This is a genomic window from Aminivibrio sp., from assembly GCF_016756745.1.
Lineage (GTDB): Bacteria > Synergistota > Synergistia > Synergistales > Aminobacteriaceae > Aminivibrio.
In genome coordinates, this window is sequence record NZ_JAESIH010000059.1 from 57,054 (window position 1) to 113,787 (window position 56,734).

Sequence of the window (56,734 nt, forward strand, 5' to 3'; positions counted from 1 at the left end):
GCCATTCCCATCGCGGAAGTCAACCGTCTCGTCCACGCCTTCAAGCTAGGTGCCCTTTCGGTCAACCCCAGCGTCAAGGTGAAGGTCGCCTACATCGGAAGCTGGTTCGATCCCCCCAAGGCCAAGGAAGCGACCCTCGCCCAGATCGAGGCGGGAGCCGATCTGATTTTCGCCGAACGGTTCGGCGTGTTCGAGGCGGCCAAGGAGAAGGGGGTCCTCGCCTTCGGCAACATGATGGACCAGCATGCCCTCGCGCCCGAGGTAGTCGTCACGGGACCGGTGTGGAACATGGAACCCACTGTCCGCCATTGCATCGACACCGTGAGAAACAAGGAATGGAAGGCCGAAGACCTGAGGGAGTGGTCCATGTTGGCCCGGGGCGGCGCATATCTCGCTCCCTTCCACGAGTTCCAGCAGAAACTTCCTCCAGAAGTGATCAGGGAAGTCCGGGAACTGGAATCGAAGATCATGAACGGCCAGTTCACCGTGCCCATCATCGAGACCGAGCTGAAGACGGACTGATTGCCGCTCCGGGGGCGGGCCCTCCTGCCCGCCCCTTTCGTCTTTATCCTTTATTCTCAGTGTATTCGCAGCTACCCGAAAGGGGTGGATACAATGCCTACTGACAGGCCTGCCATGAGCGCCGTACAGGGGGAAGTGCCGGTCTCCGGGCACACAGCCCCTCCCTGCGTCGTGGAAATGCGCTCCATTACCAAGACATTTCTCGACGTCACGGCAAACAGCGACGTGAACTTTTCGCTCAGGGAAGGGGAAATCTGCGCTCTTCTCGGAGAGAACGGCGCCGGTAAGACCACGCTCATGAACATTCTCTTCGGCTATTACGCCGCCGACAGCGGAGAAATCCGCATCGGGGGGGAAAAAGTTACCTTTTCCTCCCCCAGGGACGCCATCGCCTGCCGCATCGGCATGGTCCACCAGCACTTCACCCTGGTGCCGTCCCAGACCGTGCTTGAAAACGTGGTGGTGGGAAGCGGCGGAGGGAGATTCTTTCTCGATCTTTCCGGTGCGCGGAAAAAACTGCTCACCCTTCAGGACCGTTTCGGACTCCACGTGGACCCCGACGCCCCGGTATGGACCCTCCCCATAGGCGGGCAGCAAAAGGTGGAGATTCTGAAGGCTCTCTACAGGGACGCCCGCATCCTGATCCTCGACGAACCCACGGCGGTGCTCGCTCCCTTGGAAACCAAGGAGCTTTTCGCGACCCTTCGCACCCTCGCAGCGGAGGGCTGCTCCATAATCTTCATCTCCCACAAGCTCTATGAGGTTATGGAAATCGCCGACCGCGTGGTGGTGCTCACGAAGGGAGTACTCACCGCCGAGAGGAAGGTCTCCGAGACCAGCGAACGGGAGCTGGCCAAACTCATGGTGGGCCGGGAACTCGCGGAGAAGAAGCGTCCTGCCAGGGGAACCCCGGGAAGCCCTCTTCTGGTCGTCCGGGGCCTGACAGTGAAGAACGACAGGAACCTCGAGGCAGTAAAGGATCTCTCCCTGGAGGTCCGCTCCGGAGAGATCCTGGGCATGGCCGGGGTTTCCGGCAACGGGCAGAGAGAGCTCGCGGAAGCCCTGTTCGGCCTCCGGAAGCCCGTTTCGGGCACCATCTCCGTGGACGGCAGAATCCTTCCCCCGGGCCGCCCGAAAGCTTCGGTGGACAGCGGCATGGGGAGAATACCCGAGGACAGGATGACTACCGGCCTCCTCCTGGAGCTTTCCGTGGAGGAAAACCTCGTGCTGGAAAACCACGGGAAATTCCGCTCCATGGGTATGCTGGATCACGGCGCCATTGGGCGGCACGCCGACCGGCTCATTTCCGAATTCAACATCAGGACCGACGGCAGGACGGCCAAGGCCCTGACGCTTTCGGGAGGAAACCTCCAGAAGATCATCCTGGCCCGGGCGCTTTCGGCGTCGCCGAAAGTGGTGGTGGCTGCCCAGCCCACCAGGGGACTCGACGTGGGGGCCATCGAATACATCCACTGGCGGATCGTGGATGCCAGGGCAGGCGGCGCGGCAATTCTTCTCATCTCCGAGGATCTCGACGAAATATTCGGACTCAGCGACCGGATCGCCGTCATGTACGAAGGCCGCATCATGGGCATAGCCGACGGCGGCTCAGCGTCCAGGGAGCGGATAGGACTCTGGATGAGCGGGGTGAACGAACCATGCGTATGATCATCACGAAACGGGCCCCCCTTCCCGGGTGGGTCCAGGCGCTTGTCCCCGTGGCAGCCATCCTGGTGACCCTCATCCTTTCGGCCGTTCCCATTCTCATCGCCGGAGGGGACCTCTGGCTCTCCTACACGTCTCTCTTCAGGGGAGCCTTGGGCACCAGGTACAACTTCCTCGAGACCTGCGTGAAGGCCGCTCCTCTGACCTTTACCGGTCTGGCCGTGGCCTTCGCCTTCCGGGCGAAGTTCTGGAACATCGGCGCCGAAGGACAGCTTCTCGCCGGGGCCATCGCCGCCACCTGGGTGGGCATAAACGCCCCGGCTCTTCCGAAGGCTGCCGTGCTGGTCCTCGTCTGCGCTGCGGGCTTTCTCGCCGGGGGCCTCTGGGCCACCGTCCCCGCCCTGATGAAGACGAAATACAGGGTGGATGACGTGGTCACCACCCTTCTTCTGAACTACGTCATGTGGCACATTATGGGATACCTGCTCTTCGGCCCCCTCCAGATGCCGAACTCGAGCTGGCCGAGGTCGCCCGCCATAGCGGAACTGGCCAGGTTCCCCGTGCTCCTGGCCCGCTCCCGGTTCCACCTCGGCATCGTGCTTGCGGTCGCTGCGGTCCTCATCGTCTGGTTCATCAACTCGAAGACCGTCTTCGGCTATCAGTCCCGGGCGGTGGGCGTCAACCCCAGGGCGGCGGCCTTCGGGGGCATCGACGTCAACTCCGTGATCATCAGGACCGCCGTCCTTTCCGGAGGGCTCGCGGGAATGGCGGGCGTGGGTGAAGTGGCCGCCATTCACTTCCATCTCCTCATGGACGTCTCGCCGGGATTCGGGTACTCGGGCATCGTCATCGCCATGCTGGGGAGGCTTCATCCCCTGGGGACGGCCCTCGCGGCCTTCTTCTTCAGCGTGATTATCGTGGGAGCCCAGTCCATGAGCAGGCTCACCGGCGTCCCGACCTACATCGCCGAGGTGATCCAGGGCATGGCCCTCATCGTGATGCTCATCGCCCTCCTCCTCACCGAATACCGCATAAAGGCGGTGAAAGACTGATGGAACAGGTATTCACCCTCTCCTTCATCACCGGCCTCCTCGCCGCCATGATGCGCATGGCTACCCCCATCATCTTCGGCACCCTTGGGGAAATTCTCAGCGAGCGGGCAGGCGTCCTCAACCTGGGCATCGAGGGAATTATGCTCATGGGCGCCATGACGGGCTTCCTCACCACCCTCGCCACCGGATCCCTCTGGCTCGGCGTGGCAGCGGCCGCACTGATCGGCGCTCTCCTTGCACTTTTCATGGCCTTCCTGGCGGTCTACCTCGGGCTTTCCCAGCATGTCTCCGGCCTCGGCATCACCCTGCTCTCCACCGGGCTGGCCATGTTCATCTACCGGCTCAGCGTGGGATCCCCCGTGAACCCCCCCACGGTACAGCCTTTCACCCAGACGGCCATTCCGTACCTGTCGGAGCTGCCGGTTGTCGGTCCCGCTTTTTTCACTCAGTACACCTTGGTCTACTGGGCGTTTCTTCTCATCCCGGCCCTCTGGATCCTTCTTTACAGGACGACCTGGGGCCTGGCCATCCGCACCGTGGGTGAAAACCCCCTCGCTGCCGATACAGTGGGCATCAACGTCAACCTCGTCCGGACCCTCTGCCTGGCGGCAGGAGGGGCCCTCATGGGCATCGGAGGCGCTTTCCTTACCCTCGCCCACCAGAACATGTTCCTCATCGATGTGGTGGGAGGCAGGGGATGGATCAGCATCGCCATGGTCATCTTCGGCAATTGGGATCCCCTCCGGGGAGCGGCGGGCGCCCTCATCTTCGGCTTCCTCGACGCCCTGCAGCTCCGCCTCCAGGGGCTGGGCTTCGACATTCCCTTCCACCTGTTTCTTCTCATCCCCTACCTGATGACGGTCGTCGCCCTTGTCAGCGTGTCGCGGAGAGCCGCGGCCCCGGCAGGGCTTCTAAAGCCCTACCGACGGGAAGAAAAAGGCTAGAGACTTTCTCCCCGGGGAGAAAGAGTACTATCGACAGACAGGAGAGTGCAGCATGACACAGCGATATGTCGGAAAGAGCGTCCAGAGAGTGGATGCGGTGAAAAAAGCGACCGGCGAGGCTTGTTTCGTGGCCGACATTACCCTTCCCCGGATGCTCCGCGCCAAAGTCGTCCGGGCGGGCATCCCCCACGGGAAAATCCTTTCCATCGACACGTCGGTCGCGGAAACAATGCCCGGAGTGAAGAAGGTCGTCACGGGGCAGGGATGCTCCATGTTGTTCGGCACCTGCCTCTGGGATCAGCCGCCCCTGGCGGTGGACAAGGTTCGCCATGCCGGCGAACCGGTAGCGGTGGTGCTGGCGGAGACGGAGAACCAGGCCGAAGCGGCGGCGAAGGCGGTGAAGATCGAATACGAAAAACTGCCCTTCGTCCTCGACCCAGTGGAGGCCGCTGCACCCGGAGCTCCCCTGATCCATGAAAAGAACGGCTCCTACCGCAGGGTGGAGTACGTGGTCCATCCCGTTCCCGGAACCAACATCTTCCACCACTACAAGCTCCGCAAGGGGGAGAGCGAAAAAGGCTTCGCCGAAGCGGATGTCACCGTGGAAGACGAGTTCGAATTCCCCATCTCGAGTCATGCCGCCATCGAACCCCACGGGGCGGTGTGCAGGTTCGGCGCTGACGGGAGTATAGAGATCTGGGCCTCAAACCAGGCCCCCTTCGTCCTCCGGGACGTGCTGGCCGACATGTTCAAAATCCCTTCCTCGAAGGTTCGGGTCCACATCCCCTACCTCGGGGGCGGCTTCGGCGGCAAGTCCGACGTCTCCATCGAACCCATGGTGGCCTATGCGGCCGGCTTTGTCCCGGGATACGCCGTGAAACTCGTTCTCACCAGGAAGGAGGACATCATGGGTTCCCTGGCGGGGCGGGGCATGAAGGGGAAGATGAAGATCGGGGCGAAGAAGGACGGCACCCTCACGGCGCTGAAGGCAGAGATGTACTTCGCCGACGGGGCCTACGGCGACACCGGATGGCCCGTGGATACCGTGGCAGGACACAACTGCACCGGCCCCTACGAGTTCCCCCACGTCACGGTGGACGTGTACGGGATGTACACCAACACCCCCAACGTGGGAGCCTACCGGGGATACGGCCACCCCGAAGGGCAGTTCATGTCGAGCCGCCTCCTGGACATGCTGGCCCGGAAGCTCGGCATGACTCCGGGCGAACTCATGCGGAAGAACTTCCTGTCCGAAGGGCGGCAGAACGCCCTAGGCCAGGTGATAAAAAAGAGCCACGGTGATCTTCCGGGATGCCTCGCCGCCGTGGAGAAGGCCCTGGATCAAACACCCCTCCCGGAGAACGACAACCGGTACCTCTACGGCAGGGGCATCGCCTCCATGATGAAATCCCCCAAGATGTCCTCCAACGCGGCCTCCACCTGCACCGTCCAGATCAACGCCGACGGCTGCGCCTTCGTGAACCTTTCGGGGATCGAGATGGGGCAGGGAGTCCAGACCGTATTCGCCCAGATGGCGGCGGAGGCCCTTCAGATCCCCTTCGAGAAGGTGAAGACCTACTCGGAGGTGGACACCCAGTTCTCCCCATGGGAGTGGCAGACCGTGGCCTCCATGCAGACCTACAGGGGCGGCCGGGCCATACAGGACGCCTGCGGGCAGATCATCGCCATCGCCAAGGAAACGGCGGCGATGGCATGGAACTGCTCCCCGTCCCTGATAGTCTACAGGGACGGGGAATGCGTCCATCCCAATACGGGCGAGACTCTTTCCCTGGCGAACCTGGCCAGGGGATACATGGCCCCCGACTGCCTTACCATAGGGGCTCCCCTGGCAGCCACGGGCTGGTACCGGGTTCCCGGGCTCGTGGAGCCCGACCCGGAAACGGGCATGGGCAACGCCGCAGGAAGCTGGACCTTCGGAAGCCAGGGCTGCACCCTCAGGGTGGACCGGCAGACCGGGGAAGTGAAGATCCTTCATTTTGCCTCGGCCTTCGACGTGGGGAAGGCCGTCAATCCAACCACCGCAAGGGGCCAGGTCACAGGCGGTGTGGTCCAGGGTATGGGGGCTGCCCTCATGGAGAAAATTCTCTTTACCGACGACGGCGTGGCGAAGAACGTCAACTTCCCGGCCTACAAAATACCGAGGCTGAAGGACGCCCCGGAGAAACAGACCGTGGAGCTGCTGGAGACACCCAACCCCGAGGGCCCATGGAGCGCCAAGCCCATGGCGGAACACCCCATCGTGGCGGTGGCCCCGGTGATCCTCAACGCCCTCCGGGACGCTACGGGAGTGGAATTCACATCTCTTCCGGTGACACCGGACAAAATACTCGAAGCCCTCAGGGCAAAGGAGGCCCGGTAACATGCCTGTCCTCAACTTCACCGTCAACGGCATTCCCAGGACCGTCCATCTCGAGGAAGGGAGGGTCATGCTCTCCTCCGTGCTCCGGGACTGTCTCGGCCTCACGGGAACCAAGGTCGGCTGCGGCACGGGGCAGTGCGGTTCCTGTACGGTGGTCATGAACGGCAGTGCGGTGACAAGCTGCACCGTTCCGGCGGAAAAGTGCGAGGGCTCCGAAGTGCTCACCATCGAGGCTCTTGCCGAAGGCGGCGTGCTTCATCCCATCCAGCAGGCCTTCGTGGACGCGGGAGCGATCCAGTGCGGCTTCTGCACCCCCGGCCTCATCATGAGGCTGTACGCCCTTCTCACTGCGAATCCGGAGGCCGGCGACGAGATCCTGGAAGCGGAGATCAACAAACACCTCTGCCGCTGCACCGGCTACGAGACGATCCTCGCCGCAGCCCGGCTTGCGCGGGAAAGAATGACGAAATAACGGGAGGGGGCTCCGTCTCTTCCCGAAAAGAAAGGAGAATGAATCCATGGCTTTCAGTCTTCTGGTCAAAAACGCGCGGACCCGCTTCTCCGGCGGAAAGCTTCTTTCCATCGGCATCGAGGGCGAAAAAATCGCCGCTCTGGGGGAAAACCTTCCCGAGGGTGGAGCGGCGCAGGTCATCGACGCCGAAGGCAGGCTCGTCACCGAGTCCTTCGTGAACGGCCATCTTCATCTCTGCAAAGTCTACACCCTCGAGATGGTGGGCCAGGACGCCCTTTCCTCCTACCACGGCGGCTCCATGGGAGGCGCCATGACGGCCATCGAGCAGGCCTCCAGGGTGAAGGACAATTACGATGAAAAATGGATCATCGAAAACGTCCGGAAGGCCTGCCGCCTCGCCCGGAAGTACGGCAACACCCACATCCGCGCCTTCGCCGACACGGACACCAAGGCCAAGCTCGAGGGCGTCAAGGCCCTGATCAAGGCCCGGGAGGAATTCAAGGACATCGTGGACCTCCAGGTGGTGGCCTTCCCCCAGGACGGCGTGGTACGCGACCCCGGCGCCGAAGATTACATCAGGAAGGCCATGGAGCTGGGAGCGGACGTGGTGGGCGGCATTCCCTGGATCGAGTACACCGATGCCGATATGCAGGAACATATCGACAGGATGTTCGCCCTGGCAAAGGAGTTCAACAGGGACGTCTCCATGCTCATCGACGATGCCGGCGACCCGGGTCTCAGGTCCCTGGAGATGCTGGCGGTGAAGACGCTGAAGGAAGGCTGGCAGGGGCGGGTCACCGCCCAGCACTGCAGGGCCATGGCCATGTACCGGGAGCCCTACTTCCGCAAGATCCTGGCCCTGCTCAGGAAAGCCTCCATCGGCCTGGTGAGCGATCCCCAGACAGGCCCGCTCCACGCCCGGGTCCGGGACCTCTACGACGCAGGCGTGGCCGTCGCCCTTGGTCAGGACGACATCGCCGACGCCTACTACCCTTTCGGCAGGAACAACATGCTGGAAGTGGCCTTCCTGGCGGTCCACCTGCTGTGGATGACCACCTTCAGCGACATGGAGATCATCTACGACCTTATCACCACCAACGCGGCAAAGGCCATGGGCATCAGGGGACACGTCCTCGAGCCCGGCGGGAACGCCGACCTGGTGGTGCTGAACGCCAACGACGTCTACCACGCCATCTGGGAACACGAAGCCCCCTTCAGGGTCATCAGGAAGGGAAAGGACGTCACCCTGAAATAACCCTCCGAAGCACGGCATGCCCCTCCTGCCGGAGGGACATGCCTTTCCTGAACCCAAGGAACCTCCGAATAATGTCGATGAATGTGTCAAAAAAACAGATTCTATCGGGTCCCGTGAGGACAAATTATTTTTTTCATAACTTCCCTGAATAAACGAAACGGTCACTTCCTTCAGGTCTTTCTCCTCCAGGGTGCCGGCATTTCACCGGTTGCGCCGCCAGATGTTTTCAGGCCATCCGGAAGCAGCGAAACAGGCGCATCAATCGTCCTTTTCCTTCATAACCCCGTCAGGAGCCTTCCTGGAATGAATGGTATAATTTGATTACACTGCTCCACACATAAATCGGGAGGAATATTGCATGCCATCACTCAGGGGAACGAAAACAGAAGAGAACCTCATGAAAGCCTTCGCAGGCGAGTCGCAGGCGCGGAACAGGTACAGTTACGCCTCCTCCGCGGCAAAAAAGGAAGGATACGTGCAGATTTCCAACATCTTCGCCGAGACGGCTGAAAACGAGAAAGAGCATGCGAAGCTCTTCCTCAAGTTCCTTGTCAATGACGTCAACGGCAGCATGGTGACCATACACGCCGACTATCCCGTGGGCTTCGGCGACACGAAGGAAAACCTCCTCGCCGCCGCAGAGGGGGAGCACGAGGAGTGGGGGACGCTGTATCCCGAATTTGCGAAAATCGCCGAAGAAGAAGGTTTCAGGGAAGTAGCCCGGGTTTTCCGCGAGGTGGCCGAGGTGGAAGAACGGCATGAGAAACGGTACCGGAAGCTCCATGCCAACCTGACCGCCGGAACGGTGTTCAAAAAGGATGTCCCCGTGGAATGGAAATGCGGCAACTGCGGTTATGTCCACACCGGCAGGGAAGCGCCCGAGCTCTGCCCTGCCTGCGCTCACCCCAAGGCCTACTTCGAGGTGTTCATCGAAACATACTGAAGAACATGTACTCGTTCCCGGATTTCAGTCTCCGCCTCAGGTAGCGGGGACTGAAATCCGGGAACAAAGCCCTCGGGGGAAGGATGGTGGATGGATGATGCCGCTGTCCGCTTCGACGAAGAAAAAATACCTGTACGTGGCCGCTGCTGTCCTTCCGGCAGCCGTCGCCGCGTTTTTCGCCTTTTCCTCCGGCGACGCGGGGCTTCGGCGGCTGTTTTTGAAATTCCTCGACGCGGTGGAGCACTCGGGTCCCTTTGGTCCTCTTGTGTTCCTGGCGCTTTTTAACGGCGCATGCGTCTTCCTGCTGCCTACGTTTTATCTCACCATCGGCGCCGGAGTGCTCTTCGGCCTCCGGGCGGGCTTTCTCATCGCCACCCTGTCGGTGGCCTCCGGAGCGTCGGCGGCCTTCCTCTTCGCGCGATACATGGTCCGCAGGCGCATTCTTGAAGCGTGGGGAAGCAATACGTCTTTTCTCGCCCTGGACGAGGCAGTGGCAGAGGACGGATGGAAGATCGTCTTCCTCAGCAGGCTCTCCCCCGCCTTCCCCTTCAATGTACTGAACTACGCCTTCGGCCTTACGGCGATACCGTTCTCCGTCTATTTCGCGGCTTCCTGGGCGGGGAGCATTCCCTGGACGTTCATGTACGTGTATTTCGGGTCACTGGCCGCCGAAATCGCCGGACTTCACCCGGAAATGGCCCAGGGCTCGAAGCTTCAGTGGGCCCTGTCCTTCCTCGGACTGGCTGCCACCGCTGCGGCCGCCATAACAGCGTCCCGGACCGCGGGCGCGGCCCTGAAAAAGCGCCTCCGCCTCGAGGAAGAGAAGGAAGAGGGCCGTCGCGGTTCCGCTAGCCGGCAATGAGAAGGGCGATCCAGGGCACGAGGCAGAAGACAAACACGAACAGCTTGTAAAAGCCGAGAAAGAAATACATGGCCACGTCGAAAACGTCCCTGTCCAGGGCAAACCATCTCCGGTGAAGAGCGTATATCCTGTCCCCGGCAAAAATGAAGACGGCGGCCATTCCTCCCAGCGCAAGGTAATTCAGCAGGGTACACCAGAAAAAGAACCAGCGCAGCGTACTCACGTCCATGAAATCCCCTCCCCCCCGTTTTCAACCGAAAAAACCCGGCGTTCTACTACTGTCCCTCCCGGTCGCGATAGTAACCTACTAAACGGACCGGAAGAGCAAGGAACCCCGGGAAACGCCCTCCTCAGGAGAACCGTTCCGCTGTTTTTTTATTCAGAAACCGCTGGATTTCAAATTCATAACCACCCGGCCCTTTGAAGAAAAAACACTCCACGGGAAAGCTTTCGGGCCGCTGAACCGGCGTTTCCATCCGGACTCCCCTGGATACAAGGTAGTCGTACCACTCCTGAACATTATCAGCTACAAGCGTGATAAGAACCGCATTTTTCTCCTGGACCCTGCAGTGCCCTTCCTTTTCATCTACTATTCCGATAAAGGCATTGCCGGAGAGACGGTAAATTTTCGCCGCCTTCTGGTCATCTACCAGTTCAAGACTCAGAATGTCCTCAAAAAAATGAGCAGCTTCCGCAAGTCCCCGGAAATACAAAAAGGTGATATGTGAAACCCCTCGCCGAAGGGAGCACAATTCCGTCCCCCCTCTCTTCTCTTGCGGGGACCGAATTTTCGTCACTTTCTGTGCCTCAGGACCTTCCCGGGGGAGCAGGGGACAGTTTTCCCCTCTTCCACCACGGCCGTCCCGTTTACGAAAACATAGGGAATGCCCTCCGGGTAGGCTTCGGGGATGTCGTAGGTGGACCTGTCCGCTATTTTCTCAGGGTCGAAGATCACCAGGTCGGCCCAGCAGCCTTCCTCGATCCTTCCCCGGTCGGGGATGCCGAGAATCGAGGCGGGGAAGGACGTCACCTTGCGGACCGCCTCCTCGAGCGTAAAGAGAGGCTTCTCTCGCACGAACCGCCGGAAGAAGCAGGGGTATGCCCCGTAGAGTCTGGGATGGGGCTTCCCTCCGAAGATGCCGTCGCTTCCCACTGTTCCCCGGGGATGGCCGAGCACCTTCTCGAGCACCGTGTCGGACCCGTAAAAGCTGATCATGGTCACCGCGAGCTTTTCCTCGGCCAGCAGGTCCATGACCATGTCGATGGGGTCCTTCCCCAGCCGGTCAGCTATGGCTCGGCAGCTCAGGCCTTCCATCCACTTGTTCTCCTCGAGCTGGACCGCCGTCACGACGATGTTCTCCCACCCCACGGAAATCCGGCGGTTGTGCCATACCTCAAGACCTTTCCTGAAGTCCGCATGCACCCGTGCCCTGAACTCAGGCTCCCTGAGGTTGCGAACCAGGGCGGTCGTTCCCTCGTTGAAGGTCCAGTTCGGCAAGACCGCCGTAAGGACTGTGCACCCGGCAAGGTAGGGATACCTGTCCCACGAAATGCTGCCTCCTTTTTCCATCATCCTCTCCGCCTTTTCAAGGACTTCGTCCATGAGCGGCCAGTTCACCCTGCCGTAGGCCTGCAGGTGGGAAATTTCTAGATGGGCACCGGATTCAAGGGAAATCCTGGAAACCTCGTCGAAGGAACGGGAGAGGTAATACCCCTCGTCCCGCTGGTGGACGACAAAAATGCCGTCTTTCGCTCCCACTTCTCTGTTCAGCTCGATAAGCTCCTCCGTATCCCCGTAGGAGCAGGGAGGATAAATCAGCCCGGTGGAAAGGCCAAAGGCTCCCTCCTCCATGGACTCCCGGACAAGAGCCTTCATGTTCCTGAGCTCCGCAGAGGTGGGCGCCCGCTCCTCCATGCCAAGGGCCGCAATCCGCACAGGTCCGTGGCACAGCAGCACGGCGGCGTTGTTGTTCAGCCCCCTGCGCTCAAGGGCACCGAGGTATTCAGGGAAGGTTGTCCATGACCATTTTTCATCCGGAATGATGCCGTCAAGACCCGCCAGGAGATCTTTCACGATCTGCAGGTTCTCCCCGCCGACGGGAGCCGGCCCAAGACCGTCCTGTCCAAGCAGTTCCGTGGTGACGCCCTGGCGTATTTTCGCGTCCGAGGGCTTCTCCCTGAAATACTCGAGATCCGTGTGGCTGTGCATGTCGATAAAGCCGGGCGCAAGAGCAAGCCCCGCCGCATCGGTCACCTTCGCGGCTTCCTGGTCGATTGTTCCCACCAGGGCAATTTTTCCGTCCCGTACTCCCACGTCCGCCGGAAAGGGCTTCCGTTCCCCCGTTCCGTCAATCACGAGGGCGTTTTTGATCACAAGATCGAGCATCGGTTCCGCCTCCTCAAAAATTCCTCCGCCTATGCGTCAGGGCCGTATAGTCCCTTCTTGCTCGTCTTCCCTCCGAAGGCGGCCAGCGCTTCAGCGAACCTGACACCGTACAGCACGCCGTCGATCACCGGGACTCCGACGGCCCGGGAAGTTCGTTCATCCAGCCCGGCAAGCCCGGCGCATCCCAGGGTGAGAACTTCGGCGCCGTCCTCTTCCACCGCTTTCCGGGCGGCGGCGATAACCCTGTCCGCCATGTCCCCGGGACCTGCAGGATCGATGGAACGGACCGAAGCACACCGGGAATCGAAGCCGAGCTTCCTGACAAACCGCTCCTTCATGGGAATTCCTCTCGGCCCCATCTGGATGACCGAGAACTTCCCGCCGAGCATCATGGCCGCCATCATGGAGGATTCCCCGATGCCCGCCACCGGCTTTTCCGTCATCTCCCGGAGGATGTCGATGTTCACGTCGCAGGTGCAGGCCACTATGAAGGCGTCGAAGGACGCTTCGTTCTCCCTCATGATCTTCACCATGCCGGGGCCGCAGGCTATTTCGTCAATGTAGTTGTCGATCAGCGGGGGCGCCCCGGGCGTACTCACGCAGGTGATTTCGGTGCCCGGAGAGGCCGCGCCTTCAGCGCATTCCCTGATGAGCCTCGTGAACTCGTCGTTCGAATTGGGGTTTATGATCAGCAGTTTCACGGCTGCCCATTCCTCCCTTTCATGTCCATGGGGTAGAAGGTGCCGTATCCCTCTTCAGCGCAGATTTTCCCGCCTTCGAAGACCGTTCCGCCCCTTACAACGGTCTTCACCACTTTTCCTCTGAAGGTCTTCCCCGTGTAGGGACTCCATCGGTTGCGGTAGAAAAGATCCTCATCCTTCAGCACCCATTCGGCCTCGGGATCCACAAGAGCGAAATCCGCGTCCAGGCCCGGCGCGATGTTCCCTTTCCGGCCGGAAAGACCGAAAAGCTCCGCAGGGCGGGTGCAGCACAACTCCACGAGCCTCTTCCACGAGAGTCCCCGCTTCCTCCCCTCCGTCAGCACTACGGGAAGGAGCGTCTGGACTCCCGTGCACCCCTCGGATACCGTCCAGAAATTTCCTCCTGCCGGCGTCTTTTTCTCGAAGGAATGAGGAGAATGGTCCGAGGCGATCATGTCCACCGTGCCGTCCAGCACGTATTTCCAGAGTTCTTCTACCGTCTCCCTGGTTCTAACGGGAGGGTCGCATTTCGTGAAGGCCCCCCCTTCGACCAGGTCATCCTCGTCGAGCGCGAGGTACTGGGGGCACGTCTCAATGGAGAGATTGTTCATCCCCCTGCCTCTGGCCTCACGGACAGCCTTTACCCCGTCGGCGATGCTGAGGTGGCAGATGTGGGCCCTGCATTCGGGAGCGAGTCCCGCGAGGAATATGAACCTGTTGACCGCCTCCAGTTCGGTATATTCCGGATGGGAGTCGAGGAATGCCCTTGCGTCGTTTCTGCCGGCAGCCTGAAGGTCGTCTACCAGCTCCTGGATAAGGGTGTCGTTCTCAGCGTGGGCACAGACCATTCCTCCGAGCCGTCCCACCGTTCTCATCCCCTTGAGCAGGGCGCCATCATAGGTCATGGGATAGTTCGAGCACCGGCAGGTGAAAACCTTGTACGCCTGGGCCCCTGCCAAGAAGGTGGACTCGATGTCCTCCAGGTGACCGGGGATGATTCCGCTGTAGAGAGCGTAATCCACCACGGACTGCTTTCCGGCGGAGGCCATCTTGCTCTCCAGGGCCTCCGCCGTCACGGTGATGGGCTCAGAAAGGGGCATGTCCACTATGAGCGTTGTCCCGCCCGCCGCCGCCGCCCTGCTCACGCAGGCGAAATCCTCCCGTTCCGGAGTTCCGTGGCCGCAGTGCACGTGAGCATCCACGAGCCCGGGCAGGACCATCAGGCCCCGGGCATCGATGACTTCCTTCGCTTCAACGGGGACATCACCTGCGAGCAGCGCGACGATTTTCCCGTCGCTTACAGCAACTTTTCCCTCAAATGCTCCCTGTGAATTCACTACGGTACCGTTCACGATCACCAGGTCAAACACCGACATCACCTCGGATACTCTTCGTCAATTGCATCTTTCCGGCTTCACGTCCCGGAGCACCGCTAGTTTCCCATGAGAAGGTCAGGAAGCCAGAGGGACAGCTGGGGGAAGAGAATAAGCACAATAAGGACTATTATGTCACAAAGGCAGAAGGGCCAAATGCCCCTGAAAATCTCCTCGAGGGAAACATTTTTCCCGGCGACGGCCTTGGCCATGTACACGTTCAGTCCCACCGGAGGCGTTATCGCCGCGATTTCGCTCAATTTCAGGACGACGACACCGAACCAGATCGGGTCATACCCCAGGGAGATAATGATGGGCATGAAAATCGGGAGGGTAAGGGCATAGATTCCTATCTCCACCATGATCATGCCGAGGAGGAAATAGACGACAAGGATGCCGAAGAGAATGACCCATCTCGGAACGTCCCATCCCTGGACAAGCATCGCCAGTTCCGTCGGGATGTCCGTCAGCGCGAAAAACCGGGAAAAGAAAAGAGCCCCCACATTGATGATGAAGAGCATTGCCGTCGTATTGGCCGATTCCCGGAGCGGTTCACGAAGATCGCTGAATTTTTTAATGGCTCCCTGGAACCACCCCACGATAAGAGTTATCAGGCACCCTGCAGCCGCCGCGGCCGCCACCGTGGAAGACGGATATACCGCGAAGCTGAAGGGACACCCCAAGCAGGCCATGCTGACAGCCCTGTATTCCTCGGTCACCGGAGACCTGATCAGCACGCTCCTGCTCGTCTTCGTGGCCGTGCCGATGGCGAAAGTGGCGCTGCACTTCGGCCCAGTGGAATTTTTCGCGCTGTATGTTTTCGCTCTTATGATGATCTCTCTCCTCGTGGTGGGCGAAATGAAGAAAGGCATCGCCGCTGCAGCAATCGGCCTTTTTATCGGAACCATAGGCATGGACCCGATGATGGGTTCCGTCAGGCTTACCTTCGGCATTTCCAGCCTGCGGGGAGGCATTCCCCTGATCCCCCTTCTGGTGGGCGTATTTGCTGTTTCGGAGCTCATGATCCAGTTCGGCAAGGAATGCGCGTCCCGTTCGGCGAAAAAAATGGCAGAAGACGCCCAAAAAGCGGAAGCCTTTGGAGTCTACGATCCCGCCAAGGACAGGATGAGCCTGAAGATCTACCGGTCCACCTTCAAAGCCACCCTCATCGGGTCGGGAATGGGGACCTTCATTGGAGCCCTTCCCGGGGCGGGTTCATCCCTCGCGGCCTTCATGAGCTACGGCCTGGCCCGGAAAATGTCCCGGAATCCCGATGAGTTCGGCAAGGGAACCCTCGAAGGAGTCGCCGCGCCGGAAGCGGGAAACAGCGCCACGGCGGGATCATCCCTCATTCCCCTTTTCGCCTTCGGCATTCCCGGCAGCGCCACGGCGGCCCTCTTCGGAGCGGCGCTCATCATGCAGGGCATCAACCCCGGCCCCATGATGATCGAGGAAAACAAGGTCATCATCTACACCCTGTTCGTTATCATCATCTACGCCACGTTCATCAACCTGGTCCTCTCCTACGGTCTCATACCCATGTACGCCAAACTGGCCCAGGTCAAGGCGTGCTACCTCGTCCCCACAGTCTTCGCCCTGGCCCTGCTCGGAACCTTCGCCTCCAGGAACTCACTCTTCGACGTCTGGGTCCTGCTGGCCGCAGGAGTGCTGGGGATTTACCTGAGAAAGAACGCCTTTCCCCTCGGGCCGCTCGTCCTGGGCTTCATCGTCGGCCCGGGAGCGGAAAAAGCGCTGCGCCAGGCTCTTCTCATGGGCCGGGGAGAATGGATGTTCCTGTTGAAAAGCCCCATAGCTCTCGGATTCTATGCCCTGTGCATCATTTCCCTGCTGCTCATTCATTTTTCCGTGAAGAAAAAACTCGTGGAGGAGGACTGAGGCTCATGGACACGGCAAAAACCACCGAACGGAAGACGGGGCCGCTGCTCCGAAATCCATCCAAGGTCTCCGGCCTGCTGCTCATGGCCGCCGCCGCCTTCTTTTTCTCCTTCACCGTGACCGGAAAATGGAGTTCCGGGGCAGGCATCGGCGCCCGGCTTTTTCCCCAGCTCTCCCTGGCCGCCATGCTCCTCTCGGGAGCGGCCATTTTTTGCCGGGGCGAAGAGGGGGAGAGAAGCAAGCACGGAGAAGTGACCCCCGCCCGGATTGCCGCGTTTATGGGACTTGCGGTGCTGTATGTCCTCGGCGTGCTCAAAATCGGCCTTGCCGTGAGTACGTTCCTCTACCTGATCTCAATCTTCTTCCACTTCGAGAAAGACGGGGGCATAATCAGGTACGTGCTGCTTCCAGCCGCCGGGATCACGCTGTTCATCTGGGCACTGTTCACCTATTTCGCCCAGATCGTACTGCCTCCTGCCCTTCTTTTCTGACGGGAAGGGACGCCGGCAGCATTCACTTTGAAATCAGGGAGGATAAAACCATGAAAAAAATCAGGATCACATTTCCGGACGAAAACGTTGAGGCCCTGGCCGTCCTGCTGGAGAATAAGGCTCCCTCCACCTGCGGGTGCCTCTGGAACGCCCTGGAAAAACCGGTGGAAGGCCTGTGCATCCACGCCATGTGGACCGGGAGGGAGATATCCTTCCCCTTCCCCGGAACGGCCTTTCCAGAAGATGAAGGGCTTCACCTTCCGCCGGAAAACCAGATCACTATACCTCTTCCCGGGGACATCGTCTGGAATGCCTACGCCCCCTACCAGTGGCAGGGAAACCCGAACACCGTCTACGATTTCGGCGTCTTCTACGGCCGGGACAGCCGGCTCCTCCTTCCCATGGGGTGGAAGCCCAGCACACTCTTTGCCCGGATCGAGGAGACCCTTGAACCCTTCGCCACAGTCTGCGCCCGATGCCAGGGCGAGGGAAGGAAAAAACTCAGGATCGAGAGGGCATAACAGAAAACGGAATAGGGCGGCAGGTAAAATTCTCCCGCCCCCGGAATCCCGGAAAAACGTGCGCACCGGGTGAAATTCAGCTATCATTACATTGTCCGCGGGTATTCCATCAAAACGGGATGACTTCGGCACAGCCTAATCGACAAAGGATGGTATCACTTCCGTGGCCAAGAACGCGAAACCAATGTTTCAGTCCGTGTCGGACCAGGTCTTCTTTTACCTCAAGGAGAAGATAATCAACAACGAACTTGTTCCGGGCAGCGTCCTCTCCATCGATAGGCTCTCCTCCGAGTTCGGCATAAGCAACACCCCGGTGCGGGAAGCCGTCGTCAGGCTGGAGAGCCTCGACCTTGTTACGGTGAACAGGAACAGGAACATCACCGTAAGCGCCATGAGCAGGGATAAAATACTCGACATACTGGAAATGAGGCGCCTTCTCGAAACCTACGGATCCAGGACGGCCGCACTGAACATCACCGACGGCGAGATCGAATCTCTTGAAAAAGTGCTGGACGGCGTCCTGGCAAATCCCGCCGATTTCGAGCGGTATAAGCGTTCGGACCTGGAGCTTCACGACGCCATCACCAGGCACATACAAAACCGGGAAATACAGGCCTCGCTCAAAAACCTCAGCGTCTCCTCCCTGAGGATTCGCTACTATGCCAGGTACTACGGCGAGGAAAATCCCAACCTGGAGGACTCCGTAGTGAAGATCACGGCGGAGCATCGCGTCATCCTGGCTGCCCTGAAAAGCCATGACCCCGACAGGGCGGAACAGGCGGTCATGACCCACCTGCTGAACGCCGAGGAACGGACACTCAGAGCCCTCGACAGACTTGAAAACGCAACAGCCCGGGGAAAGCAGGAAGAATCGGCCGGCTGAGAAGCCCTGATACCTCCCCTCCTCCCGACTTCTGGACGTTCTTTCCCCAAGGCGTCGCTTTTTTCTTTCCCGGTCCGGCAGTTCATTCCTCTCGTCCTGACATAAGCCGCCGATTTACCCCCCCGTCATGGGGCAGGGACCCTCCCGGCCAGCCGGAACGCAGCGCCGGCGGCCAGGATGAAAAGAAGAAGGAAAGGCCAGTACCGGGAGGGAATACCGTTCCCGACAAAAGTCTCTTTCCATCCTGACCCGACCGCATCGCCCCTTGACCATGCCCTCGCGGCAAGCAGCGAAAGAGTTCCCAGGACGATAACGGAGAAAGCGAGCAGGTACAAGGACCATCCGGAGAACAGCAGCCCCTCGCCGGGTACCTTCAGGGAGGAGAGAAAAAGGGAATCCCTGTAGAGCAGGGCCCCGGCGGACCAGTACAGGAGAATGGACAGAATCAGGTTGACGATAATTTTTTTGTTCATACCGGCACCTCCGAAGACATTATACCGGCGGATCCGCTCACGGGACAACGGTTCGAGGCACCGGCCGGGAAGGAGAAAAAGAATGCGGAGTCGGGTATAATAGTCACGCTACGCCTCCATGGCCTTCCTGAGAGGGGATGACCGTCCTGAATATCGCACGCCTGTTCCGGCGTTTCCTCGCAAACACCGTTTTTCCGTCCATGATCGCGTTTTTCTTCGCCGTCGGGGCCTCTGGTGCCGACGGCACGGAGAGCGCAAAGTACATTTTTCTTTTCATCGGCGACGGCATGGGAGAGGCCCAGGTTCAGGCTGCGGAACTGTTCGGTCTCGGCTCCGGCGCCGGAAAAATATCCTTCAGCTCCCTGCCCGTCCGGGGAAAACTGTCCACGGCTGCGGCAAACGGTGCCGTGACGGATTCGGCGGCGGCGGGCACGGCCCTCGCCTCCGGCTACAGGACGAACAACGGCATCCTCAACATGGACCCGTCCCGGACGAAACGGTTTATAACCGTGGCCATGCTTGCCCAAAACAAGGGTATGAAGGTCGGTATCGTGACCTCATCCTTCCTGAACGACGCCACGCCGGCGGCCTTCTATGCCTCCAGCCCCTCCAGAACAGACTATTACGAAATCGGCAAACAACTCATCACCAGCGGCTTTGACTACTTTGCCGGCGGAGGGGTCACCCGGCGCAGGGGGCGCAGCGGAGATCTCAGGGATATTTACGAGCTCGCCCGGGAGAAAGGATACCGGGTGCTCCGGACACGGGAGGAACTGGAGGCAGCGAAGCCAGGCGCCGGGATCATTGCGCCCGGCGCGGCGGGAGCCCTGCCCTACGAGATGGACCGCCCGAAGGAGGATCTTTCCCTGGCGGACTTCACCAGGAAAGGTATCGAGCTGCTCGACAACCAGAAGGGCTTTTTTCTTCTTGTCGAGGGGGGAACCATCGACTGGGCCTGCCACCGGAACGACGCCGCCGCCCTGGTTCACGACATGTACGCCTTCGACGCCGCCGTCAGGGAGGCCCTCGCCTTCGCCGGGAAACGCCCGGAGGAGACTCTTATCGTCGTCCTTGCCGACCACGAGACCGGCGGCATGGTAATAGACGGCCGGAAGGCCGCTGAAAACATATTCGCCGTGCTCTCGGCCCAGAAAGAATCCTCCGAGTCCTTCGACGGGAAGATTGCCGCGTTCCGAAAAGGCAGCCGCCGGACCTTTGAAAACCTTCTGCCGCAGATCACAGAAACCTTCGGCCTCCATACCCTTTCCGATGTCGAGCGTGAGGAGCTTCGGGCAGCCTTTGCCCGAAGCATGAAGCCGAAAGGCCGGCGAAAAAGGGACAGGGAGTCCCTGCGCCGCTACGGTCCCTACGAACCCCTCTCAGTGACGGCCACCCGCATTCTCGGGAGGAGGGCGGGCATCGCCTGGTCGTCCTTCGGCCATTCGGGAGCCGGTGTCCCCGTCTTCGCCCAGGGAGCGGGCTCGGCCTACTTCGCCGGAGAGTACGACAACACGGATATCGCCCGGAATCTCATGGACCTCATTTCGTCCAGGTAGCGGAAAGCCGGGATTTCTCTGCGGCACACTCCCGGGAGAACTGCTCCTGTTTCCGGGGCAATGTGCTATTCTGGAAAATACGATTTGAAAGAAAGGATGGCGGACTTATGGACGAATTATTCGCGGCATACCGGTCAAAGGCCGGTGAGATGGACAGGTGGGATTCCCTGAAATCCTTCCGGGAGCTTTTCCACATTCCTCCGGGAACGGTCTTCATGGACGGTAACTCCCTGGGCCTGCCCCCAAAGGCCGCCGGGGACGCCCTAGCGAAAACCTTCGGCGAATGGCGGGACCTTGCCGTAGGCGGCTGGCTCGAGGCAACCCCTCCCTGGTTCTATCTGGCGGAGGAAGCAGGGCGGAAGATGGCTCCCCTCATGGGCGCCTCCCCCGACGAAGTGGTCATGTCCGGCTCCACCACCGTGAACCTCCACGCCTTGGTGAGCACCTTCTACCAGCCCTCGGGAACACGGACAAAGATCGTGGCTGACGAGCTGAACTTCCCTTCGGATATTTACGCCCTGGCAAGCCAGGTGAGGCTGAAGGGCCTCGACCCGAAGGAACATCTCGTCTTGGTGCGCTCCAGGGACGGACGCACCCTCGACGAGGACGACATCATCGCCGCCTTCGACGACCGGACGGCCCTGGCCCTCCTGCCCGGGGTGCTCTACAGAAGCGGCCAGCTCCTGGACATGGAGCGGCTCGTGAAGGAAGCCCACAATCGGGGCATTCTCATCGGCTTCGACTGTGCCCATTCCGCCGGAGCGGTCCCCCACCGGCTTTCCGACTGGGATGCCGATTTCGCCTTCTGGTGCAGCTACAAATACCTGAACGGAGGTCCAGGAAGCCCTGCGTTCCTGTACATCAACAGGAAGCATTTCGACCGCGAGCCGGGCCTCGCCGGCTGGTTCGGCTTCGACAAGAGCCGCCAGTTCGACATGGACCTGGAGTTCAGCCATTCCCGCTCCGCCGGAGGATGGCAGATCGGCACGCCCCCCGTGCTTTCCGCCTCCACTTTGCTGCCGTCCCTGGACATATTCTCCAGGGCGGGAATGGAACGCCTTCGGCATAAGTCCCTGGCCCTCACCGGCTTTCTCGTTGAAATTCTCGACACGGCTTTCTCTTCCGCCTCTTGCGGCTATTCCGTGGGCACCCCGAGAGAGGAGCACCGCCGGGGCGGTCATCTGGCCGTGGAGCACCCGGAAGCATGGAGGATCTGCCAGGCCCTGAAAAAAAGAAAGATCATCCCGGATTTTCGCCCCCCCAGGATCATCCGACTTGCCCCCGCCCCTCTCTACAGTTCCTTCGCGGACGTCCTCGCCGTTGCGGAAGCCCTGAAAGAGATCGTGGACAGCCGGGAGTACGAGAACTTCTCTCCCGAAAGGGACGCGGTCTCCTAGAAGAGCGTCTGGGAGGTCCCCGGAAGAGGATCCCGTTTTTTCAGGACCGGAGGCACAGCCTAAATCCGCAGGTTTTTCAGGCAGAGGGAGTGTCGCCGGGCACAGCGCCCGGGCCGAGAAACCGACACGGATGTCGGTTTCAGGTGCAGTTGTCAAGGACGACAATCTGCACCCCCCGCCCAAGCGAGCACTGGTGACACTCCCCGCTGCCTGCGGATTTAGGACAGTAAACCGTCTGTACAAAATCTGCCCTGTGAACTACTATTGCACTGTGCAGCGTGTATTATCGGAAGATTGCAAAAGGAGGAGATCGGATAATGGATTTTCGGGCTGAAGCGAAGAAAATGCACCAGACCATCGTAAAGTGGAGAAGAGATCTGCACAGGATACCCGAGACAGGCGTGAACACCCCCCAGACGGAGGCCTACGTCTGCGCCGAGCTGGACAAAATGGGGATCCCCTACCGGAAGGGGCTCGGGGGACACGGCGTGGCTGCCCTCCTCGAAGGCAAACGCAAAAAGCCCGTTTTCGCCATCCGGGCCGACATGGACGGCCTGCCCATAAAGGAGGAGACCGGTCTTCCCTTCGCCTCGACCAACGGCTGCATGCACGCCTGCGGCCACGACGCCCATGCCGCCATGGGGCTTGCTACGGCGAAGATCCTTCTCGAGGCGAAAAACGAACTCGAGGGCTCCGTTCTCTTCATCTTCCAGCCGGGCGAGGAAGGCTGCCCCGACGGCCCCGGAGGAGCGAAAAGAATGCTCGACGACGGCGCCTTCGACAATCCCGCCCCGGACGCCATGGCGGGATTTCATACAGGCTCCATCTGGAAGGACTTCGTCCCGGGAGAGATCGGCTACCGGCCGGGCGGCATCATGGCCTGCATGGACCGTTTCGAGATCCTCGTCAAGGGAGTAGGCTCCCACGGAGCCTACCCTCACGGCTCGGTGGACACTATCTCCATCGCCGGACAGATCATCACGGAGCTCCAGACCATCGTGAGCAGGGAAGTGGACCCCCTCGAGCCGACGGTAGTCAGCCTCGGCGAAATTCACGCCGGAACGGCCTTCAACATCATCCCGGGAGAATGCCGCATCTCAGGCACAGTGAGAGCCCTTAATCAGGCGACCCGGGAATTCCTGGCCCGCCGCATCGAGGAGGTCGCCTCGGGTGTCGCCTCGAGCATGCGGGGAAGCATCGAATTCAAATACGGATGGGAAGGCCCAGCCCCCGTGGTGAACGACCCCGTCATGACAGAAGAACTCAGGCTTGCCGCAGAGAAGATCGTGGGGGCCGAAAAGGTCAGGGAAATCTCCCGCCCATCCATGGGAGGAGAGGACATCGCCTTCTTCCTGGAGAAAGCCCCGGGGACTTTCTTCTTTCTGCCCGGGTGCAACGAGGCAAAAGGGCAGACCTGGCCCCACCATAACAGCAGGTTCGACATAGACGAGGACATCCTCTGGATCGGACCGGCCGTACTGGCCACCATGGCCTTCGACTGGCTGAAAAAACAGGCATGATCGCTGCGGGGAGCCCCTCGGGGGTCCCCGCTGTCTTTCTCTGAAAGGAGAAAATTCCATGCTGAAGGAGAGACTCAGGGGTTTGCTCAGGGAACTCACGGCCATTCCCGGCGTGTCCGGCGAAGAGCAGAAAGTCATCGCCGCGATGGCGGACAAACTCCGCCCTCTGGCGGATGAGCTTTCGGTGGACAGGTGGGGAAACATCGTGGCCGTGAGAAAAGGAGGCCTTCCTGGGCCGAAGGTGATGGTGGCGGCCCATGCAGATGAAATCGGCCTGTGCGTAAAGAACATCCTTCCGAACGGTTTCCTCCTCATAAGCCGCATCGGCGTGGTGAGCGACCTCCTTCTCCAGGGACGGAGAGTGAGGATCAACGGCACAATCCCCGGCATCCTGGGGATCAAGGCCGGTCACCTCATGAGCGCCGAGGAACGTACTAAGGTCAAACCCATGAACGAATGCTACATCGACGTCGGAGCCTTCTCCCGGGACGAAGTCCTGACCATGGGCATCCGGGTAGGAGACCGCATCGCCTTCGAAGGAGACTTCATGGAGATGGCAAACCCTGACCTCATCTGCTCCAAAGCCGTCGATGACCGGGTAGGATGCTCCATCCTCACCGCTCTTTTCGAGGAGCTGCGGGGAATATCCTTCCCCGGCACCCTGTGCGGCGTCGTCACCGTCCAGGAAGAGATAGGGCTCCGGGGAGCAGCCATGGTCAGCGGCAGGGTGGCTCCCGATTACGCCGTAGCTCTCGACACCATTCCAAGCGGGGACACCCCGGACGTGAGCTTTGACCGCCGGCTTCCTGTGAGACTCGGCGGCGGGCCTGCCGTCGCCCTTCTGGACGGCTACGACTCCGCCTTCATCGCCGACGTGGTCCATCCGAAAGTGCGGAAAATGCTCGAGGAAGCGGCGGAACGGGCCGGCATTCCCCTCCAGATGGTCACCCTCGGAGGGGAGGTTTATACCACCGATGCCGCGAACATCTCCCTTGAAGCCAACGGCATTCCGGTAGGCCTTCTTCTGACGCCCCGGAGGTATTCTCACTCCCCCGTGGAGCTGGTGAACGTCAACGACGCCGTCAGTGCCGTCCTGGTACTGACGGAGATGATCAGGGAAAACGGTTCCGTCTCCCTCGATTTTATCTGAGTTCCCCGGCGAAAAACCGCCTGTGTGATATTGTGTCCACGATAACCAGGCCTAAATCCGCGCCCCCCGCAAAGAGCGCGGAGCGGGATCTCTTCGTCCCCGGAGAGGGCGAATTTACCGTATGCCCGGCGGATACTCCCTCTGCCTCAAAAGCCTGCGGATTTAGGGTAATTTTACCTACTTTACAAAGGGCTCTTTCGGTGATAGCATAATGAATACAGTATATTGGATATCGATATTGCGCGTTTTCTCTCTTTTTTCCCTGAAGAAAGAGAGTTTCAGCCCGGCTTTCGGGCAGAAGCATTCATTCCCTGAACATCGGGGCCGGTTTCCTCAGCCGGCCCCGCCTCCTTTTTTACCCCGAGATCGGCGCATCCGTATAACCGTAATTCCCGCCTCGTTTATAACTGCCGCGTAAATCAAACTCGCAAAGCCTGTTGATACGAAGCAATCAAATTGACCTAAATCCGCACCCCGGCGGGAAGGGGTCCCCGGAATAGTCGATTCCCCGCAGGGGCTCGCCGTTCACCAGGAGGGTGAACACGTCGGGCCGGGCGTAGTGGCCTGTGACATCGAAGTCGTAGCGGGCTTCCACCACCGCAGAGAGGACCAGATCGGCGCAGAGGATTTCCTCCCGGTCCCAGGAGGGCCCCGCAAGGTAGTTCCCGAGGGGGTCGATGATGGCGCTGCCGCCCCGGCACATGATGTCCGGCTGGGATTCGAGGTCCCCGTAGCACTGGAGATCCCTGGGGTACATGTCCTTCGTGACGAACTGGTTGCAGGACAGGACGAAGCACCGCCCCTCGAGGGCGATGTGGCGCATGGAGCACTGCCACCCCTCCCGCTGGTCGGCCGTCGGGGCCAGGTAGATGGAGGGGTTCCGGCCGTAAATGGCGGCCCGGGCGAGGGGCATGTAGTTTTCCCAGCATATGAGGCCGCTCATGACGCCGTAGGGCGTGTTCACCGCCGCAAGGGTGCTGCCGTCCCCCTCACCCCAGATGAGCCGTTCACTTCCCGTGGGCTTGAGTTTCCTGTGTTTCGCGAGGAGGGAACCGTCGGGGCCGAAATACAGCAGGGTGCAGAAGAGGGTCCCTCCGTCCCGTTCCATCACGCCGATGGAAAGATAGGCCCCGCTCTCCGCCGCCATTTTTCCGAGCTCTTCGGTCTCCGGGCCGGGTACGTCGATGGAGTTTTCGTAATACCGGGCCCAGTCTTTCCTTCCCCCCATGGAGCGGTTTCCCACCACCGAGCCGAAGGAGAGACCCCTCGGGTAGCAGGGGATAAAGGCCTCGGGGAAGAGGATGATCCTCGCCCCCTGCTCAGCCGCACCTTCCACGAGCTTCCTGATCCGTTCCATGGTTCCCCGCCTGTCCATGATCACCGGTGCGGCCTGGACCACTGCCGCCCGGACAATCCCACTCTTCAGACTCATGTTGTTTCCCTCCCCGGGGAAAATATAAAAAAGGGGAGAAGATTCACTTCTCCCCCGCAGTACAATCTTACAGTGCCCTGTGCTTCTCCGCTATGGCGTCGGCCAGCGCGTCCAGGGCGGCGAGGTCCTCTGCCCGGGGCTTGCCCTTGCACAGGACTGTGCCGAGAACATCAACCTTCAGGTTGGGGATCAGGCCGGAAATCTGCTCCACCGCCTTGGTTCCCCATCCGTAGGAGCCGATGATGGCGGCGTACTTCAGCTTCGGCCGGAGGGCGTTCGCCAGGTGGGTTGCGGAGAAGACCGCCGGGTGGGGGCCGAAGTGTACGGTGGGCGTGCCGATGACTATGGTGGCGGCATCCACCAGGTCGATGGCCAGCTTGCCTATGTCGGTGCCGGTGAGTTCGTACTTCTTGACCTTCACTCCCCGCTCCACCAGGGCGTCGAGCAGGTGGTTCACCATGATCTCGGTGCTTCCGTGCATGGAGATGTAGGGGATGGCCACGAAATTGGACACCCTGTCGGAGATCCAGTCGCGGTATGCGTCCAGGATGAATTCAGGCTTGTCGTAGACGGGGCCGTGGCTCGGGGCGATCATGTCGAATTCGTAGTCCTCGAGTTTCTTCATGTTGTTCCGGATAATGGACCGGAAGGGCATCATGATCTCGGCGTAGTACCGTTTGGCCCCCTCGTAGATGGCCGGGCTCTCGCCGGCGAACATGTCGGACGTGGCCAGGTGGGAGCCGAAGAAATCGCAGGAGAACAGGATCTTCTCCTCCTGGAGGTAGGCGCACATGGTCTCCGGCCAGTGGACCCAGGGGGTGTGGATGAACTTGAAGGTACGGTTCCCCAGGGAGAGGGTTTGACCGTCCTCCATGGCGTCGATGACGCTGTCGTCGATGTGGAGGTGGTCCTGGAGCATTTCCTTGGCCTTCGTGGAGCAGACAACCCTCGCTTCCGGGTATTTCTCGAGCAGCGTGGGGATGGCCCCGGAATGATCCTGCTCGGTATGGAGCGAAATGATGTAGTCGATCTTCTTCACGTCCTCCAGCTGGGCCAGCAGAACGTGTTCCAGTGCCGGGTCGGCGGTGTCGATGAGGGCCGTTTTCTCCGAGCCCTCCACCAGGTAGGCGTTGTAGCTGGTACCCTCCGGCAGGGGGATAAGAGAGTCGAAAAGATGGCGGTTCCAGTCCACGGCGCCCATGAGGAAGACGCCGCCGCGCATGGCTCTTTTCTTCATTTGTGTCATCTCTCCTTTCAAAAATATGCACCTTTGCCCCGCTGAACAGGATACGCGAGGCCGGTATCGAATATTCCGCTGAAATTATAGCCATCCTGCAATGCCGGGGCAAGGGTCCCCTTTGCGGCAGGCCGGATTCTGGGGTATTCTTTCAGTGAACGGCCAAGGAAAGGAAGGATGCTCCACGAACCGGGAAGACCATTATACCCTGCCTCCGGGATGCGCCCCTGCATGCGGCGCCTGCCCCGACGGGCCCTTTCCCCTCCGGGAGTCGCAGGCGAGGAAGAAGGCCCGGGCCGAGCGGGCCCTGGCGCCCTGGAAGGATCGACTTGAAGACGTCCTTTCAGTTCCTGCGGAAGATCGCCTGGGCTACCGGGACAGGACCGCCCTGGCAGCCCGGTGGGACGGGCGGAAAGGATGGCTCTTCGGCATGGAGGGTGTACGGCAGGGAGTGCCCTACCCGTTGCGCTTCCAACGGCCCCGGCCCTTCGTCTCTCTGGCGGACTGCCCCGTTCACACCCCTCGCGTCAGGGGTATCTTGAAGGCCCTGGCGTCCGGGCTTCCCCCCGACGAGCCCCAGGGGAGCTTTCCCTTGGCCTTTGTAGCCCTTTCCGGTGCTCAGTGCACTCTCATCTTCAAGTCGAAGCGGGACCCCGGCGACGGATGGCTCTCCTCCGCCGGAGGGGACGCTCCGGCCTCCCTGCTCGTAAGGGCCGGTCTCGAGGGCTTGTGGGTCCACCTGCACCCGTCCGCTGGTGTGCGGCTCTTCGCCAAAGGAGGATGGAGACTTTCCCTGGGCGTCCCCCGGTCGCGGGACTCAAGGGGGCTGCTCTATGGCCCGGGATCCTTCTCACAACTTCTGGACGGCCTCCACGACCGCTCCCTTGCCGAAGCCCGGGAGTTTCTCCGCCCCGGCCCCGGCAAAGCCGTCCTGGACCTGTACTGCGGCACGGGGGCAAGCATGGTCCTGTGGCAGGCTTCAGGAGCCGCCGTTCTCGGAGTGGAGGCTGGGGGGGAATCGGTGGAGTGCGCACGGCTCAACGTTCCGGGAGCGGAAATCCTGAGGGGGACCTGTGCGGAACGGCTTCCCCAGGCGGAGTTTTTTTTGGGCCGGTTCAGGCCGGAAGAGCGGCTCGTGTACGCCAACCCTCCCCGGACAGGGCTCGAGCCCACCGTGGCGGGAGCCCTCACGGGGCGGCTCCGCCCCGCAAGGCTCGCCTATCTTTCCTGCAGCCCCGGCACTCTCTCCCGGGACCTGTTGTTTCTCGAAGAAGGCGGTTATCAGGTGCGCCGCCTTCTCCCCTTCGACTTCTTTCCCCGGACCGCCGCCGTGGAGGTGCTCGCCCTTCTGGACGGTCCGGGGAGAGGGGGGGAGGCTATCTCCGGATGATGCTGTCCGCCGGTTCAGTGCCGAAGCGGTACGCCAGGGCGAAGACCGCCAGGCAGACGGGCCATTCGAGGTAGACCACGTGGGGAACGATCCGCATCTGGGGGAAGAGGGTCCAGGCGAGCCAGACCAACACCGACGCGAGGACCGTCCAGAAGCCTGCCTCCTTTTTGCAGTACTTCGGCCAGAAGATGTTGGCCACGATGAGCAGGGTGAAGGACGCCGTGATGGCCAGGGCCGTGGTGATGGTCTTGAGGATCCCCACCGACGTGAGGGCCAGGAAGTAGGTGACCGCACTGAAGCCCAGCACCGTGAGCCTGGAGAGGAACACCTCGTTTTTGTCCGTGACAGTGTTCGGGAAGAATCGCTTCCACACGTCCTGCATCACCAGGGTGGAGCTTCCCAGGAGCAGGCCCACAGCCGTGGAGATGCCCGCCGCCCACAGGGCCGCGAGGAAGATGCCCCCCACCACCGGCGAGATGTTGGTCATGATGGTGGGCAGGGCGAGGGCGGCATTCTCGAGGTTGGGGAACTTCGCCGCCGCGATGATGCCGAAAAGGGCGCAGAGGAAGCCTGCGGGAAGAATCACCAGTCCCCCGAGAATGTAGCCGTGACGGGCTGCCCGGCCGTCCTTCGCGGCGAAGGCGATCTGGGAGATGGCCTGGACCGAGAAGCCCTGGGTGATCATGACTACCATCCATGAGGTGATCATGGCGATGCCCGTTCCGGAGAAGAAATCGAACCAGGGGCCCCCCGCGGGAAGGCTCGCCGCGATGGACTCCATGCCGCCGAAGACCTCGGAGGAGCTCCGGAGGGCCGCCAGGATGCCGCCGTAGATCACCACGACGTTCACCACGTTGGTGAGACCGGCGCCCCAGTAGCCGCCGATGTAGGTGATTCCCACGAAGAGAACGGCGGTCACCAGCATTCCCATCTGGAAGGTGAATACCGAGGGCATGAGAGCCGTGAGCACCGCACCGCCCGCCACGTACTGGAGCGAGGTGATGACCATCATGATGAGGAGCTGGGCGAGGACGCTGACCATCCGGGCCTGTTTTCCGTACATCCGCTCCATCATCTCGGGGATGGTGTTCACTTCCATGCGGCGGAAGTAGTCCGCCACGAAGATGCCGACGATGATGCCCGCCGCCCCCCACGCGGCGTTGTACCACCCGGCGGAGAGCCCCACCTTGTAGGCGTGTTCGGCCACGCCTACCGTGGAAGCTCCCCCGATGGCAAGTCCGGCGAGCATGGCGGCCACCACCACTGTGGGGAGATTCCGCCCCGCGAGGAGGTACTGAACGGCGCCTCCCTTGCCCTGTTGGATAAGCTTCGAAGCATACCAGGAGATTCCGTAGAGGACAAGGATGTACGTCACCAGAATGAACAGATGCATTGATACTCCCCCCAAAATAAATTTTCCCAGTAGTATAACATCTTCCGGGGAAAAAAAAGAGCCGGATTTCTCTCCCTCAATCCGCAGGCATCGGGAGCGTCACCGGTGCTCCCATCGGTTGCCGGCGCACATTGCCATCCCCGACAACCGCCCAGGCGTGTCCCGCGGGCTTCCTGCGTTCGCCGGTTGCCTGCCTGTGAAACCGACATCCCTGTCCTTTTCGCGCCCCCGGCGGAGCAAATTCACCTTATGCCCGGCGACATTCCTTCTGTCTTGGATACCTGCGGATTTGATAGATCCGGCTCTTCATATTCTCTTCGGTTGCTTTAATCCCTGTAGTCCTTTTCCACCCTCTGCATCATTGCCTTTATGTACCCCAGGGCGTAGGCCATGCCCACGTGCCACGGGGCCGGGCTCGATACCAGGGGTGAGTGGTCGGGGATGACCGCGCCCCGGAAATCGTTCCGCCGGAGGATCTTCAGCACCCTGTAGATGTCGATGTCCCCATCGTCGATGAAGGTCTCCCGGTACCGGGGCACCTGCCCCTCCACGTTCCTCAGGTGGATATAGGCGATGGCGTTCTGTTTCGCGTAGGTTTCGATGGCATCGTAGAAATTGCAGCCGTTCATTTCCGCAAGGGTGCCGACGCAGAGCTCCAGGGTGTTGCTGTGGCTCTTCTTCAGGTCCAGGAGACGCTGGTAGAGCTCAGGCCGCCAGACGAGCCGGGGCGTTCCCCGGAGGGAGGCAAAGGGGGGATCGTCGGGGTGGGCCGCCAATTTCACGCCGGACTCCTCCGCCACGGGCAGCAGCTCCTCGAGGAACCAGGCGAACCGCTTCCAGAGCTCCTCGGACGTGATCTGCGTGTCAGTGTTCACTTCCTTCGGCGCTTCGGGGTCATAAAACATGTTCCAGACCATCCCGCGAGGAAGGGGAAGACTGTCGCAGCCGTCGACGCCCACCGATTCGGCGCCGCCCCTCGCGAAGGGGCCGCTGATCCTGGAGGCCACCCCGGCCAGGCTGAAATTGTAGCCCATGATGGGGATGCCCGCCCTGCCGATGTTCCGGATGAGCTGCTTGAGTCCCTCCATCTGTTCTACCTTTTTCGGCCCGTCGAGGAGGACGTCGTACCAGAATCCGGGGTCGAAGTTCTCTATGGCCTCGAGGACCAGCCCCTCGTCCTCGATGGACTTCCTGATGTTACGAAGCTCCTCGTAGCTCCACACGTCCCTGTTGCGGGTCACTCCCCAGCCGTCGGCATCGCCCACGGGCTGGTTGTTTCCCGTCACGGGGTCCTTTTCACGGTTGAAATAGTCCACCAGGTGAATCACCAGGTGAGTGCAGCCGAGCTGCTTTGCGTAAAGGAAATTCTCCCTGGTGAGATGATGCCTGTAGAACACCATTGCCGGTTTCATAGGTCCGATCTCCTTGTCTCCATGTCAGATGAGAGCAATCATACCAGATTCATCCCCCGTACGGGATTGCCGTCTGTTGATCCCGTCACGCTTCTTCAGGAGCCGGTATGGTGGTGCCGACTGCCGTGGAGTCCTGGGAGACTCCGTTTTTCAGAAAGTAGGCCGGGAATTTTTCCCGGAGGTGCTCCGACTCGCTCAGGATTTTGTTCAGGTGCCCGGAGAGCCGCCGGAGGGCGTCGTCGCTGTCCCGGCGCCTGCACGCCGAGAGGATGCCCCTGTGTTCCGCGAGCACGTTGCCGAAATCGAGGTAGTTCTGGAGGCTGAGATACCGCAGGCGCTTGTACTGGGCGCTGAAGTGGTCGATGAAGCTCCAGGCCCGGGCCTTGCCGCAGGCGAGGAACAGCTCCCTGTGGAAGGCGTCGTCGGAGTCCACGAAACCGTCCACGTCCCGTTCGGCGATGGTCTGCTCCTGGGCGTCGAGGATCGCGTCCATGGCGGAAAGTATTTTTTCGTCCGGGGGGGAGGCGATGAAAAGGGAAAGGACGGTGCTTTCGACGCAGAACCGGGTGAACCGGACTTCCTCGATTTGCTCCATGTCCATGAGGGAGACGAAGGTACCCCTCTGGGGGCGGATTTCGAGGAGCCCCTCTTCCTGAAGTTTGATGAATGCTTCGCGGACGGGGGTCTTGCTTATGTTCATCCGGCCGGCGATATCCTTCTCGCTGAGCCGCTTCCCGGGGAGGAGGCGCCAGTTCAGTATGTCCCTCCGCAGGGTCAGGTACACCTGCCGCGTCACTCCGTCCTTGATCTCGCTCATATCGCAATAGGAGAGCATTGGCAACGTCCCTTTCCCGGAGGTTATCCGGCGGAAAATGCGCGCGACTGACGCAAGCGCGTAAAGACTGATATGTTAGTATCTTAGAAGTGTCCCGTTCTTTTGTCAAGATAAGTCCGCTCTTTTGCCGTGGCGGAAGCAGGGAAAATTTGCTATGATCCGCGCCGTTGCACAGACGGAATCGGGAGCTGGGAAAAGAAAAATGAAGAGAAACATTGTCCTCTGGGCGTTGCTGGCCTGCCTGGCCTCCGGGGCGGCCGCAGCTTCAGCCCTGCCGCCTCTTGAAAAAGGGAAGGGCCGGACTGTAGCCATTACTTTCGACGACGGGCCCCGGCCGGGGTACGTGGAACCCCTGCTGGACATACTGAGGGAAAAGGGCGTGAGGGCCACCTTCTTCGTGGTGGGCCGATACGCGACGGAATACCCCCACCTGGTCCGGGCCATGGCGGGCGGCGGCCACGTGGTGGGGGACCACACCTACTACCACAACAACCTCACCACCCTTCCCCCGGAGAATGTGTACCGGGAATGGCGGCTCTGCAGCGAGGCAATCGAATCGATCCTCGGGAAAAAACCACGGTCGGCCCGACCTCCCGGAGGGCAGCTCAACTCCTTCGTCGTGGAACAGGCCGCCGGAGAGGGGCTGCGGATCGTGCTGTGGACCAACAATCCCGGGGACTACACAGGCAGCCTCACCGCCCAGGAGCTTACCCGGAAAGTGCTGGCGAAGGCCGCTCCCGGCGACATCCTGCTGCTTCATGTGGGAGTGCGCCCCACCATAGAAGCCCTTCCCGGGATCATCGACGGCTACAGGAAAAAGGGCTTTTCCTTCGTCACCGTGGAGGACATCACCCGGTAGGAGCACCTATTTTTTCTCCTTGAGCGTCTCCTCCAAAGCCTTCAGGGCTTCTTCCCGGGACGCTCCCCGTTCTGTCAGCGCTCTTTTTCCACAGGCCGGGGCAGGATGAGCTCCTGGAAGGGAGATCCATCCCTGGGAAGCAGGGGGAGTTTCAGTTCCTTCGCCGCCTCGGCGAGCTTTTCCGGGGCCGCGAAGAGGGAGCCCCCTTCCCAGGTGCCCCAGACCCAGTTCCCCGGGGTTCCTGAGAGGCGCTCCGGACCTTCGTACCACCCCTTTTCAAGCTGCTCTTCCGCCACCGCTGAGGGCGATTCGGGCACGACCAGCTCCCCGGCAAGGACGTATCCGTCGTCTCCCCAGTGATTCTGTCTCGAGATAAACTCGAAAGGGAAGTCCTTGTATTTCAGACGGGAAAACACGTCAGGCACGAGGAATCCCTCGATCTCGATGTAATGATGCCGGGCCTCGGACCGGGATCCCCTGGCGCTGTATGCGGTGATGAAGGTAATTCCTTCAGGGGTCTCCTCCCTTTCCATATCGGGGACGGGACCCCCAGGGAGGCCGGCATCCGCCCCTGCCGGGACGATGCAGAGCAGGACAGCCAGTACGATCAGGACTGCAAACGTGTTCTTCATGATATTTCCTCCTTCTCCATGGTCCACCCTTCCGACGGGGAGAACAGGATTTCAAGGTCCGCGGCTCCGGATTCCGATATGCAGCGGGTGAAGCATTCCGAACGGATCACCAGGCGGCACAGCCGCTCCTGCCCGGAAGAAACGTCAATTCCCGCAGGGCCGTTCAGGACCACGGGAATCCCTCCTTCTGCCCTGATCTCGTCCCGGGCCCTGGCGGTCTCCCAGTCGGCGAGGGCGGCAATGTTCAGGTATTTTCCCGCGGCCAGGTGGGCGGAGTCCCATTCGCTCTTCCGCAGGGCCACCGACGCCGTGCGGGCGAGGTTCTCCAGGGTCGGCAGGTCCATGATGGCCGTTCCGGCGAGGGGGGCGGACACCGCCACGAAGGCGATCATCCTGTCCCCGTCCAGGAGGGGGAAGATCCGGTCCATGCCGTCAAGGCCTTCCACCGACGAGAGGGCAGGCACCTTCATGAAGGTGAAGAGCCGTTTCGACTCTTCCAGGGAGAAGGATCCCTGCCGTTCTCCTTCGAGAAGCCCCACGGGAAAACCGGCGAAGGTGCCTTTTTTCTCCAGGAGGCCCTCCTTCATTGAGGCGAAGTGGACATATCCCCCGGCGGCGGGCTGCCATGCTACGAGAAGGGACCGGGGAGCCTGGGCCATCTCGGTGAAGATGTCCAGTATCTGGAGCAGGAGGTCCTCCTTGGAGGTCTGTTCCATAAAATTCAGCGCTGCCTCGTGGAGGGCGTTGAGAAGGAAGGCCCGGCGGGTAAGCTCCGAGATGTTCCGTTCCCGTTCTTCCCTGAGGCTTCCGAGGGAGAGGGCCTTGGAGGCCACGTTCCCGAGAAGTTCCATGAAGTTGAAGGCTTCTTCGCCGGGGATCTTCTCCCATTTGAGGAAGCAGAAGAGACGGAAAGCCCCTCCGGGGATGGGGAGAACGGCGGACCAGTCGCCGGCCAGGGAGTCGAAAACGCTGTCTCCCAGGAATTCCCGCTGCTGGGGCTCCACCCTCACCGGGACGGGAGAGAGAATGTTCCTGGAGAAAATTCCCTTCCTCGGAGGCAGGGGCATCTCATCCCCTTCGAGGAGCGACAGGGTTTCTCCGTCGTCGAGCAGCAGGGAAAACCGGGAAGGGAAGAGGCTTTCCTGTACCACGTCGTGGAGGAAGGCGCCGAAGTAGTTGACACCCATGGGTTCGAATATGGAGGCGAGGGTGTTCTTTGTGGCCAGGACCATGTAGGCCAGCCGGGAGAGCCGCTCCTCCACGCCGGCGGTCTTCTGGTGGAGCTGCCACAGGTTGATGAGGCCGGCGAAGGAGGGCATCTCCTCCATAATGTGCGGTGCCGGCTCCTCCCCCAGGAGGATGTAAAAGCACCACCCCATTCCCCTGAGCCGGAGGGCCCAGGGCCATTCCCCCGAAAGGGGCGCGGAGAGAACCTCGAAGGATGTCCGGAGGGGAGAGGACGGGAAGGCTGAGCCGAGGGAGTCCGCCGCTCCCTGGAGGAACAGGCTGTTCATGGGCGCGCCGAAAGCGTCGAGCACCTCCAGGTCATTCCCTTCCGGACGGGTTATCAATCCCCGGGAGGTGTGTCCGGCAAGATATTCCGAAAGAAGCACCAGAACTCCGCCGTCCAGGATAAAATTCATTTTTTCGAAAAGTTGTTTCATAAATTGTCAACTTCCCTTCATAAAGGGCAGGAATGAGTCTTTCCGTTCCCTATAGCGGAAAAACTGCTTCAATGGTATCGTAAAGAAAGAAATAGCGCCACTACAAATTGAGGCCCTAAATCCGCACCCCAGCGGTGACGTTCCCGGCTGAGGTGCGGATTTAGGGCCTTGTTCCCCGGTAGAAGAAAGGGTACAATTCTCGGAGAAACGTTTTTTTACAATAATCCTAGTAAAGGGGATGGAGCTGTGAAACTGAACCGACTTGGCGCCCGCATTCTTCTCGTTGTGCTCTCCCTTCTGGTTCTTTCGGTGGGAGGCATCGGGTTTTACGCTATAAACGCCGGGAGCGGCGGCTTAAACGCCGTGGTGGATGATTACGAGAAGTCCATGGCCCACGGGCTCGCCCACGAACTGGACGCCACATTCAACCGCTTCCAGGGCATGCTCCAGGCGCTGTCGGCCCTCGTCACTACCCGCTTCACCCCCCAAATGCTCAACCCTGACGTAGGCGAGGTGGTGGTCCGCCAGTTCGGCGCCCAGAACGGGAAGTTCATCAACGACCTGGGCGTGCAGTCTCCCCACGCCAGAAGCCTGTTTATCGTCTTCAACCCGGAACATTTCGGCACAAAGAACGTATTCGTGGTGGGGTTCCGGAGAGCCGACGAAAAATCCCTCTTTGTTTACATGGACTCCGTGGGGTTGGGGGCTGCGGACCTCATCGACAGGAAAAACCCGGCCGCTGCCTGGTTCTGGAGCCCTCTCGACACGGGGCAGGAATATTGGGGAGACATCAGGAAGTCGGAAGAAGGCTTCGACGAGGTGTTCTACACCATGCCGGTGAAGATGGGAGACCAGACGGCAGCCGTGGTGGGAATTTCCTTCGATTTCAGCTTTGTCAGGGAAACGCTGAAAGACGTCAGGATCTACAATACGGGGTATCCCATCCTCATGAACCGGGAGCTCCGGTTCCTCTACCACCCCACCCAGAAATTTGACGGTCCCACCATCCGGGAGGTGTCGGGGGGATCCATTGCCCCCTTCGCCGACCAGTTCCTGACGCAGGAGAACGGCCGTTTCTCCTATGTCTACGAGGGCGAGGAGAAGAGCATGGCCTTCCAGCGCCTCAACAACGGGTACATCGCCGCCGCCACAGCGACCACGGCGGAATCCCTCTCCGCCGAAAGAGCCATGCGCCGGGCGGTCTACATCGGCATAGTGGGTGTCCTCGTGGTGGCCTCCATCGTGGTCATTCTTTTCTCCCGGAGCCTCGCCCGGCCCCTCCAGGCGGTGGCCGAGCGGGCCCGGTACGTGGCCGAGACCGGCGACCTCACCGCCTCCATAGAGGCGGACACGTCAATCGAAGAGATCCGGAACGTAGCCGACGCGGTGAACCGGATGATCTCCGGGACCGCCGAGACGGTCAGGAAAATCCTCGAAAGCGCCTCCAGGGTGCTCTCCCGGGCTGAGGACATGAGCGCAGCGTCAGAGCAGAGCAGCGCCTCGGTGCAGGAAGTGATCGGCCTTGTGGGCAAGGTGGCGAAGAACACCCACGACACTGCGAGCGCCATCGAGGAGGCCAACGCCGGAGTGGAGGAAGTGGCGAGCGCGTCTCAGGCTGGGGCGAAGGCCGCCGCCGAATCGGGGGAACAGGCCCAGGAAATCTCCATGGCGGCGGAGAAGGGGGGCAAGGCCCTGGACGAAATGGCCTCCCTGATAGAGGACGTCTCCGGTGCGGGCAGCCAGGTCAGCGCGGCGGTGACGGAGCTTGCGAAGTCGGTGTCGGGCATCACGGGATTCGTGAACACCATCACCCAGATAGCCGACCAGACGAACCTTCTTGCGCTGAATGCGGCCATCGAGGCAGCCCGAGCCGGAGAGGCGGGACGGGGCTTCGCGGTGGTGGCGGAGGAAGTGCGGAAGCTCGCGGAAGAGTCGAACCGAGCGGCGACCCAGGTGGGCAAGGTCATCGGGGAGATTTCGGGCAAGACGGACAAGGCCCTGGCGGACCAGAAGGGAAGCGCGGAGAAGATCCGGGAGCTCGTAGCCCGCGCCGGAGAGACGAAGGCCGTCATCGACGGTGTGATCGCCCGTGTGGGGTCCATCACGGAGAACGTGCAGTCCATAGCGGCGACCATGGAAGAGCAGTCAGCGAGCGCCGAGGAGATGACGGCGGGCATGGATCACGTGGCCCGTGCGACAGCGGACATCAGCGAGCAGATGGAGAACATCAACCGGTCCATGGAAGAGCAGGGGCGGGTGACGGAGTCCATCGCGAAGGCCGCCGAAGAGCTTGTGAGCCTGTCGGAAGAGATGCAGAAGTCCGCCGCCCGGTTCAGGGTCGAGGAAGAGGAAAAAGGGCTTGCACCGGCGGAATGACGGTTCTTTTCCCGGAATTTGCCGGCGGCTGACCGGGAGATAAAAAGGAGGAACAGGTATGGCGGAGCAGCAGCTTGTGGTCTTCAGGCTCGGCAAGGAAGAGTTCGGCATTGACATATCACGGGTGAGGGAGATCGTCCGGCTTCAGAACATCACCGCGATTCCCCGGACTATGGATTTTGTGGAGGGTATCGTGAACCTCAGGGGGCGGATCGTTCCCATCGTGGACCTGTGCAAACGGTTCAGGGTGGCAAACTCCAGTTCCGTTGAAGAATCGGCCAGGCGCATCATCGTTGTGAACATGGCGGAGCAGAACATCGGCGTTCTGGTTGACGGCGTGTCGGAAATTCTTCGCATTCCCGATGAATCCATCGAGCCCACGCCTCCCATCGTGGCGGGAGACGTGTCCGCCGATTTCATCCGGGGTATCGCAAAGGTGGAGAACCGCCTGATCATCGTCCTCGACCTGGACAGGATCTTCTCCGTGGAAGAGAAGGCCGTTCTCGCCCAGGCTGTGGAATAGGCCGGGAAAGAAACCCGCAGTTCAAAAAAACGGGGGCCGGTAGAATCCGGCCCCCGTTTTCAGTCCTTTCTGTCGGGGTAGTAGGCCAGGATACACAAGGTCGCCATCCCCCCTCCGGAGTTATGGAAGGAATGGGGCCTGTCCGCCCTGTGGCGGAGGGAGTCCCCGGAGGATAGACAGTATTCCTCCTGCCCCGTCTTCACGGTGATCAGACCTTCGAACACATGGATGTACTCCACCGTGCCCGGGTCGTGGGATTCCGAAAAGGAAAAGGCGCCCCGCTCCATTTCCACGGCAAACATGTCGAATGGGACGCTGCCGTCGGAGGGAAAGAGAGGGTACACCCGAAAAAGCCCGTTGTCCCCCACCAGAGGAGCAATCTGTTCCCTGGAAACCACCGCCGTCACGGCAGGATCGTCCGGAACGGCGGTCCGGAGAAACTCCGGAAATTCACGGAATACTCCCATGGCTGAAAACCAGGCGTTCCGCCCGATCATGCCGACCATCACATATCACCCCCGGTGGGGACGCGGCAAAAAACGTGCTTCTCCGTATCCTCGAGGAGTCATTGCCTTGCCTCTGCGGTTCTTTGGGAAACACTGTATCACTCCGGGGAATATCGGTCAATCAAAGCTTTTCTTACGAAACATTGTTTTATTCAGCGAAAAGAGCCCTTGACGGGAGGAAGCCCTATTGTCTATCCTTGGTGGGGATTTCCATTACGGAAAGGAGACAATCATCTCATGGATAACAACATACTGCAGCGCATAGGCGAACTGGGCATCGTTCCCGTGGTGAAGCTCGACAGGGCGGAGGACGCCGTTCCTCTGGGCAGGGCCCTTCTGGAAGGAGACCTCCCCATAGCGGAGGTGACCTTCCGTACCGACGCCGCCGAAGAGTCCATCGGGACTCTTTCGAAGGAGCTTCCGGAGCTCCTGGTCGGTGCCGGGACGGTTCTCACGAAGGAACAGGTCAGGCGGGCGGTGGACGCAGGAGCGAAGTTCATCGTCACCCCGGGGTTCAACCCCTCCGTGGTGGACTACTGCGTGGAAAACCACATCCCCATCACTCCGGGGATAAACAGCCCCTCCCAGATCGAGATGGCCCTCGAGCGGGGCCTCAAGGTGGTAAAGTTCTTCCCTGCCGAGCAGTCCGGCGGCCTTCCCATGCTCAAGGCCATGAGCGCCCCCTACGGCTCCGTGAAGTTCATTCCCACCGGCGGCATCGACACGAAGAACATGCTTTCCTACCTTTCCTTCAACAAAATCCTCGCGGTGGGAGGAAGCTGGATGGTGAAGCCGGAAATGGTGGCGGCGGGGCGGTTCGACGAGATCACCCGGATTACCCGGGAGGCGGTTTATACCATGCATGGTTTCGAGCTCGCCCATCTCGGAGTGAATTGCCCGGACGGCGAAGAGGCCGCCGCCGGCGCCGCAAAGATAGCCTCCCTTTTCGGCATGGCCGTGAAGGACGGCAACAGCTCCGTCTTCGCCGGAAAGGCCTTCGAGTTCATGAAGTCGCCTTACCTCGGCGAGAAGGGGCACGCGGCCGTTTCCTGCAACGACGTGGCCCGGGCCCTCGCCTTCCTGAAGTCAAAGGGCATAGGATCCCTTCCCGAGACGGAGAAGAAAAAGGACGGCAGAACTGCGGCAATCTACCTGGACCTGCACGTGGGCGGGTTTATCTTCCACCTGCTGCAGAAGTAGCCTTTCGCGGAAACGACACGGGGGAGGCCCTTGAAGGGCCTCCCCCGCTCTTACATTCCGAACCCGTTTTCTTTTCTTTACCGCTGGACCCTTCCCGAGGCATCACCGCCCGCCAGGTTGAGCACATCCTCCTTCGAGACCCTGTTGAAGTCGCCGTAGATGGTGTGCTTGAGGGCCGAAGCCGCCACGGCGAACTCAAGGGCCTCCTGGGGGGTCTTCAGGTTGTTCAGCCCCCAGATGAGCCCTGAGCCGAAGGAGTCTCCGCCGCCGATGCGGTCTACGATATCCCGGATCTCGTACTTCTTGCTGGTGAAGAAATTCCCCTTGTTGTCGGCCAGAACCGCGGACCAGCCGTTCCAGTCGGCGCTCACGCTCTCCCGTAGGCTCACGGCGAGGTACTTCATGTTGGGGTAGGAGGCCATGACCTTTTCGGCGAGGACCCTGTACTTGGACACGTCAAGCTCACCGGAGGCGACGTCAACGTCGATTTCGATGCCGAGGCACTTCTGGCAGTCCTCCTCGTTGGCGATGGTGACGTCCACGTATTTGGCGAACTCGGTCATGACTTCTTTCGCAGTCTTGCCCCACTTCCAGAGCTTTTTGCGGTAGTTGAGGTCGCAGGACACGGTGATGCCCTTCGCCTTACATGCTTTCACGGCCTCGAGGGCCACTGCCGCCGTCCCCTCGGCCAGGGAGGGGGTGATGCCGGTGGTGTGGAACCAGGTGGCTCCGTCCAGGATTCTGTCCCAATCGAAGTCGCCGGGTTTCACTTCGGCGATGGATGACCCGGAGCGGTCGTAGAGCACCTTCGAGGGGCGCATGGACGAACCGGTCTCGGTGAAATAGATGCCGAGCCGCTCTCCCTTGCGGGCGATGAAGCTGGTATCGATGCCGAAGGAGCGCATCTCCTTCACCATGGCGTCGCCCACGGGGTTCGAAGGGGCGGCGGTGACGTAGGAGACGTTCTCGCCGTAGTTGGCCAGGGAGACAGCCACGTTGGCCTCGGCTCCGCCGAAGGTGGCCACCAGGTTGTTGGTCTGGAAGAGGATCTCGTGATCGGGAGGAGTAAGCCGAAGCATGATTTCTCCGAATGTGACAAAACGGGACATTGTATCGACCTCCTTGAACAATAATTGTTTCGTTTGTTAAAACACCGGTTCTGTGAATGGATCAAAAATACACTATCGCCTTTTCGGTCCCTTGTCAATAAAGAAAAGGGCCCCTAAATCCGCTCATTTTTCAGGCAGAGGGAGTGTCGCCGGGCATAAGGTGAATTCGCCCTCCCCAGGGGCGAAGAGATTATCCCCTGGGGGAGGGCGCCTGAGGTGAGAGAAACCGACACGGATGTCGGTTTCACAAGCAGGCAACCGGCGAACGCAGGGAGCCGTGGGACTCGCTTGGGCAGTTGTCAAGGACGACAATCTGCACCCCCCGCCCAAGCGTTCCCCGGTGACACTCCCCGCTGAGGTGCGGATTTAGGGGGCCCCTGCAGGGGCCCCATGTCAGGCGTCCGGTACCACCCTGTCGGGCCGGGTGTAGACGTTCATACCCCCGTTCCGGATGAATCCAACGAGAGTGATTCCTCCCCGTTCCGCCGCTTCGGCACCCTCGGCGATGGCGGCGGAGACGCTGCCGAGGACGTGTATTCCCGCCCCCACCGCCTTGTGGACCATGTCCTCGGGCAGGCGTCCGGAAACTACCAGGGCGGTCTCCCCAAGGGGAACGGCATGGAGCACGGCCCACCCCACGGCCTTGTCCACGGCATTGTGCCGCCCGATATCCTCGGTGAGGAAGAGCCGGTTTCCCGTCCGGTGAATGAGGGCTGCCGCATGGGTACCTCCCGCGGCACGGAAGACAGGGGCCTCCCCAAGCCAGTCCGCCCCGTCCTGCAGGACGGAGGCCGGGATGGACCAGTCCGCGGATTCCACGGACCCCAGACCCTGGCCCGTTCTTTCCTCCGGGATGGCCGAGGGGGAGGACGAGAGGATACGCTGCAGGAGGGGAAGCCCGGCGGTCATCTTCTTCCGGGCCACCCGGACCTCCCCCGGGAGGATTTCAAGGCTGGCGATGTCCTCCCGGCCGTCGATGAGCCTCCGGCACTTCAGGTGCCCCACCGCCCAGTACCGCTCTTCCCCGGGGGAGCAGAGGGCGGTCACCTGCTTCTCTCCGTCGAGTACCAGGGTGACCCTGGCCTCCCTGAGCATGCTGTCCGTCACCGTTTCCCCCTTCCCGCCGGCGATGCGGGTGATTTCTCGGCGGACGAGGCGTTCGGGCAGTTCCTCGGGGACAAATTCCACGGTGTCCCCCACCCTGACCGGTCCCTCGGTCAGAACCTCGCAGAAGATGCCCAGCCTGGGCATGATGCAGTCACCGGCGGCCTCGTAGATGGCGCACCGAGAGTGGCACTCCTTTCCGATCTGGGTCACCCTGAGGAGGGCCGTTCCGATCCTGAGAAGATCGCCGAGGACCAGGGACTTGAGGTCGATGCCTTCCGTGACCAGGTTTTCGGCGAAGGCGCCGTGGAAGAGGGTGGGGATGGACTGTTTCATGATCTTGATATCGCCTTCGTCCAGCAGGCTCACCTGCCGGTGGGCGAATCCGAAGTGGCCGTCCCCTTCCAGTCCCTTTCCGGGGACCAGCCGTCCCTCTCCCCGGTCTTTCTTCTGCATTCCCTTTGCCGGGGCCGTGCAGACGGCCCTGATAACGCCCCGGAGGGGAGGAACACTAGAAAACGGCATTCGGAACCCTCTCCAGGATGCCCAGAAGGAGGGCGAAACGGGAGGGGATCTCCCCGATTTCCACGTACTCCGTCACGGCATGGGAACCGCCGCCCACGGGCCCGAGCCCGTCCACAGTAGGGACGTCCAGGGCGGCGGTGAAGTTGCCGTCCGAACCGCCGCCGGTGCTCTGCCAGCGGACATCCACCCCTGCCTCCCGGCCCGCCTCTTCCACCAGGGCGCAGAGCTTCATGGTCTTGGGCGACGGGTTCATGGGCGGCCGGGTGAGGAAGAAGTCGGCCTCCACGTTGATGCCCGCAGTAGCCGGGTGAGCCTTCAGTTCGGCGATTTTCGCCTCGATGCGGTTCTTTTCCTCCGGAACCTTGATCCGGACGTCCACGGTCATGGATGCCTTCTCGGGCACCACGTTGGGGGCCGTGCCGCCGGAGACCACCCCGGCGTTGAGGGTGGTGCCCTTCTCGAAATCGGTGAGGCCGTGGAGGCCGATAATCCAGTGGGCCATCTCGTTCACGGCACTCACGCCCTTTTCCGGTTCCACTCCCGCATGAGCGGCTTTCCCGCGGAAGGCGACGTCAATCCGGCCAAGGCCCTTCCGTTGGTTCACCAGGTCGCCGTTGGGGCGGGCGGGCTCCAGGATCACCGCCGTGCGGCTTTCGCGGGCCAGTTCCTCGATCCAGGGGCGGGCCCTGCGGGAACCGATCTCCTCCTCGCTGTTGTAGACGATACAAAAGGAGCCGGGCGCTCCCGCCTCGGCGATGGCCCGGGCGGCGTAGAGGCCGAAGAGAAGCCCTCCCTTCATGTCGTTCACGCCGGGGCCGTAGGCCCGCTTTTCATCCCTGGAAAAGGGGCGCTCCCCTGCTGTTCCCTTCGGGAAGACCGTGTCGAGGTGCCCGAGAAGCAGGGCATCGTAGGGGGCTTCGCCGTTGCTTATTTTGAGGCTTGGTCCCACCTCGGGGCCGAGATCTTTCTTCTCCACCTTCCAGCCGATGTCGGCGAAGGCTTTTTCAAAGAACGCGGCCACTGCGGCCACGCCCTCGGTGTCCCTGGACTGGCTGTCGATGTTCACCAGGTATTCGAGGTCCTTCAAAAACTGTTCAAGGTTGAAAGAAATCTTCATGGGGCTGTTCCTCCTTTGGTCAGATAAAAAGCAGCAGGCTGACGGCCATGATCATCATGCCGACGATGAGCCCGCGGAGGGAGACGTGATGTTCCCCGTATTTCCGCGCCGAGGGAGAAGGCGGGAAAGCGGGTGTCGGTTTTCTTCGTGAAGAAGGCCGGGGCGCTCACCACCCCCGCGGGCAGCCCCGGCGAAGAAGGTCGGCTCGAAAGCGAACAGAACATTTTCCATTTCCATCGTATTCCTCCTGAAGTGTGCGCTTGCACAGGAAAAACCATACCGAAAGGAAGCTCCGGGGTCAAGACGAATTACCGCGCCGACTCCGCGATGGCCCGGGCCGCCGCCCGGATGTTTTCCTCCCATTCCTCCGACAGGGGGTTCACCGTTTCTACCGTCGCGCCGATGCTCCGGGCGATGATCTCCGCGCTTCTTCCCGAGAACTGGGGCGAAACGAAGACGACCTTCACTCCCCGCTGCTTCGCCTCAGTGATCACCGCGGCCATGTCCGCGGCCTTGGGTTCCTTGCCGTCCGTTTCGATGGCCACCTCTTCAAGGCCGTACTCCCTGGCCAGGTACCCCCAGGCAGGGTGGAAGACGAGAAAGGCCGCCCCCTCCCTGCCCCTGAAGAGCTCCCGGAACTCCGCATCCAGGGCGTCCAGCCGTTCAAGGAAATTCCCGAGATTGCGGCGATAGTGGTCCGATCCCTCCGGGTCGAGCTCCGCCAGGGCGGCGCAGGTGTTTTTCGCTATTGTCCGAGCCTCTCGGACCCCATTCCACACGTGGGGGTCGCTCCCGCCGTGATCGTGTTCATGGCCGTGTTCATCGGTACGGCCATGGTGCTCTTCGTCCTTTCCCCTGATCCTCTCTATGCCCCTGTCCGCCGCGAAAACCCTGAGGGACGGGTTGAGCTGCCGGATCCTGGGCAGCAGGGATTCTTCGAAGGGCAGGCCGATGGAGAGATACCCGTCTGCCCGGGATAGGGCGGCCATCTGGGCCGGAAGGGGCTCGAAAGTGTGGGGATCCCGGTTTTTTCCCACGAGGACGGAAACCTCCACCCGTTCCCCGCCCACCTGTTCCGCAAAGAATTTCTGGGGAAGCACGGAGACGAACACGGCGGTCTTCGCCGCCGCCGGAAACGCTCCCGCGACAATGACCATGGCCGCGAGGACGGCCTGAAGCTTTTTTTTCATGATGTCCTCCCTGGGGCGGCCGTCGGCCGTACCCGCCGTTTTTCTTCCTCCCCTCGCGGGGAATGAGAATAGTATAACCTCAGGAAGGAAAAAAACGGAAGGCGTTCGGGGATGGAACCTTTGAGAGGATCCTAAAAACAGGGAGGCCCGGAGGAGCCTCCCTTCGATTCTGAAAAACCGCGCCCGATCCGCCTGTCTATCCGAAGACGAGATTGGGCAGGAAGAGCACGATTCCTGGGAAGAGAACCAGGACAATCACCAGGGCCAGGAGAGTGAGGTAAAAGGGAATGGCCTCCCTGGCGGTCTCCTGGGGCGTGCACCCCATGATCTCCGACGTGGAGTACAGGGCCACGCCCACGGGAGGCGTCATGATCCCCGCAGTCAGGGTGGTCATCATGATGACCCCGAAATGGACGGGGTCGATGCCGAGCCTCGAGATCACCGGAATGAACACTGGCGTCAGGAGCATGGCGCAAACTGTTGTCTCCACGAACATTCCGGCCATGATCAGCAGCAGAATGATCAGGAAGAAGAGAAGATAGCTGTTCGACGTGATGCCGATCAGGAATTCAGCAATGGTCTGGGGAACCCTACCGTAGACAATGGCATACCCGAAGGTCCCGGACAGCCCGAGGATGAGCATGAGGACGCCGATGTCCACGGCGCTCTGTTCCACCGCCTCCAGGAAGCTCTTCCAGGTCATCTCCCCGTAAATGAAGGCCCCGACGAAGATGGCGTACCCGGCGGCGAAGGCTCCCGCCTCGGAGGGCGTGAAGAGGCCGAACCGGATCCCCACGATGAGGATGATGGGGAAGATCAGTGCGAAGATGTTCTCCCACAGGGCGGACACGATTTCCCGGGCGTTCGGCTTCCGAACGTCCTTCGGGGCAACGTAGCCCCGCCGCTTGGCAGTGAAGTTCACGGTGAGCATCATCATGGCCATCAGGAGCAGTCCGGGGATGATTCCTCCAACGAAAAGGCGCCCGATAGACACCTCCCCCACGGAACCGTAGATGATGAAGCCCATGCTCGGCGGGATGGTGCAGGTGATCATCGCGGTCAGGCCGTTCACCGCAGCGCCGTAGCCCCTGGAATAGCCCTGTTTTATCATCTCGGGACCGAGAATCCTGCACTCCATGACGGCATCGGCGTTGGCCGAACCCGACACGCCGCCCATGAGGGTGCTCAGGATGACGCTCACCTGGGCGAGGCTGCCCGGCAGGTGTCCCACGAGCACCCGGGACAGCTTCACCAGCCGCGCGGTTATCCCCGTGGCGTTCATGAGGTTTCCGGCGAAGATGAAAAGGGGGATGGCCAACAGGGTGAAGCTCTGTGTCTGGGCCACGATGCGCTGCACCGAGATGGAAATGGGGATGTTTGGCGTGGCCAGCATGAAGGCGAAACCCGCCAGGCCGATGGCGAAGGCCACGGGCATGCCGAGGAAGAGGAGTACAAGGAAAACGCCGACGAGAAGAAGCATACCGTCTTCCTCCTTCCTACGCCACGTCCCGCCCGCCGCCCCGGAGGGTGGACGGGAAGTCGGTGATTTGCAGATGAAGCCTGATGCCCGTGGAGATGATCATCAGGAAGGCGCTCACGGGAAGGGATGCGGTGACGAAAGAGTAGCTCAGGGTGATATTCTGGAACTGCCGTTTGAAGTTGGAGATGCAGAGGGGAATTCCGTAGGCGATGAGCACCGCCAGGAAGAGGATGATGATCACGGACCACGCGACGGCGATGGTCTTCTGCGTCTTCAGAGGCAGCCGCGACGTCAGGAAGTCGACGTTGATCACCCTGTTTTTCCGGATTCCCACGTCCGCCCCGAGAAAGGCCCCCCAGGCGAAGAGGAGGAGGGAAATGTCCACCGCCCAGTTGATGGGGCGGCCGACGAATCTGCCTATGGCGGAAACGAAGATCAGGACGGTGATGGCGCAAAGGGTGAAAGAAATAAACCGCTCCTCGATCGTGCAGACGCAGCGGTAGGTTTTTTTCAGAACTCCAAGCATGTCCGTGTGCAGCCTCCTTCCGGCGCCGGGAAAAAGGGAAAGGCAACCGCCCCGGAAAGGCGGCGGCTGGCGGGTGAATCAACCGTACGGCCCAGGATAAACCGGCCGGAAATTATTCCTTGCCGATTTCCTTGTAGATGGCCTTCCGCTGCTCGGCGAAGCCCAATTCCTCGTAGGCCGCCTCGGAAGCCTTCTTGAAGGCCGGCAGGTCCACTTCGATAACCTCCATGCCTTCCTTGACCATCATGGCTTCGAAGACGTCGGACTTCTCGATGACTTCAGCGGCTGTTATCTTGCCCTGTTTCTCGAACTCCTCGCGAAGAAGGGCCTGGTAGGATGCGGGAAGGGTGCTGAACCACTTCTCGCCGACAATGAGCCCGTTGAGCAGCTGGAAATGAGCAGTCTTGTTGATGTACTTCAGCACTTCGTACAGGCGCATTCCGTAGCTGGCGGAATGCTGGGCCTCGCAGCCGTCGATGGCCTTCTGCTGCACGGCGTTGTATACGTCGGTCCAGCCCATGGTAACGGGGGTGGCGCCGAGGGCGGCCACGGACCGGGACCATGCGGGAGCGCCGGGGGTGCGGATCCGGACGCCCTTGAGATCTTCGGGCTTCCTGACGGGCTTGTTGGTGAGGAAGTGGCGTGCGCCGTCGAACCAGTTGAAGGAGAGGACCCGGATGCCGTTCTCTTCCGCAAGCTTTTTGACGTTCTCTTTCCAGAAGTTCGTCCGCTGGACCTTCATGATCTCGTCGTAGTTGTCGGCGAAATAGGCCATGCCCACGATACCGATGTCCTTCACGTAGTTGGCCATACGTCCCGCGTCGGTGACCACCGCCACGTTCACTCCCTGGATCGCCTGCTCGATGACGTCTTCGTCGCTGCCGAGCTGGGCGCTGGGGAAAACCTTCACGGTCAGCTTGCCGCCGGTTCTTTCACTCACCCTCTTCGCGAGGTCGTAGAAACCCCGGCAGAAAGGATGGGAATCGGCGAGCTGGGTGGACACCATGAGCTCGTAGGATTTTCCGTCCCCCTCCACCTCTGCGGCCAGGACCGGGGCGCCGGAAGCGAGGATCACAAGACATACGAGCAGCAACAGTGCTTTCTTCATGTTTCATTCCTCCCTGAGTGTATTAATTACGGGCCGAGGGCCGGTAATCCTGTGGGGCCGCTTCTCCGGAGCGAAAGGCCTTCCCGGAAGAACGCTCTACGGCAAAAAGCCGCTCCGGAAATAATCACCCAATTCACACTAGACCGAATGGATGGCCTGATATGTTAGTATCTTAGAGATCGGGCGGAATTTTGTCAAGATATGGGCGGATTCCTAAATCCGCACCTCAGCGGGGAGTGTCACCGGAACTCGCTTGGGCGGGGGTGCGGATTGTCGTTCGTGACAACTGCCCGGGCGAGTCCCGCGGCTCCCTGCGTTCGCCGGCTGCCTGCCTGTGAAACCGACATCCCTGCCGGTTTCTCTCACCTCAGGCGCCCTCCCCCAGGGGCCTCTCCGCAAAGAGCGCGGAGCGAGATCTCTTCGCCCCTGGGGAGGGCGAATTCACCTTATACCCGGCGACACTCCCTCTGCCTGAAAAATGTGCGGATTTAGGTTCAGAAAAAGCTATTGACATTGATAGGTTGTGCTGATATAAAGTGAACAACTTTTTTCGGGGAGCTGCCGCTTATGGATAATGCACGTCTTTTCACAGGCATGGGTACCGGGTCATCTTCCTCCTCTTCCGGCTGGTCCGGAAGGGCTGGTCTTCCCGTGCCGGCGGGGAAGAGACCGCAGCCCGAGACAGAATAGAGCGGAAAAACAGCGGGAAATTTCGCAACCATAGGGGCCGGAGGGGAACATGCCTTCCGGTCCCTTTTTCTTTTTCCGGGAGGATTGCGATCCCGCAGTCCCCACGGGGCGTTCCGGAACAGGTGAAAAAGGAAGGAGAATGAAAAATGAAAGTGCTCGTGACGGATACCGTATCGGAAGCGGGGCTTGGGCTGCTCCGGAAGGAAAAGGACCTCCTGGTGGAGGTCAGAACCGGCCTCACCAGGGAAGAGCTGCTTGAGGCGGTGGCCGATGCCGACGGCATGATGACCCGCAGCGGCACTCCCCTGGACGCCGAAGTCCTCGGGGCGGCAAAGAAGCTCCGGGCAGTGGCCAGGGCCGGTGTGGGCGTGGACAACATCGACCTCGCTGCTGCAAGCCGCCGGGGAATAGTGGTGATCAACGCCCCCACGGGGAACACCCTCGCAGCCACGGAGCACACTCTGGCCATGATGCTCTCCCTTGTCCGGAAGGTTCCCCAGGCGTGGAATTCAGTTGCGTCGGGCGAATGGAAGCGGAGCCGGTTCATGGGCATGCAGCTCTCGGGGAAACGGCTATTGGTCATTGGGCTGGGACGGATCGGGACCCAGGTGGCCCTCCGGTGCCGGGCCTTCGGCATGGAGGTGTCCGCCTACGACCCCTACATATCGAAGGAGAAAGCGGACCGCGCCGGGGCACAGCTCCTGGACGACCTCGCCGGGGCCCTCTCCCTCGCCGACGTGGTCACCCTCCATGTGCCCCTCACCGCAGAGACCAGGAAGCTGCTCGACGCTTCTGTGCTTCGGGCCTGCAAACGGGGGGCTTTTCTGGTGAATTGCGCTCGGGGCGGCCTGGTGGACGAGGATGCCGTGGCCGCAGGGGTGCGCTCCGGCCTTCTTTCAGGCGCAGCCTTCGACGTGTTCGACGGCGAACCCGTGCGGGCTGACCATCCTCTCCTCGCCCCGGACCTCCGGGAGAAAGTCATCCTGACTCCCCACATCGGGGCCAACACGGAAGAGGCCCAGTCCGCCGTGGCGGTGATCGCCGCCTCCAACCTCGCCGCCGCCCTCCTGGGGAGGCCCTATGAGCACGCGGTGAATCTTCCCTTCTCGGAACAGCTTCTCAGCGACGGGCGGAGGACCTATCTCTCCCTCGCCCGCAAAATGGGGTATCTCGCCGCCCACCTCCTTCGGGAGCCGGTGAAGGGGATCCGGGTCACCCTCCGGGGCCCGCTCTTCCCGGGAGGGGACGATCCCATCTGTTTCGAGGTGCCCTACCACTACTCCCCCTTTACCGTGGCGGGACTCAAGGGCATGCTCGAGGTTTCCCACGGCCCGGAGGTGAACTACATGTCCGCTCCCCTCCTGGCTTCCGACAGGGGAATCGCTGTGGAGGAGATCCGGGCGGAGGGAGGCACCTATAAAAACCTCCTGGAAGTGACCATCGGGGCCGCCGGCTCCCGGGAAGAAGTAACGGTGGCAGGGACCGTCACCGAGGAAGGCAGGCAGCGGGTGGTGAACCTGAACGGCTACTGGATCGAGTTCGTCCCCGAGGGAACGGTGCTCCTGTTCAGCAACCACGACCGCCCCGGGGTCATCGGGAAGGTGGGGACCATCCTCGGCGAGGCGGGATCCAACATAGCCAACTTCGCCCTGGGGCGGAAAAACGGCAGCGGCCTCGCCGTGGGAGCCCTCCAGATTGACAGCGACATCCCGCCGAAGGTTATCGAGACCTTCAAGGCCGACGCGGACCTTCTCTGGGCCGTGAAGGTGAACTTCTCGGAGGCCCTGTGATGAAGCGTATCTTTCTTGTGCGGCACGGGGAAACGGACTGGAACAGGGAAGGACGGTTCCAGGGGCAGATGGACATCCCGCTGAACCGGACGGGCCTGGGCCAGGCCCAGGCTGTCGCTGAGGCGCTGAAGGACGTTCCCCTGGACAGGATCGTGGCGAGCCCTCTTTCCAGAACCAGGGAGACCGCCCGCCCCCTGGCGGAGCTGACGGGCCTGCCGGTGGAGATGAACGATGGGCTCGTCGAAATAGGACACGGCCTGTGGGAAGGGCGCACCGCCGGTGAAGTGGAGGCGGAATGGCCGGGAATGCTCGCGGCCTGGCACGGACATCCCGAGCTATTGACCATGCCCGGCGGGGAGAACCTGGCGGACGTGCGGGACCGCGCCTGGCCGGCCTTCCTGCGGACGGTCGAGGGAGAGGGAGACTCAGTGGTGATCGTCTCTCATGACGCAGTGCTCAAGGTTCTCCTCTGCCGGATCTTCGACAGCCCTCTCTCCAGCTTCTGGCGGTTCCAGCTCGCCAACGGCAGCATTACCATTCTCGAACTGGGCCGCCACGGGTGGAGGGTTCCCCTGATGGGAGAGGCCGGACATCTGGGCAGCGTCTTCCGCCGGGTGGAGCAGACGGCATTGTAAAGAAACAGCCCCCCGGCAGGCGGGAGGCTGTTTCGTGAACGGAGTTTTGCCGCGTATTCCGCGAGGGCGGAAGTTACCAGCCCTTGACCGTTTCGAAGACGCTGTCGGGGATGTCCCCGGCGAAAAAGTCCTCAAAGGATTCTTCTATGATGTCCATTGCGCTGTCTGCCTGTTCCTTCGTGATCACCAGGGGAGGCTGGATTCTCAGGACGCTTCCGCTGAAGAAGGAGAGGAGGAGTCCCCTTTCCCATGCACGGTAGCAAATCTTCGCAGCCGCTTCCCCGTGGCGTTCTTTCGTATCGCGGTTCTTGACGAGGTCTACGCCGATGGAGAGGCCGACGCCCCTTACGTCGCCGATGATTTCGTATTTTTTCTGCATTTCGAAGAAGCGGTTCTTGATGCGTGCCCCCACTTCCACTGCGTTCTGAAGAAGGTTTTCCTCCCGGATGACGGAGATGGTGGCCAAGGCTGCCGCACAGCAGACGGGGCTGCCTGCCGCAGTGAAAAGGTGCGCGGGAGCCTGCCATTTTTCCATCAGGTCCGCCCTCGCAACCACAGCTCCAAGGGGCAGCCCGGACGCGATAGCCTTTCCCATGACGACGGCGTCGGGGACCACGTCGAAGTTTTCGATGCCGAACCATTTGCCCGTGCGGCCGAAACCCTGCTGCACTTCCTCTGAAACGAGGAGAATTCCGTATTCGTCACAGAGCTTCCGAAGGGACTGCATGTACTTCTTCGGCGGAACCACAAGGCCGGAATCACCCTGGATCGGCTCGATTACTATCGCGGCCGTCTCGTCGGGGGGGATGTTCGTGGAAAAGGCGATCCGTATCTGTTCGATGGCGAAGTCTGCAACCTCATCCTCGGTCATTCCGGGGAAAGGCGTACGGTAGGGGTCAGGGTAAGGGACATGGTAAATGTCGGGAAGCAGCGGTCCGAGTCCCCTGTGCATGGGCAGGCTCACGGCGCTCATGGAAAGGGCTCCGTAGGTACTGCCGTGATAGGCCCTGAGATAGGCAAGGATTTTTGGGCGGCCTGTGGCGATCCGGGCCAGTTTTATGATCCCGTCGTTGGCGTCGGACCCCGCCAGGCCGTAATAGGCCCTCTTGCGGAAAGTTCCCGGGGTGATGGAGAGAAGCTCTTTCGTCAGTTCAATAATCGGTTCATGGTACATGTAGACGTGGGTATACAGGATGAGGTCCTCCGTCTGTTTCCGGATAGCCTCCACAACTTTCGGATGGCAGTGTCCCGTGTTCACCGCTCCGGCGCTTGAAAGAAAATCGATGTACATGTTTCCGTCCACATCTTCAATGGTGGCGCCCCTTCCTCTTTTGACGACGAGAGGATAATAGGGCAGTTTTGCGGCAGGGGACGTAATGGCCCTGTCTTCCTCGACCAGGCGGAGGCAGCGGCTGATATCTCTTTTTCCGGTAAACATTTCAGGTTCATCTCCTTGCAGTTGGTTTCGGGCGCGGCGATTCCCTCACGACACCGACAAAGAGGCGGGAGGCATGCCGGGCCAAACCCGATGCCTCCCGCCTCTCCAGGGAGCAAAGGATCAGCGGGCTATGCCCGACTCCTTGTAGACCCGGTCCATAAGATCTTTTCCGACGATCTCTTCCATCTTCGGCCATACGACCTTCCGGACATGAGCTGCCAACGTGTCAAGCTGCTCCTGGGTGAGCATAACGATCTCCCACCCGTATTCCTTGGCGAGCTTCTGGCGGTACTCCTCATCGGCCTCTTCCGCACGGGCCCACTGGATTTCCGACTCTTCCTGGGCCGCCTTCAGCATGACTTCCTGGTCTTCCTTGGAAATCTTGTTCCAGAGGTCCATGTTGATGGCAAACCACCAGGACTCGAAGTAATCGTTGTACTGAATCCAGACCTTGTTCACGTCCTTGAACTGCCATGCCTGGAAGGGAGGTCCTCCCATCTGGCCGTCGGCAATTCCGGTCTGGATTGCGCTGTAGGCTTCAGCATAGGGTATGGGGGTGGCGATATAGCCGAGAGCCTCGTAGGTCCACTCGCACGGCTTGATGGGCATGACGCGGACCTTCAGGCCATGGCTCGCTCCCGGTTCGGCGAACTTCTCGGGAACCTTGTTGAGGGAGACTCCCGACATGCCGATGGGAACCACTGCAAGGGCCTTGATGTTGTGCTTCGCCCACAGGTCCTGGATGATCTTGTAAGCCCAGCCGCCAGGGCCGTAGACATTCTGGGCCTCTTTGGCGTTCGTGACGATGTAGGGGAAGTAATAGGCGAGGTTCAGCTGGGGGTCGAAGTTGGCATTGGCCTGGGCCATGCTCATTTCGATGGTTCCCCTCTGGACCATTTCGAATATCTCGGTCCAGTCTCCCAGAACTCCTCCCGAGAAGACGTCGATCTGGATTCTTCCGTCGGTTCCCTCAAAGACCTTCTTCGCGAATGATTTCGCCCTCAGGTCATAGTCGCTGTCAACGGGGTGGACCTGGGCAAGCCGCATCTTGAACTGGGGCTCTGCCGCCGATGCCATTCCGAAGAAGGCGGCGAGAAACGAAAGAGCAACAAGACAAACCAGGAGTTTTTTTGTTCTGCCGGTAAACTTCATGCTTTCCCTCCTTTTCTTGATCCGTAAAAAGTTGCTTCCGATTGTTGCCCGACAGGGGCTGAACGCTGTTCGAGACGTTTTTCCTTCTACCCCCTCCTTTGTCTCACCGGATGACGGTCCGACTACTTGATTCCCATGATCAGCCTGGGAAGGAAAAGCGAAAGGTCAGGCACATAGGTGGTCAGGATAATGACGGGCAGAAACCCGAAGAACATGTAGATGAGGGCCGGCTTCAGGTACTCGTCTATCTGGACGTTGCCGACCCTGCCTCCGAGATAGAGAATGGGCGCCGTGGGAGGGGTCACGTTGCCGAGGCCCAGGTTCGTCCCGAGAATGGCTGCGAAATGAATGGGGTGCACGCCTATCCTCAGCATGAGAGGCATGAGGAGCGGAGCGGCGAGCATGGTTCCGCTCAGGTCGTCCATGAGCATGCCGATGATGATCAGGAATATGTTCACCATGATGAGGATGACGTACTTGTTGTCTGAAGTTCCAAGCAGGAAGTTGGCAATTTTCATGGGGACCTGCTGCATGGTGTACAGGCGGCCGAGGATGGTGACGAAGAAAAGCATGAGCACGATGACACCGCTCGTCGTGGCAGCAGACTTCAGGGAGCGGAAAAACACCGTCATGGTCAGCTCCTTGTGAACGAAAAAGCCGATGACAATGGCGTAGAATACGGCGACGGCGGCGGCTTCCGTGGGCGTGGTGACTCCGCCGTAGATGCCCCCGAGGATGATCACGGGCATGAGAAGGCTCCAGAAGCCTTTCTTCCCGGCCTTCCAGACAAGCCTGTTTCTCTCCTTCGGCGGAAGAGGATCGTCCACCTTGATGCCGGGGAATCTGCCCACCATGAAGTAGTTGATGATGCAGAAAAGAGTGGTGGTGATAATTCCGGGAACCACCGTGGAGAGGAAGCATGCAGCGACTGACTGCTGGGTCACCCACCCGTAGAGGATCATGGGGACGCTCGGCGGAATGAGCTGGCCCAAGACCGATGCGCAGCTGAGCATTCCCGTGGAGTAGCCTCTCGGGTAACCCAGTTTTTCCAGGCGCGGGATCATGATGCCGCCGATGCATGCCACCGCGGAGGAGGCGGTGCCGGAGATTGCCCCGAAAATGGCGCAGGCGACGATGCTTGCCGCCCCCATTCCTCCCCGGAGGCGTCCCAGCATGGAGTTGGCGAAATTCGTCAGCCTTTCGGCGATGCCGGCGGAGCTCATGAGGGCTCCCGCGATGATGAAGAACGGGATGGAGAGGATGGTCAGGGAGTTCAACCCCCGGAAGCCGATGGTCATGAGGAAGGAGAAGTCGGGGAAATAAATGACCCCCATGTAAATGGCCGCCAGCATGAAACAGAACGGAACCGGAATCCCGATGACGATGCTGGAAATCAAAACCAAAAGATCGATGACTATATGATCCATGATGTTCCTCCTTCCCCGCCGCTATTCATCGTAGGGCGCCCTGGGCAGCACAAGGCCGGGTTTCCCTGCGGCCTGGCGGAAATTGTCGAGCAGTTCAATGAAGAAATAGAACGCCATGAGCGCTGCGGAAGCAAGAAGGCTCATCTGGGAGTACACCATGGGGATCATCAGGGCCGGAGAGCGTTCCCACGACTTGATGGACCATAAGATGTAGTTCCAGCACCAGTTCGTCATCACGCAGGCAAGGATGAACGTGATGAGGGTAACGAATGTCTGGATCTTCCGGTATGTCTTCTCGTTTTTCATCACCGAGCGGATGAGGTCCGCCCTGATGTGGTTCCGCTCCCTTGCGCCGGAGGCGGATCCCATCATGTACATCCAGAAGCCGGTCATGGTTGCGAGTTCCTCCACCCCCATGAGGGGCATCTTGAAGATGTAGCGGAGGGCGACCTGCGTCAGCACGAGGGTGACCAGGATAATCGTGCTGGTGATCATTATGAAGTTTTCGATTTTTCTGAGCAAAACCCATATCATGTCAAAAAGTTTTTTCATTCCGTCAGCCTCCTCCATGGTTCCCGCCGGTCAGAGAGAGTTCAGGATGCCGGAGACGAAAGCGGCGTCCCGGCTCACTTCCTCGGCCAGGAAATCCAGATCGGCCTTTGAAAGGTCGGAGGGGCGGACGCCCCTGTTTCTGAGCGCATTCCTGACCAGGGAAGCCCTCAGGGGATCAAGGTCCACCTCGCGGGCGCGAATCTGGTCGGGATGGGAAGGAAAGACAATGTTCCTCCCCGGTTTCTCTGTTGCCGGATCCCCCGTTTCGATGCGGATGCCGTTCTCCTTTGCGAAGGCGAGCTGGGCGTAATGGTGTTTTCCCGCCCCCGTATACTCCGTCTCCTGCACGACGATGAACTGGTCCTCGTCGAACTCCCGGGCGAGGGCGAAGGCGGCGGTGAGAGCGGTGTTGCCGGCGGGGCCCCGTTCAAGTCCTTCCAGTACGGCCAGGGCCTCGGTAATGTAGAAAACCTCTCCCTGGTTGACGGTGACATACCGTTCGAGGTAGCGGAGGGGCCGTGCGGCGTTGCGCGGAACATCAGACCGGTCGGGCCACGTGGCGAAAGGCACGCCGAAGCCCGTATGCCCGGTGGTGAAGGATTTCAGGTTGAAATCTCTGTCGCTGGCCATGTGAAGTCCTTCAAGGTTGACGCTGGCGCCGATGATCTTCACATCCTCCGCTCCGGCCTTGCGGAGTCCTCTGGCGGTCCCGGTGACGTTGCCCCCTCCCGCGTGGGTAATGACGACCGCGGCAGGGAGTCCCCCGTGAAGATTCCTGCACTGCTCGGCGATTTCCCAACCTATGGTCTCGATGCCTGCGATGCTCAGGGGCGTATAGAGCGAGGCATTGAAAAATCCTGTTTCTTCGAGAACCAGCAGGAGGTAATAAAAAAGTTCGGGACCGACGCTCGTCTGGATCACCTCGGCGCCCAGGGCTTCACACTTTCTCGTCTTTTCGACGATCTCCGGCTGGCCTCTCCCGAGGCTGTC

General features: G+C 60.8%; 51 protein-coding genes (2 of these 51 only partly in view). 24 read left to right on the forward strand and 27 right to left on the reverse strand.

Features of this window, described 5'->3' with window-relative positions:
- The 9 genes from JMJ95_RS09895 to JMJ95_RS09935 all read left to right on the forward strand — a co-directional run.
- On the forward strand, window positions 1-522 hold the 3' portion of the coding sequence (locus JMJ95_RS09895) for a BMP family protein (protein WP_290684943.1). 471 nt of this gene lie to the left of the window's left edge; 522 of the gene's 993 nt are visible here — the last part of the coding sequence; the start codon falls outside the window, past its left edge; its stop codon occupies window positions 520-522.
- Between the two features lie 93 nt (window positions 523-615).
- A complete protein-coding gene (locus JMJ95_RS09900; RefSeq protein WP_290684944.1) occupies window positions 616-2,190 on the forward strand; it encodes an ABC transporter ATP-binding protein in 1,575 nt (524 codons plus the stop codon).
- Window positions 2,181-3,239, forward strand: coding sequence for an ABC transporter permease (locus JMJ95_RS09905; RefSeq protein WP_290684945.1), 1,059 nt, complete (start codon window positions 2,181-2,183; stop codon window positions 3,237-3,239). Before JMJ95_RS09900 ends, JMJ95_RS09905 begins: the two co-directional genes overlap by 10 nt.
- Window positions 3,239-4,183, forward strand: coding sequence for an ABC transporter permease (locus JMJ95_RS09910; protein WP_290684947.1), 945 nt, complete (start codon window positions 3,239-3,241; stop codon window positions 4,181-4,183). The genes JMJ95_RS09905 and JMJ95_RS09910 overlap by 1 nt, the downstream gene beginning before the upstream one ends.
- A gap of 52 nt (window positions 4,184-4,235) precedes the next feature.
- On the forward strand, window positions 4,236-6,563 hold the full coding sequence (locus JMJ95_RS09915; protein WP_290684948.1) for a xanthine dehydrogenase family protein molybdopterin-binding subunit: 2,328 nt from the start codon (window positions 4,236-4,238) through the stop codon (window positions 6,561-6,563).
- 1 nt (window position 6,564) lies between these two features.
- A complete protein-coding gene (locus tag JMJ95_RS09920; protein WP_290684950.1) occupies window positions 6,565-7,035 on the forward strand; it encodes a (2Fe-2S)-binding protein in 471 nt (156 codons plus the stop codon).
- A 46-nt stretch (window positions 7,036-7,081) separates the two neighbouring features.
- On the forward strand, window positions 7,082-8,290 hold the full coding sequence (locus JMJ95_RS09925) for an amidohydrolase family protein (protein WP_290684952.1): 1,209 nt from the start codon (window positions 7,082-7,084) through the stop codon (window positions 8,288-8,290).
- A 358-nt stretch (window positions 8,291-8,648) separates the two neighbouring features.
- Entirely contained in the window at window positions 8,649-9,233 is a 585-nt protein-coding gene (gene rbr, locus JMJ95_RS09930; RefSeq protein WP_290684953.1) for a rubrerythrin, read from the forward strand.
- Between the two features lie 94 nt (window positions 9,234-9,327).
- Complete coding sequence (locus JMJ95_RS09935; RefSeq protein ID WP_290684954.1) at window positions 9,328-10,095, forward strand: TVP38/TMEM64 family protein; 768 nt, start codon at window positions 9,328-9,330, stop codon at window positions 10,093-10,095.
- Here JMJ95_RS09935 and JMJ95_RS09940 read toward each other — a convergent pair.
- The 6 genes from JMJ95_RS09940 to JMJ95_RS09965 form a co-directional block, all read right to left on the reverse strand.
- The gene (locus JMJ95_RS09940) at window positions 10,082-10,324 is read right to left on the reverse strand and encodes a DUF6868 family protein (RefSeq protein ID WP_290684955.1); all 243 of its coding nucleotides are present in this window, start codon (window positions 10,322-10,324) and stop codon (window positions 10,082-10,084) included. The genes JMJ95_RS09935 and JMJ95_RS09940 overlap by 14 nt on opposite strands.
- 121 nt (window positions 10,325-10,445) lie before the next feature.
- Entirely contained in the window at window positions 10,446-10,847 is a 402-nt protein-coding gene (locus JMJ95_RS09945) for a VOC family protein (RefSeq protein ID WP_290684957.1), read from the reverse strand.
- Between the two features lie 41 nt (window positions 10,848-10,888).
- On the reverse strand, window positions 10,889-12,481 hold the full coding sequence (locus tag JMJ95_RS09950) for an amidohydrolase family protein (protein WP_290684959.1): 1,593 nt from the start codon (window positions 12,479-12,481) through the stop codon (window positions 10,889-10,891).
- A 29-nt stretch (window positions 12,482-12,510) separates the two neighbouring features.
- On the reverse strand, window positions 12,511-13,182 hold the full coding sequence (locus tag JMJ95_RS09955) for an aspartate/glutamate racemase family protein (protein WP_290684960.1): 672 nt from the start codon (window positions 13,180-13,182) through the stop codon (window positions 12,511-12,513).
- Window positions 13,179-14,558: an allantoinase AllB gene (allB, locus tag JMJ95_RS09960; protein WP_290684961.1), complete on the reverse strand. Its 1,380-nt coding sequence runs from the start codon at window positions 14,556-14,558 to the stop codon at window positions 13,179-13,181. Before allB ends, JMJ95_RS09955 begins: the two co-directional genes overlap by 4 nt.
- Before the next feature lie 56 nt (window positions 14,559-14,614).
- Window positions 14,615-15,247, reverse strand: a complete 633-nt coding sequence (locus tag JMJ95_RS09965) for a TRAP transporter large permease subunit (protein ID WP_290684962.1) — start codon at window positions 15,245-15,247, stop codon at window positions 14,615-14,617.
- Between JMJ95_RS09965 and JMJ95_RS09970 the strand changes: the two genes are divergently transcribed.
- The 4 genes from JMJ95_RS09970 (at window position 15,132) to JMJ95_RS09985 (ending at window position 18,346) form a co-directional block, all read left to right on the forward strand.
- On the forward strand, window positions 15,132-16,451 hold the full coding sequence (locus tag JMJ95_RS09970) for a tripartite tricarboxylate transporter permease (RefSeq protein ID WP_290684964.1): 1,320 nt from the start codon (window positions 15,132-15,134) through the stop codon (window positions 16,449-16,451). The genes JMJ95_RS09965 and JMJ95_RS09970 overlap by 116 nt on opposite strands.
- A 5-nt stretch (window positions 16,452-16,456) precedes the next feature.
- The gene (locus JMJ95_RS09975; protein ID WP_290684966.1) at window positions 16,457-16,942 is read left to right on the forward strand and encodes a tripartite tricarboxylate transporter TctB family protein; all 486 of its coding nucleotides are present in this window, start codon (window positions 16,457-16,459) and stop codon (window positions 16,940-16,942) included.
- A 50-nt stretch (window positions 16,943-16,992) separates the two neighbouring features.
- Complete coding sequence (locus tag JMJ95_RS09980) at window positions 16,993-17,463, forward strand: DUF3830 family protein (protein ID WP_290684968.1); 471 nt, start codon at window positions 16,993-16,995, stop codon at window positions 17,461-17,463.
- Window positions 17,464-17,626: 163 nt separating this feature from the next.
- Window positions 17,627-18,346 carry a GntR family transcriptional regulator gene (locus JMJ95_RS09985; protein WP_290684969.1) on the forward strand — a complete coding sequence of 240 codons (720 nt, stop codon included), beginning with the start codon at window positions 17,627-17,629 and terminating at the stop codon, window positions 18,344-18,346.
- A 125-nt stretch (window positions 18,347-18,471) separates the two neighbouring features.
- Here the strand turns inward: JMJ95_RS09985 and JMJ95_RS09990 are convergent, their stop codons facing one another.
- Window positions 18,472-18,819: a hypothetical protein gene (locus JMJ95_RS09990; RefSeq protein ID WP_290684971.1), complete on the reverse strand. Its 348-nt coding sequence runs from the start codon at window positions 18,817-18,819 to the stop codon at window positions 18,472-18,474.
- 137 nt (window positions 18,820-18,956) lie between these two features.
- Between JMJ95_RS09990 and JMJ95_RS09995 the strand changes: the two genes are divergently transcribed.
- The 4 genes from JMJ95_RS09995 (at window position 18,957) to JMJ95_RS10010 (ending at window position 24,442) form a co-directional block, all read left to right on the forward strand.
- Window positions 18,957-20,375, forward strand: a complete 1,419-nt coding sequence (locus JMJ95_RS09995; RefSeq protein ID WP_290684972.1) for an alkaline phosphatase — start codon at window positions 18,957-18,959, stop codon at window positions 20,373-20,375.
- Window positions 20,376-20,482: 107 nt separating this feature from the next.
- Window positions 20,483-21,772, forward strand: a complete 1,290-nt coding sequence (gene kynU / locus JMJ95_RS10000; RefSeq protein WP_290684974.1) for a kynureninase — start codon at window positions 20,483-20,485, stop codon at window positions 21,770-21,772.
- A gap of 317 nt (window positions 21,773-22,089) precedes the next feature.
- Complete coding sequence (locus JMJ95_RS10005) at window positions 22,090-23,292, forward strand: M20 family metallopeptidase (protein WP_290684975.1); 1,203 nt, start codon at window positions 22,090-22,092, stop codon at window positions 23,290-23,292.
- A gap of 58 nt (window positions 23,293-23,350) precedes the next feature.
- Window positions 23,351-24,442 carry a M42 family metallopeptidase gene (locus tag JMJ95_RS10010; protein ID WP_290684976.1) on the forward strand — a complete coding sequence of 364 codons (1,092 nt, stop codon included), beginning with the start codon at window positions 23,351-23,353 and terminating at the stop codon, window positions 24,440-24,442.
- Window positions 24,443-24,893: 451 nt separating this feature from the next.
- On the opposite strand, the gene JMJ95_RS10015 is transcribed toward JMJ95_RS10010, so the two are convergent.
- Together JMJ95_RS10015 and JMJ95_RS10020 are read right to left on the reverse strand one after the other, a co-directional pair.
- Window positions 24,894-25,874, reverse strand: a complete 981-nt coding sequence (locus JMJ95_RS10015) for a carbon-nitrogen hydrolase family protein (RefSeq protein ID WP_290684978.1) — start codon at window positions 25,872-25,874, stop codon at window positions 24,894-24,896.
- Between the two features lie 67 nt (window positions 25,875-25,941).
- Entirely contained in the window at window positions 25,942-27,111 is a 1,170-nt protein-coding gene (locus JMJ95_RS10020; RefSeq protein ID WP_290684979.1) for an FprA family A-type flavoprotein, read from the reverse strand.
- Window positions 27,112-27,265: 154 nt separating this feature from the next.
- On the opposite strand from JMJ95_RS10020, the gene JMJ95_RS10025 reads away from it, so the two are divergent.
- Window positions 27,266-28,501 carry a class I SAM-dependent RNA methyltransferase gene (locus JMJ95_RS10025; protein WP_290684980.1) on the forward strand — a complete coding sequence of 412 codons (1,236 nt, stop codon included), beginning with the start codon at window positions 27,266-27,268 and terminating at the stop codon, window positions 28,499-28,501.
- Here the strand turns inward: JMJ95_RS10025 and JMJ95_RS10030 are convergent.
- From JMJ95_RS10030 to JMJ95_RS10040, 3 genes are all read right to left on the reverse strand, one after another.
- Window positions 28,488-29,894 (reverse strand): sodium:solute symporter family protein, encoded by a 1,407-nt coding sequence (locus JMJ95_RS10030; RefSeq protein WP_290684981.1) that lies wholly within the window; start codon window positions 29,892-29,894, stop codon window positions 28,488-28,490. The two genes, JMJ95_RS10025 and JMJ95_RS10030, sit on opposite strands and share 14 nt — an antisense overlap.
- Before the next feature lie 326 nt (window positions 29,895-30,220).
- The gene (locus JMJ95_RS10035; RefSeq protein WP_290684982.1) at window positions 30,221-31,306 is read right to left on the reverse strand and encodes a mannonate dehydratase; all 1,086 of its coding nucleotides are present in this window, start codon (window positions 31,304-31,306) and stop codon (window positions 30,221-30,223) included.
- 85 nt (window positions 31,307-31,391) lie between these two features.
- Window positions 31,392-32,141 (reverse strand): GntR family transcriptional regulator, encoded by a 750-nt coding sequence (locus JMJ95_RS10040; protein ID WP_290684984.1) that lies wholly within the window; start codon window positions 32,139-32,141, stop codon window positions 31,392-31,394.
- 202 nt (window positions 32,142-32,343) lie between these two features.
- Between JMJ95_RS10040 and JMJ95_RS10045 the strand changes: the two genes are divergently transcribed.
- Complete coding sequence (locus tag JMJ95_RS10045; protein ID WP_290684986.1) at window positions 32,344-33,000, forward strand: polysaccharide deacetylase family protein; 657 nt, start codon at window positions 32,344-32,346, stop codon at window positions 32,998-33,000.
- A 74-nt stretch (window positions 33,001-33,074) separates the two neighbouring features.
- Here JMJ95_RS10045 and JMJ95_RS10050 read toward each other — a convergent pair whose 3' ends face one another.
- Both JMJ95_RS10050 and JMJ95_RS10055 read right to left on the reverse strand, forming a co-directional pair.
- Window positions 33,075-33,632, reverse strand: coding sequence for a hypothetical protein (locus tag JMJ95_RS10050; RefSeq protein WP_290684988.1), 558 nt, complete (start codon window positions 33,630-33,632; stop codon window positions 33,075-33,077).
- Window positions 33,629-35,296, reverse strand: coding sequence for a hypothetical protein (locus JMJ95_RS10055; protein WP_290684990.1), 1,668 nt, complete (start codon window positions 35,294-35,296; stop codon window positions 33,629-33,631). The genes JMJ95_RS10050 and JMJ95_RS10055 overlap by 4 nt, the downstream gene beginning before the upstream one ends.
- A gap of 246 nt (window positions 35,297-35,542) precedes the next feature.
- Between JMJ95_RS10055 and JMJ95_RS10060 the strand changes: the two genes are divergently transcribed.
- Both JMJ95_RS10060 and JMJ95_RS10065 read left to right on the forward strand, forming a co-directional pair.
- Window positions 35,543-37,672, forward strand: coding sequence for a methyl-accepting chemotaxis protein (locus tag JMJ95_RS10060; RefSeq protein WP_290684991.1), 2,130 nt, complete (start codon window positions 35,543-35,545; stop codon window positions 37,670-37,672).
- Between the two features lie 58 nt (window positions 37,673-37,730).
- Window positions 37,731-38,195 carry a chemotaxis protein CheW gene (locus tag JMJ95_RS10065; protein ID WP_290684992.1) on the forward strand — a complete coding sequence of 155 codons (465 nt, stop codon included), beginning with the start codon at window positions 37,731-37,733 and terminating at the stop codon, window positions 38,193-38,195.
- Between the two features lie 59 nt (window positions 38,196-38,254).
- On the opposite strand, the gene JMJ95_RS10070 is transcribed toward JMJ95_RS10065, so the two are convergent.
- Window positions 38,255-38,701 (reverse strand): cupin domain-containing protein, encoded by a 447-nt coding sequence (locus JMJ95_RS10070; RefSeq protein ID WP_290684993.1) that lies wholly within the window; start codon window positions 38,699-38,701, stop codon window positions 38,255-38,257.
- Between the two features lie 237 nt (window positions 38,702-38,938).
- On the opposite strand from JMJ95_RS10070, the gene JMJ95_RS10075 reads away from it, so the two are divergent.
- Complete coding sequence (locus JMJ95_RS10075) at window positions 38,939-39,901, forward strand: bifunctional 4-hydroxy-2-oxoglutarate aldolase/2-dehydro-3-deoxy-phosphogluconate aldolase (protein WP_290684995.1); 963 nt, start codon at window positions 38,939-38,941, stop codon at window positions 39,899-39,901.
- 77 nt (window positions 39,902-39,978) lie between these two features.
- Here JMJ95_RS10075 and JMJ95_RS10080 read toward each other — a convergent pair whose 3' ends face one another.
- The 7 genes from JMJ95_RS10080 to JMJ95_RS10110 form a co-directional block, all read right to left on the reverse strand.
- Entirely contained in the window at window positions 39,979-41,010 is a 1,032-nt protein-coding gene (locus tag JMJ95_RS10080) for a sugar kinase (protein WP_290684997.1), read from the reverse strand.
- 393 nt (window positions 41,011-41,403) lie between these two features.
- Entirely contained in the window at window positions 41,404-42,639 is a 1,236-nt protein-coding gene (gene fdhD / locus JMJ95_RS10085; RefSeq protein ID WP_290684999.1) for a formate dehydrogenase accessory sulfurtransferase FdhD, read from the reverse strand.
- Window positions 42,626-43,756 carry a M20 family metallopeptidase gene (locus JMJ95_RS10090; RefSeq protein WP_290685001.1) on the reverse strand — a complete coding sequence of 377 codons (1,131 nt, stop codon included), beginning with the start codon at window positions 43,754-43,756 and terminating at the stop codon, window positions 42,626-42,628. The genes fdhD and JMJ95_RS10090 overlap by 14 nt, the downstream gene beginning before the upstream one ends.
- A 308-nt stretch (window positions 43,757-44,064) precedes the next feature.
- Window positions 44,065-44,946 carry a zinc ABC transporter substrate-binding protein gene (locus JMJ95_RS10095; protein ID WP_290685002.1) on the reverse strand — a complete coding sequence of 294 codons (882 nt, stop codon included), beginning with the start codon at window positions 44,944-44,946 and terminating at the stop codon, window positions 44,065-44,067.
- Between the two features lie 196 nt (window positions 44,947-45,142).
- A complete protein-coding gene (locus JMJ95_RS10100) occupies window positions 45,143-46,426 on the reverse strand; it encodes a TRAP transporter large permease subunit (protein WP_290685004.1) in 1,284 nt (427 codons plus the stop codon).
- 16 nt (window positions 46,427-46,442) lie between these two features.
- Window positions 46,443-46,952: a TRAP transporter small permease gene (locus tag JMJ95_RS10105; protein WP_290685006.1), complete on the reverse strand. Its 510-nt coding sequence runs from the start codon at window positions 46,950-46,952 to the stop codon at window positions 46,443-46,445.
- A gap of 112 nt (window positions 46,953-47,064) precedes the next feature.
- Window positions 47,065-48,060 (reverse strand): C4-dicarboxylate TRAP transporter substrate-binding protein, encoded by a 996-nt coding sequence (locus tag JMJ95_RS10110; protein ID WP_290685008.1) that lies wholly within the window; start codon window positions 48,058-48,060, stop codon window positions 47,065-47,067.
- A gap of 836 nt (window positions 48,061-48,896) precedes the next feature.
- On the opposite strand from JMJ95_RS10110, the gene serA reads away from it, so the two are divergent.
- Both serA and JMJ95_RS10120 read left to right on the forward strand, forming a co-directional pair.
- Window positions 48,897-50,540: a phosphoglycerate dehydrogenase gene (gene serA, locus JMJ95_RS10115; RefSeq protein WP_290685009.1), complete on the forward strand. Its 1,644-nt coding sequence runs from the start codon at window positions 48,897-48,899 to the stop codon at window positions 50,538-50,540.
- Window positions 50,540-51,175, forward strand: coding sequence for a histidine phosphatase family protein (locus tag JMJ95_RS10120; RefSeq protein WP_290685010.1), 636 nt, complete (start codon window positions 50,540-50,542; stop codon window positions 51,173-51,175). Before serA ends, JMJ95_RS10120 begins: the two co-directional genes overlap by 1 nt.
- A 73-nt stretch (window positions 51,176-51,248) precedes the next feature.
- Here JMJ95_RS10120 and JMJ95_RS10125 read toward each other — a convergent pair whose 3' ends face one another.
- The 5 genes from JMJ95_RS10125 to ortB form a co-directional block, all read right to left on the reverse strand.
- Window positions 51,249-52,613 carry an aspartate aminotransferase family protein gene (locus tag JMJ95_RS10125; protein WP_290685012.1) on the reverse strand — a complete coding sequence of 455 codons (1,365 nt, stop codon included), beginning with the start codon at window positions 52,611-52,613 and terminating at the stop codon, window positions 51,249-51,251.
- A 120-nt stretch (window positions 52,614-52,733) separates the two neighbouring features.
- Window positions 52,734-53,765: a TRAP transporter substrate-binding protein DctP gene (gene dctP, locus JMJ95_RS10130; RefSeq protein ID WP_290685013.1), complete on the reverse strand. Its 1,032-nt coding sequence runs from the start codon at window positions 53,763-53,765 to the stop codon at window positions 52,734-52,736.
- 122 nt (window positions 53,766-53,887) lie between these two features.
- Entirely contained in the window at window positions 53,888-55,192 is a 1,305-nt protein-coding gene (locus tag JMJ95_RS10135) for a TRAP transporter large permease (RefSeq protein WP_290685014.1), read from the reverse strand.
- A 21-nt stretch (window positions 55,193-55,213) separates the two neighbouring features.
- The gene (locus JMJ95_RS10140; RefSeq protein WP_290685016.1) at window positions 55,214-55,744 is read right to left on the reverse strand and encodes a TRAP transporter small permease; all 531 of its coding nucleotides are present in this window, start codon (window positions 55,742-55,744) and stop codon (window positions 55,214-55,216) included.
- 30 nt (window positions 55,745-55,774) lie between these two features.
- Window positions 55,775-56,734, reverse strand: the 3' portion of a protein-coding gene (ortB, locus tag JMJ95_RS10145) for a 2-amino-4-oxopentanoate thiolase subunit OrtB (RefSeq protein WP_290685018.1). It continues 447 nt past the right edge of the window; only the last 960 of its 1,407 coding nucleotides appear in the window; the start codon falls outside the window, past its right edge; the stop codon is at window positions 55,775-55,777.

Bases quoted from the DNA above. Each gene is read 5' to 3' on its own strand.
- JMJ95_RS10040 (WP_290684984.1), bottom strand. From the start codon at position 32,141: ATGCTCTCCTATTGCGATATGAGCGAGATCAAGGACGGAGTGACGCGG.
- JMJ95_RS10045 (WP_290684986.1), top strand. From the start codon at position 32,344: ATGAAGAGAAACATTGTCCTCTGGGCGTTGCTGGCCTGCCTGGCCTCC.
- JMJ95_RS10055 (WP_290684990.1), bottom strand. From the start codon at position 35,296: ATGAAACAACTTTTCGAAAAAATGAATTTTATCCTGGACGGCGGAGTT.
- fdhD (WP_290684999.1), bottom strand. From the start codon at position 42,639: ATGCCGTTTTCTAGTGTTCCTCCCCTCCGGGGCGTTATCAGGGCCGTC.
- JMJ95_RS10090 (WP_290685001.1), bottom strand. From the start codon at position 43,756: ATGAAGATTTCTTTCAACCTTGAACAGTTTTTGAAGGACCTCGAATAC.
- JMJ95_RS10095 (WP_290685002.1), bottom strand. From the start codon at position 44,946: ATGAAAAAAAAGCTTCAGGCCGTCCTCGCGGCCATGGTCATTGTCGCG.
- JMJ95_RS09965 (WP_290684962.1), bottom strand. From the start codon at position 15,247: ATGGCCTGCTTGGGGTGTCCCTTCAGCTTCGCGGTATATCCGTCTTCC.
- JMJ95_RS10030 (WP_290684981.1), bottom strand. From the start codon at position 29,894: ATGCATCTGTTCATTCTGGTGACGTACATCCTTGTCCTCTACGGAATC.
- JMJ95_RS09910 (WP_290684947.1), top strand. From the start codon at position 3,239: ATGGAACAGGTATTCACCCTCTCCTTCATCACCGGCCTCCTCGCCGCC.
- rbr (WP_290684953.1), top strand. From the start codon at position 8,649: ATGCCATCACTCAGGGGAACGAAAACAGAAGAGAACCTCATGAAAGCC.
- JMJ95_RS10075 (WP_290684995.1), top strand. From the start codon at position 38,939: ATGGATAACAACATACTGCAGCGCATAGGCGAACTGGGCATCGTTCCC.
- JMJ95_RS09940 (WP_290684955.1), bottom strand. From the start codon at position 10,324: ATGGACGTGAGTACGCTGCGCTGGTTCTTTTTCTGGTGTACCCTGCTG.
- dctP (WP_290685013.1), bottom strand. From the start codon at position 53,765: ATGAAGTTTACCGGCAGAACAAAAAAACTCCTGGTTTGTCTTGTTGCT.
- JMJ95_RS09990 (WP_290684971.1), bottom strand. From the start codon at position 18,819: ATGAACAAAAAAATTATCGTCAACCTGATTCTGTCCATTCTCCTGTAC.
- JMJ95_RS09905 (WP_290684945.1), top strand. From the start codon at position 2,181: ATGCGTATGATCATCACGAAACGGGCCCCCCTTCCCGGGTGGGTCCAG.
- JMJ95_RS09935 (WP_290684954.1), top strand. From the start codon at position 9,328: ATGATGCCGCTGTCCGCTTCGACGAAGAAAAAATACCTGTACGTGGCC.
- allB (WP_290684961.1), bottom strand. From the start codon at position 14,558: ATGTCGGTGTTTGACCTGGTGATCGTGAACGGTACCGTAGTGAATTCA.
- JMJ95_RS09915 (WP_290684948.1), top strand. From the start codon at position 4,236: ATGACACAGCGATATGTCGGAAAGAGCGTCCAGAGAGTGGATGCGGTG.
- JMJ95_RS10105 (WP_290685006.1), bottom strand. From the start codon at position 46,952: ATGCTTGGAGTTCTGAAAAAAACCTACCGCTGCGTCTGCACGATCGAG.
- JMJ95_RS09995 (WP_290684972.1), top strand. From the start codon at position 18,957: ATGACCGTCCTGAATATCGCACGCCTGTTCCGGCGTTTCCTCGCAAAC.
- serA (WP_290685009.1), top strand. From the start codon at position 48,897: ATGAAAGTGCTCGTGACGGATACCGTATCGGAAGCGGGGCTTGGGCTG.
- JMJ95_RS10080 (WP_290684997.1), bottom strand. From the start codon at position 41,010: ATGTCCCGTTTTGTCACATTCGGAGAAATCATGCTTCGGCTTACTCCT.
- JMJ95_RS09975 (WP_290684966.1), top strand. From the start codon at position 16,457: ATGGACACGGCAAAAACCACCGAACGGAAGACGGGGCCGCTGCTCCGA.
- JMJ95_RS10010 (WP_290684976.1), top strand. From the start codon at position 23,351: ATGCTGAAGGAGAGACTCAGGGGTTTGCTCAGGGAACTCACGGCCATT.
- JMJ95_RS10035 (WP_290684982.1), bottom strand. From the start codon at position 31,306: ATGAAACCGGCAATGGTGTTCTACAGGCATCATCTCACCAGGGAGAAT.
- kynU (WP_290684974.1), top strand. From the start codon at position 20,483: ATGGACGAATTATTCGCGGCATACCGGTCAAAGGCCGGTGAGATGGAC.
- JMJ95_RS10070 (WP_290684993.1), bottom strand. From the start codon at position 38,701: ATGGTCGGCATGATCGGGCGGAACGCCTGGTTTTCAGCCATGGGAGTA.
- JMJ95_RS10135 (WP_290685014.1), bottom strand. From the start codon at position 55,192: ATGGATCATATAGTCATCGATCTTTTGGTTTTGATTTCCAGCATCGTC.
- JMJ95_RS09980 (WP_290684968.1), top strand. From the start codon at position 16,993: ATGAAAAAAATCAGGATCACATTTCCGGACGAAAACGTTGAGGCCCTG.
- JMJ95_RS10140 (WP_290685016.1), bottom strand. From the start codon at position 55,744: ATGAAAAAACTTTTTGACATGATATGGGTTTTGCTCAGAAAAATCGAA.
- JMJ95_RS10020 (WP_290684979.1), bottom strand. From the start codon at position 27,111: ATGAAGAAAAGAGCCATGCGCGGCGGCGTCTTCCTCATGGGCGCCGTG.
- JMJ95_RS10125 (WP_290685012.1), bottom strand. From the start codon at position 52,613: ATGTTTACCGGAAAAAGAGATATCAGCCGCTGCCTCCGCCTGGTCGAG.
- JMJ95_RS10050 (WP_290684988.1), bottom strand. From the start codon at position 33,632: ATGAAGAACACGTTTGCAGTCCTGATCGTACTGGCTGTCCTGCTCTGC.
- JMJ95_RS09950 (WP_290684959.1), bottom strand. From the start codon at position 12,481: ATGCTCGATCTTGTGATCAAAAACGCCCTCGTGATTGACGGAACGGGG.
- JMJ95_RS10100 (WP_290685004.1), bottom strand. From the start codon at position 46,426: ATGCTTCTTCTCGTCGGCGTTTTCCTTGTACTCCTCTTCCTCGGCATG.
- JMJ95_RS10015 (WP_290684978.1), bottom strand. From the start codon at position 25,874: ATGAGTCTGAAGAGTGGGATTGTCCGGGCGGCAGTGGTCCAGGCCGCA.
- JMJ95_RS09925 (WP_290684952.1), top strand. From the start codon at position 7,082: ATGGCTTTCAGTCTTCTGGTCAAAAACGCGCGGACCCGCTTCTCCGGC.
- JMJ95_RS10110 (WP_290685008.1), bottom strand. From the start codon at position 48,060: ATGAAGAAAGCACTGTTGCTGCTCGTATGTCTTGTGATCCTCGCTTCC.
- JMJ95_RS10065 (WP_290684992.1), top strand. From the start codon at position 37,731: ATGGCGGAGCAGCAGCTTGTGGTCTTCAGGCTCGGCAAGGAAGAGTTC.
- JMJ95_RS09900 (WP_290684944.1), top strand. From the start codon at position 616: ATGCCTACTGACAGGCCTGCCATGAGCGCCGTACAGGGGGAAGTGCCG.
- JMJ95_RS09970 (WP_290684964.1), top strand. From the start codon at position 15,132: ATGGCTCCCTGGAACCACCCCACGATAAGAGTTATCAGGCACCCTGCA.
- JMJ95_RS10120 (WP_290685010.1), top strand. From the start codon at position 50,540: ATGAAGCGTATCTTTCTTGTGCGGCACGGGGAAACGGACTGGAACAGG.
- JMJ95_RS10005 (WP_290684975.1), top strand. From the start codon at position 22,090: ATGGATTTTCGGGCTGAAGCGAAGAAAATGCACCAGACCATCGTAAAG.
- JMJ95_RS09920 (WP_290684950.1), top strand. From the start codon at position 6,565: ATGCCTGTCCTCAACTTCACCGTCAACGGCATTCCCAGGACCGTCCAT.